We start from the raw sequence: 55,287 nt of genomic DNA on the forward strand, positions 1-55,287 counted from the left end.
CGATCGAGGACTTAATCAATAATAAAATGGTTCGAATGCAAAGTTCGCTGCATCGTGCAGCAGCGCATTCATGACTCACATCCTGTGAGCCCCGGTATTGCCGTTACTTTACAGAGATTATCCAGTTTTGAAGGAACAATTCTTTCAAATACATAGTCTGGTGGCTATAGCGAAGAGGTCACACCCGTTCCCATCCCGAACACGGCCGTTAAGCTCTTCAGCGCCGATGGTAGTTGGGGGTTTCCCCCTGTGAGAGCAGGACGCCGCCAGGCGAATTAAAAGTGAATAGCTAATGCTGTTCTTTTAATAAGTCTTTGGTTTAAAATGTTTTTCTGAAATAACTATTGACTAATAAGCTTGAAAATGATAATATATTATAGTTGTCGTTAGTAAATGAATATTCCGCAGTAGCTCAGTGGTAGAGCAATCGGCTGTTAACCGATCGGTCGCAAGTTCGAGTCTTGCCTGCGGAGCCATTTCAATTCATAATAAGCAAGGCCCCTTGGTCAAGCGGTTAAGACACCGCCCTTTCACGGCGGTAACACGGGTTCGAATCCCGTAGGGGTCACCATTTTGGAGGATTAGCTCAGCTGGGAGAGCATCTGCCTTACAAGCAGAGGGTCGGCGGTTCGATCCCGTCATCCTCCACCATTTATGCCGGTGTAGCTCAACTGGTAGAGCAACTGACTTGTAATCAGTAGGTTGGGGGTTCAAGTCCTCTTGCCGGCACCACTTACCGAGCCATTAGCTCAGTCGGTAGAGCATCTGACTTTTAATCAGAGGGTCGAAGGTTCGAGTCCTTCATGGCTCACCATCTATATGCGGGTGTGGCGGAATTGGCAGACGCACCAGACTTAGGATCTGGCGCCGCAAGGCGTGGGGGTTCAAGTCCCTTCACCCGCATTTGCGGAAGTAGTTCAGTGGTAGAACATCACCTTGCCAAGGTGGGGGTCGCGGGTTCGAATCCCGTCTTCCGCTCCAACTTGATTACACTCCATGCCGGGGTGGCGGAACTGGCAGACGCACAGGACTTAAAATCCTGCGGTAGGTGACTACCGTACCGGTTCGATTCCGGTCCTCGGCACCATCTTACAAACGAATAGCTGCGCCCGTAGCTCAATTGGATAGAGTACTTGACTACGAATCAAGCGGTTAGAGGTTCGAGTCCTCTCGGGCGCGCCATTTATCATTTATATATAAACGATCTTTCGTTTTACGGGAAGTAGCTCAGCTTGGTAGAGCACTTGGTTTGGGACCAAGGGGTCGCAGGTTCGAATCCTGTCTTCCCGACCATCTTAAAATTGGGGCCTTAGCTCAGCTGGGAGAGCGCCTGCTTTGCACGCAGGAGGTCAGCGGTTCGATCCCGCTAGGCTCCACCAATTCTATATAGTATGTTGGAGGAATACCCAAGTCCGGCTGAAGGGATCGGTCTTGAAAACCGACAGGCGGGTCAAACCGCGCAGGGGTTCGAATCCCCTTTCCTCCTCCATTATTTTTATTGTCGCGGGGTGGAGCAGCCCGGTAGCTCGTCGGGCTCATAACCCGAAGGTCGCAGGTTCAAATCCTGCCCCCGCAATCGCTGGTCCGGTAGTTCAGTTGGTTAGAATGCCTGCCTGTCACGCAGGAGGTCGCGGGTTCGAGTCCCGTCCGGACCGCCATATTTATACGATTGCTTTAAACGGCTCAGTAGCTCAGTTGGTAGAGCAAAGGACTGAAAATCCTTGTGTCGGCGGTTCGATTCCGTCCTGAGCCACCATCTTAATATTACGCGGGTGTAGTTTAATGGTAAAACCTCAGCCTTCCAAGCTGATGTCGTGGGTTCGATTCCCATCACCCGCTCCATTATTTTGATAATGGGCCTGTAGCTCAGCTGGTTAGAGCGCACGCCTGATAAGCGTGAGGTCGATGGTTCGAGTCCATTCAGGCCCATTTTTATCTGGAGGGGTAGCGAAGTGGCTAAACGCGGCGGACTGTAAATCCGCTCCTTCGGGTTCGGCAGTTCGAATCTGCCCCCCTCCACCATCTATAGGGGCATAGTTTAACGGTAGAACAGAGGTCTCCAAAACCTCCAGTGTGGGTTCGATTCCTACTGCCCCTGCCAGTCGAACAGTATTTGAATTATAATATAATGGCGGTCGTGGCGAAGTGGTTAACGCATCGGATTGTGGCTCCGACACTCGTGGGTTCGATTCCCATCGATCGCCCCATCTTTATCTGTATAAATGGGCTATAGCCAAGCGGTAAGGCAACGGACTTTGACTCCGTCACGCGAAGGTTCGAATCCTTCTAGCCCAGCCATTTTATATATCGCGGGTGTGGCGGAATTGGCAGACGCACCAGACTTAGGATCTGGCGCCGCAAGGCGTGGGGGTTCAAGTCCCTTCACCCGCATTGCTGACAGGCTGACGGAAATGAAATATTTTCGTCAGCCTGTGTCTTGATAAAAGACTTCTTACTGTTAAATCTCGCAGGAGTACATCCTGTATTAGTGCGGAAGTAGTTCAGTGGTAGAACATCACCTTGCCAAGGTGGGGGTCGCGGGTTCGAATCCCGTCTTCCGCTCCAGTAATATATATGCCGGCGTGGCGGAATTGGCAGACGCGCTGGACTCAAAATCCAGTTCCTTCACGGGAGTGCCGGTTCGACCCCGGCCGCCGGTATCAAAGAAGCAGCTTTCATTTCATTTAACATAATGAAATGAAAGCTGCTTTTTTTTGTGAAAAAAACTTTAGCTGCCTGCACTAACAGCTTAAAGCTTTATTCATAAATACAGAAAGCCTTAAAGAATCAGGCATGTGTTTAAACAGTTAATGAATCCAGCAGTGTTTTAATATTTTTTGTTTCATAGCCGAGATCGCGCGCGACAGCATCAAATGTTATGTGGCCGCTATATGTGTTTACACCGCTCTCGAGAGCCGGATTTTGTTTAATTGCCTGCTCGAACCCTTTATTTGCGATTTGAAGAGCATATGGGACTGTAACATTTGTTAATGCAATGGTTGATGTCCGCGGAACTGCACCTGGCATGTTCGCAACAGCATAGTGCACAACGCCATGCTTTTCATACGTAGGATCTGCATGCGTAGTGATTCGGTCCACTGTCTCAAATATGCCTCCCTGATCAATGGCTACGTCTACAATAACAGATCCTGCCGACATTGATTTTACCATTTCTTCCGTTACTAGCTTTGGTGCTTTCGCTCCCGGAATTAAAACGGCTCCAATTACGAGATCAGATTCTTTAACAGATTCAGCAATATTTAACGGATTTGACATAAGCGTTTGAACACTTGCCCCGAAGATTTCTTCAATTCGGCGCAGCCGGTCTGCATTCAGATCAATAATGGTAACATCCGCACCGAGCCCGATTGCAATGCGCGCCGCATTTGTACCAACCATGCCGCCGCCGATAATGGTTACCCGGCTTTTCTTCACACCCGGGACACCGCCCAGCAGCACCCCTTTACCTCCATTGTTTTTTTCTAAAAACTGCGCTCCGATTTGTGCTGCCATACGGCCTGCAACTTCACTCATTGGAGAAAGAAGCGGCAAAGTGCCGTTGGCCGAAACAGTCTCATAAGCAATTCCGGTCACGCCGCTGTCAACTAAAGCTTTTGTTAACTCCGGTTCAGCTGCAAGATGCAGATAAGTAAACAGAAGAAGTCCTTTGCGGAAATACTGATATTCCGAGGCAAGGGGTTCTTTCACTTTTAGTATCATCTCTGCCCGGTTCCACACTTCTTCTGCCGATTGAAGTACTTGAGCTCCATACCGGGCGTATTCCGAATCTGTAAATCCGCTTCCAAGCCCCGCCCCCTGTTCGATCAGTATTTCATGGCCCGAATCGACAAGTGTTGCCACTCCAGATGGTGTAATAGCCACACGGTTTTCATTATTTTTGATTTCAGCTGGAATTCCAATTCGCACGTTGATCACCCTCTCGTTTTGTTGATTTTATTGTAGAAGAAAAAGGAAAAGATGACATTGTTTTGACTGTTAAAAAAACCGATATAATTTGTGTAAAAACACAAAGAGAAAATAAGCGGAACAATCACCGAAAACAAGAAGGCGCTATCATTAACTGTATTATAAGTATTTTAGTTGATCTCAAACAAATAATTTACTTTAGAAAGTTACTTTTCAAGTAAGTATCATTCGAAAAAACATTGTGAGAAAATCTAACGAAAGATTTTTTTGAAAAAAACTGGACTTTTTTCATATAGGTGTATAATATGTATATACAGATATACACACCTAAAAATGGAAGGAAGTGAAAGTTGTGGAAGAAACCAAACAAAGCTTTTGGCTTGCTTTATTTGAATTGAAAAAATCAAAAAGCAGTATACTGGTTCTTTTGCTCAGCCTGCTGCTCTTTGTACCGTCACTCTCGACGATGTGGACAGCTTATATCGAAAAAAATTTTGCAGGATTAGACGCATTCTTTTTGATTTTATTCAGTATATGGACAGTTTGGCTTCGTCCAAAAGATTTTCAATATCAAAAAGGGAGCGATGGAACCTGGGGAACGGCTCACATGTCTTTTTTGCTGCCGCTTGCCATTCCACGTATGACGATTATTAACAGCCGCTTGATTGCCTATTTTTGTTTGTCTTTTCCTTTCCAGCTGCTTCTTTTAGTGCTCATGTATATGTACTCGAGCGATCTCAGGGAAGCAATGACAATTTTTTCTTACAGTGCCTTTTCTGTTATTTGGCTGTCGTTTGGTATTTGGGGAGGGGGAGCTTTTCCTGCAAGCGATATTGGAGACCGAATTAGCGGAAGCCGGCTTGTTCTAGGTATTCTTTTTTACATTGGACTGTTTGCCGCTCTTCTTTCCTTGTATTTTCTCACTGGCGGCGGATTAGTGAAGTGGACAATGGAAGCCGCAGTTCATTTTCCGTTTTGGAGCATTATAATTTCTGTTCTTCTGGCAGCTGTCAGTCTTCTTTATTACAGGAACTACATGCAAAAAAAACTAGAACAGGTGGATTATTTAGGATGAAGCTGCCTATTCGTTTATCAAAGGAATCACGTGAGCCGATTTATCACCAGATTGAGCAGCAGATGAAAGGGTTAATTGCGGGAGGAAACCTTCCTGCGGGCACTATACTCCCTTCGATTCGGGCGCTCGCTAAAGATCTGGAAATCAGTGTGATTACAACAAGGCGCGCATATCAAGATCTGGAGCAGACGGGCTTTATTCAGACGCTGCAGGGAAAAGGGACATTCGTAGCGGAAATAGAGCATTCGTTAAAAGAGCAGGTTACCGTATCCGCTGTGTATGAAGCAATAGAAAGAGGAATTGACACGGGGCTGCAATATGATTATTCGCTGAAGGAAATTGAGGAGCTTTTTCAAAGCATTATAGTGCAAAAAAGAAAGGAGCGGTTGGAATGACGGTACAGCTGACGCGCATGACAAAATCGGTTGATGATTTTTCGCTTGGCCCGGTGGATCTCACATTAGAACCCGGGACTGTAACTGTACTTGCCGGCAGCAATAGCTCCGGTAAAAGCCTGCTGCTGAAAACCATTTTAAATCTTGTGAAAAAAGATGATGGTGAAGTGAAAATTTTTGGCGAACATGTCCCGGGAAATACAGAACAGTGGATAGGAAGAGTCGGCTACATGCCACAGGCTTTAATCGGATGTGAAACATTTACAGGTGAAGAATTAAAGTCTCTTGTTTCCCGCTGGTATCCGAACTGGGATGATTGCTTCTTCAATACAATTGCAGAACGGCTGAATATACCGCTGAAAAAAAAGTATGGAAAAATGTCAAAAGGCGCCCAGCAAAAGCTGTCTTTTGCTTTAACGATTCCTAGAAACCCTGAGCTGCTTTTGCTGGACGAACCGACGTCCCATATGGATATTCCGGCAAAGCAAATATGGCTGGATATTCTGGTTGAATGGATGGAGGCTGAAGAGCGAACTATTTTGATGGCGACACATAATGTGGACGAAATTCGGAAGATCGCTGACTATATCAGTGTAATGCGAAATGGAAAGATCATTGGAACATTTGAGAAGGAAGCGTTTACCCGCTCTTATAAACGGTACTGGCTGCACAAGCTGCCTGTCCATCCTGTTCCGGGTGAAGCGGCACGGGAAGAAGGAGTAATTATCAGCCGCCTTCCATTTGAAACCGAACAATATTTCCGTGTTCAAAACATAGAATACACAGATGTCCGGCCGCTTGACCTGGAGGAAATTATTACAATGATGCTGAAAGGGTGAGAAGATGGATACAATGCTGACCGTGGATCAGCTTGGGAAATCATTTAAAGAGAAGAAAATCATTGAAAACATTTCATTTGATGTACGTCGGGGAGAAATTATGGCTGTGCTGGGGCCAAACGGCGCAGGGAAATCCACAACGATACGCAGCATTATGGGGATTATGTATCCAGATGAAGGCTCTATCACATTTCACAGCCATAAATCCGGCAAGATCCCCCGCCATAAAATCGGCTACCTGCCTGAAGAGCGCGGGCTTTATAAAAATGTAACCATTTTAGATATTTTGCTTTATTTTGCGGAGTTAAAAGAATATCCAGCTGCGAAAGCAAAAGAGCGAGCCCGTTTCTATTTAAAAAAGTTTGGGCTTGAAGGAAAGGAAAAAGCTTCTATAGAAGAATTATCAAAAGGGATGGGCCAAAAGGTCCAATTTATTGCATCCATTATTCATGAGCCTGAATTGCTTATCTTAGACGAGCCGTTTTCAGGACTTGATCCGGTCAGCCTGGAATTATTTAAAAAAGAAATACAGGAGCTGGCGAAAAACGGAACAGCCATTTTACTGTCGTCACATCAAATGAATGTAGTAGAAGAACTATGTGACCGTTTATTTATGATTCACCGCGGCCAAAAGGTTCTTTATGGAACAATAGATGAAGTAAAAAAGCAATATGCCAGTTTCAAGTGTGTCATTTATGGAGAAAACAGCAAGCGGGTACTCGGGCAAATTTCTGATGTGCAGCGTATTGAGCAGGAGGGAGACCGCTCCGTATTATATTTATCCCAAAACCTTTCCCTGCCAGCCTGGCTGAAAAAACTGCCTGAAACAGTAGACATCCAGGAATTAGTGATTGACCGTGTGTCCCTTCATGAAATTTTTATCGATATTGCCACGGATAAAAGCACTATGCAGGAAGCAGGTGAGCGGTATGCGTAACAGCTTTAAAGTGGCGAAATGGGAAGTGAAGCGGAATATAAAGAACAAGTCATTTTTAATTTCGCTTATTCTAACACCGGTTTTATTTTTGGTTTTTTTTACAGTTCCCACACTTTTTGGTGACGATGAAAAAAAGAGCACAGCTACAAACAAAGTAACGGTCATTATCCAGGATGAGCTTGGCGTCTATAATGAGATTGACTCCATTATAAAGCAGCAAAATGCGATTCACTGGGCGTTGAAGCAAACGGACCGGACAGAAAAAGAGATGGTTCCGGAACTCGAAACAGCCAAAAACACAGTATTTGTTTCGCTGACAGAAGAAGCACTGGCAGCGGGAAAAATAAATGTATGGATGAGCGAAGGAGCCAATGCCAATTTTCTTCAGCAAGCTGCCGTTATTGAACCTCCGCTTCGTGCTCTTCAGCTGGAGAGAGCGGGTTTGAATTCCGAACAAATAGAAATGATTTCACAGAGGATTGGGTTCAAATCGATTCCTGTTAAAAAGCAGGCAGAAAAAACGGAGCCGGAACCAACAGAAGATCCAATGAAAAAGCTTGTTCCGGGCGCGTTTGCCGGAGTTGTTTTATTCTCTATTGTAATGACAGGCATGATGATTTTTCAAAGTGCTTCACAGGAAAAAAAAGAAAAAGTGGCGGAAATTATTTTATCGAGTGTAACGCCGGCTGATTTAATGCAAGGGAAAATTATCGGCTACTTTGTTCTTGGATTGACACAGGTTTTTGTTTGGATGGCTTTTGTCATTCCGCTTATTATATGGAGGTTTGATGTCCCGATTTTTAACTATTTGCTTGTTCCGGAACTGGCATTGCTTCTGTTTATTGCGCTCTCCGGATATTTGCTGTTTGCCTCTCTATTTGTTGGAATAGGAGCAACAGTGGAAGATATATCAACATCAAGCAACTTTCAGGGCATGCTGTTTATGCTGCCGTTTATGCCATTTATTTTCATTGGACCGATTTTATCCAATCCAGAAGGACTGGCCGCCCAAATCGGCTCTTATATTCCTTTTACAGCGCCAGGAGTGCTCTTAATCCGGCTGTCCATTATGGAAAGGTGGCCATGGATTGAAATCTTAATAGCCCTGGTTATTCTCACAGCAAGCATCTGGCTGTTTATGAAGCTGGCCGGCAAGGTATTTCAAACAGGCATTCTTATGTATGGAAAAAATGCAACTCCAAAAGAAATTTGGAAATGGATGTGGAGTTAGAGAACTGGCAAGAGCCCGCTTGAAAAAGCGGGCTTTCTTTATGAAATGCCAGTCATAAGGGCAAGGTAAAGGGAAAAAACAAGCAGGAGGCTCATCATAAAGGCGACGAGGGCAGCTCTTTTCTTATACGCCCAAAAACAAAGCACCAGACAAAAGGCAGATAAAAAGAAACAAATGATGCCAGCAGCTGACCATCCAAAATGGATAGGGACAGCTGGCGGTATGGGGCCGTTATAAAAGTAGGTAAATAAGGGAGAGTAACGGTCTTCACTCCAGGCATGCGGAGGATCCTGCTGTCCGAGAAAAGCTGTAGCGGCGAAAATAAGCAAAAGAATGAGGCTTTCTGCTTTTATCCACGGCTTTGGATCAATATCTTCCTGTTTTTGAAGCTTTCTTTTAACTAGCTGGCCGTTAATGAAAGCAAACAGCAAAACAGGCAAAACAAATAAATGCTTGATGAGGAGCGACTGTCCATAATTTATCGGCCAGGAGCTGGCATATTCCTTCACATCCATAATGATTTCCATCATAAAAAATCCAGAAAGTGCCGTTAAAACAAAACATATCATCGCAGCAGGAGAAAACCATTTTAAAAAAGCCAGCCAGTTAGCATAGTTCTTTGAGAACCAGCCTGTCATAAGCAGAACGCCCACCCATATTGAAACTGCAGCAAAGTGAACAGCGTGATAAAGGAAACCGCTCCAATCGGTTAAAGAGGCTGCATGGCTGGACCAGGCAATTGACAAAATAAGCACAATAGTAAAGAAAAGGGCACCAATTGTAAACCGTTTATCTGATAAAACAGGGAAGGTAAAAAGGTACAATGCAAAAAAAACGGCAACGATAAATGTGAATGCCCACGATTTTCCAATGGTAAAGCTGAAAATAACCGTTTGGGCCATGGAAAGGAAAGCGGCTTCTTTTGAAAGTTCCGTAATAAGCACGGCGGCGGGCGTAAAAGCAAAAAGAGCAATCCCCGCTATAGCGGCATAAAGCCACCGTTCCTGAATGAGGACCGATGGCTTTTTATGGGCGGGGACCAGCTGTATGCAAAAAGCACCCATTAGTAAAGAGAAACAGCTGTATAAAAGGACCTCCGTTACATATAGCACAGCCATTATTTTTTTCCTTTTCTCATTAACAAAACTGCGAAGGCAAGAGCGAGGACGACCACAATGCCGATGACAATCGGCATAACAGCCGTAGCGCTGCTGCTATTATCCTGCGAATTAGCGGCTGTGTTTTCCTCAGTGTTTGTTAATTCTGTATCTTCTTCTACAGGCTCCTCTTCTGGTGCGGGTTCAGCAGCTTGTTCAACAGCGACTGTAAATCCGTATGTTCCTTCAATAAGGTGGCCATCTTCTCCAATGATTTTCCAATCGACTGTATAGCTTCCGTTTTCCAGCGGATCTGCCGCTGTTCCACTTAAGACGTTCTCTGTTACTTTCACGTTTTCTACCGACACTTCTCCAGCCTCGTCGCGTAAAGTGAAGCTGCTTCCTTCTTCAATTACCGTTTCAAATGTTAACGAAATATCCTGAATTTCCTCTGTCACTGTATCGCCATCGGCAGGAGAAGAATTTTCCAGTCCAGTATGGGCGGATACAGAGGACGAAAAGAGAAATAATAAGCCAAAAAGAAATAAATATGACTTTTTCACTTTCATTCACCTCTATTTTTAAGTTACTTATATACACTATACCATTGTCGAAAAGTGAGTGGATAAAAACAGAACTTCGCTCACAAATGTGTCAAAAAGAAAGAAAAAGGCACACAAACTCTTCACAAAAGGAGTGAAAAAAGCAGGGATGGGGAATCAAGGGTAAAAAAATGACGAATGAAGAGGAGAAACAATCGATGCACATTCCATTCACACACATTCCAGCTATTTCACTGATTCAGCTCTTTGGTCCATCCAATCCAGTAGTTTCAGGTATTACCTATCATTCTCAAGCTGTCAAGCAGCACTCAGCTTTTTTCGCTATTACAGGAGAACACACAGATGGCCATGCATATATCGAGCAAGCGATTGAATCAGGTGCATCCGCAATTATTGGCACCGACCGAGAACTTCTTCATTCATATTATGAGAAATTTCCGTCTGTATGCTTTGTTGCTGTAAAGGACTCCAGACAGGCAATGGCTCATGTTGCTGATTACTTTTACAGGCATGTAAAGGACCGGCTAATCAAGATTGGTGTTACCGGCACAAATGGAAAAACAACTGTCGCCACGTATGTGCAGAATTTATTCAATCTGCTTCACATCCCGTGCGGCCTGCTTGGAACCACAGGTATTTGGGCAGCCGATAAAAAACTGGCTTACGAAAAAAGTACGCCAACAACGCCCATGTCCTCCGACATTCATCATATTTTTCATGCACTTCATCAATCCAATCACGAAGCAGCGGCGATGGAGGTATCTTCCATTGCACTTGATCAAAAACGGGTAGAGGGCATTTTTTTCGATATAGCGATTCACACGAATTTGTCAGAAGAGCATCTGGAATACCATAAAACATTTGAGCATTATAAAAAATCAAAGCTTTTGCTGTTTAAGCAGGCGGCAAACAGTGTCGTGAACCTTGATGATCGCATAATGGCCGAAGCGATTCTTTCCGCAGCCGAAAACAGGGTAATAACATACAGTAAAAACCGGGAATCAAACGCAGATTTAATTTGGAGTAAATGCCGGCACAGTGAAAAAGGAATGGCTTTTTGTCTGTATTATGAGGGGAAAACGCATAAAGTGAGTGTCCCGCTGTATGGCGAGTACAATGCAGGAAACCTAACGGCCGCTATTGGGGCAGCATTATCACTTGGAATTGGCATTGAGGAGATTATTGGAGTTCTGCCGAAAATGCAGCAGGTGGAAGGAAGATTTGAGGTAATTCATGGACCGGAAAGGCGCAAAGTTATCATTGACTATGCCCATACACCTGTAGCGCTTGACCATATTTTAAAAGAAGTGCGCCGTCTTCCGCATAACCGTCTGGTCGCCATGATTGCCGGAATCGGAATACGCGACTTTGGAAAAATGCCGAAAATGGCCCGTGCCGCTGAAGGAAAAGCCGATACCATCGTTGTAACAGTCGACCATCCGGGCTTCAATAATCCCCGGGATGTAATCCAAAACGTATTAAAAGGTTTTTCCAATCCATCGGACTCCGTTTACACAGCGGAAACCCGGCGGGCAGGGGTGATGAAAGCACTGGAAAAAAGCGGTCCTAATGATATTGTTCTGCTCACCAGCGGGTGTATAAATGGATGCCAGATAGTAAAAGGGAAAAGTATCCCGCATTCCGATAAAGACATCATTAATGAATTTTTCAGCACTGTTCTTCCGGCAGCCACTATGGATTTTAATATTCAGGAACGCCTGCATTGGCAGCAAGCTGAAAATTAAGGAAAAAAGCAGCCTTGTTTTCCATATGCTCTCTGGCAGGAAAAGCTGCTTTTTAATAAGAATTCTGACAGGATACGAAACGGCCAATGCAAAAAAATGATGGGATTTATGTAAGCAAAACATAATCAAAATGCTTTCTAAGAGCCGATCCGCCGGTAAGCGCCGGGAGCGGTTCCATATTTCTTTTTAAACACTTTATGAAAATACGTATAAGATCCAAATCCGCATTCCTCTGCGATATGCTCTAAAGTCATTGTAGTATAGGTCATCCGGTCAATAGCCGAGGAAAGGCGAATTTCATGCGCGTACTCCAGCATTGTTTTTCCTGTGCTGCTTTTAAACAGGTGAACAGAACGTGATACACTTAATCCGGCATGACCGGCAACATCCTCTACTTTAAAGGTGCCGAGTGCATGTTCTTCGATATAGCGCATCATTCGGGTGACGGCATACGGCCTTGTTACATCAACATGGGTTTCATTGGCGGCCCGCTCGATGTAAAAACATAGTGATTGAAGCAGGGCATGAGAAAGTTCTTTGCTTTTACTCGAAGCAGGCCGCCGTTCTTCAATAATAATGCTTCTCCATAAAGAAATTAAGTTTTCATCAACCCCAATATGAGACCGGACCGGTTTTTGAGAACGCATCCACCATTCAGCGATCCAGCTGCCGTCGCAAATAAGATAGTAATCACCGCTTTCTTGATTTTCTTTAATAAACAGCTCATAGTGATCTTCTGGATGAATCATAAGCAAATCGCCTTGCTTTATTTCATATATACGGCCGTTTACTTTTGCCTTGCAGGCGCCTTCCGTCTGCAGGCGGAATACATACTCAGAAAAGCCAGGTTTATGCTGGGCGTATAAGCGCTGCGTGTGATAAGCGTACCCGCATATGTAAATATTCATCATAATGTAATCGCCTTCTTTTTTACTTAATAGCAAAATTGTATATGTTTTCATTATATCATTTATGTTTATTTTGAAACCGCTGTTATATGATTGTAGTCAAATTCATTATGCGAAAGGAAGGTCTATAAAGGCGTGGCAGTGACTCGGGAAAGCGTTGTTTCTCTATCGGACGCTGAAAGCAGCTGATGAATAGCACAGAAAGACGGCGTTTACAGGCAGCTTGAAAGGACAGTAGTATATCCTTTTCAGGATCTTTAAACAAAAATTGTTCAATAAACAGAGTTTTTTTCTTTTTAGATGAAAAAAACGGATATAACGTGGAAGAAAGAATAAAATGAACGTATTTCAAATTCAATTGTACGGAAGGGGTCCTTATTTTCATCAAAGATCGAGTGTCATCATAATGTGCTGTGGTGAAAATATAAGGAAAGAAGGGAATAAAACGTGCATAGCTTAAAGTGGATTTGGACGTATATGCGGGACTTCAAATCCGGCATATGTATCGGATTTTTGCTCGTGCTGGTTGTTGCGGGATTAAATATGCTTAATCCCTATTTTTCGGGGCGGATTGTCGATGATGTTATTTATGGAGGGAATATGCCGCTGCTCTGGAAACTGATCGGCTTTATGATAGCGGTTACGATGATAAAAACGGTTATCCGCTACAGCTTTCAGCTTCTGTTTGAACGCATATCGCAGCGAGTTATTTATACCATTCGAAAGCAGTTGTATGAGCGGTTAAATGAACTGGACTTCCGGTATTATGACCGGACAAAAACGGGTGACATTATGGCGCGGATGACTGGCGACATGGAAGCAGTGCGTCATTTTACAGCCTGGACTACTTATATGATTGTAGAAAATGCGATGGTGTTGTTTTTTGCCATTATTTTTATGTTTACCATTCATGCACCACTTACAGTGGCGATGCTTGCTGTAACCCCGGTGATCGGCTTTTTTGCATATCGGATGAGCAGTGAGGTAAGGCCGACCTTTTCAGAAATTAGGGCCCAGTTCGCACGCTTAAATTCAGTAGTACAGGAAAACATAAGCGGAAATCGCGTTGTGAAAGCATTCGCAAAAGAAGAACATGAAATTGGCAAATTTTCTGCTGAAAACAGGGCATTTAAGGAAAAAAATATTAAATCGGCACGTGTATGGGAGAAGTATTTGCCTGTTCTGGATTCACTAGCCGGTGTGCTGACTGTCGTGATGATTTTGGCAGGTGGATTTATGGTGGTTCAAGGATCGCTGACAATCGGGGAACTCGTTATTTTTAATTCTCTTATCTGGGCGCTGAACAATCCCATGCGGATGGCAGGCTGGCTTATTAATGATGTTCAGCGGTTTATTGCATCTGCTGAAAAGATTGAAGATTTGCTTAATGAGCAGCCTGCCATTACGAACCGGAAGCAGAAAGGTGAGTCTGTTTCAGCTGATTTCTCTGTTCAATTTCAAGATGTCACGTTCAAATACGAAGATGAGCCGGTGCTCTCAGATATAACATTCGGCGTTAAAACGGGGCAGACTGTTGCGATTGTAGGACCGACTGGTGCGGGGAAATCAACCATTGTTAACCTGCTTTGCCGATTTTATGATGCAGACAGCGGAGAAGTAATAGTTGAAGGAAGGGATGTAAAAGACTGGAATGTCAGATCGCTGCGGAAGCATACTGCTATGGTTATGCAGGATATCTTTTTATTTTCCGACACGATTGAAGGCAATATCGCTTATGGCATGCCGGATGCAACACTCGAACAGGTAAAGGATGCGGCAAAAAAAGCGGAAGCGCATGGCTTTATCTCCAAGCTGCCGGAAGGCTATGACACAATTATCGGGGAGCGGGGCGTTGGTTTGTCAGGCGGTCAGCGCCAGAGAATTTCATTGGCACGGGCACTATTAAAGGATGCTCCTATTTTAATCCTGGATGACACTACATCTGCCGTGGACCTGGAGACAGAGATGCGTATTCAAAAAACGCTGAAACCTATTCTTCGAGAAAAAACATGCTTTATTATTGCGCATCGGATTTCTTCTGTAAAAGAAGCGGACCTTATCCTTGTCCTTGAAAACGGACAGATTATGGAGCGAGGCCGGCATGAAGATTTATTGAAGCGCAAAGGGCGTTATTACAATGTATTTAAAAACCAGTTTGGTGATTTTGACGGTCACCAATTCGGCAAGGAAGTGATGTAAATGGCGCGCAATAAATTTGATGTGGATGAGGAGCTGGAGACAGCGTTCGACCTTAATCAGCTAAAGCGGATGATGGGCTATTTGCGGCCTTTTAAGAAAAAAATTATTTTTACTGTTTTGCTTATGCTGTTAGCGAGCTGTGCAGCTTTAACGGGTCCTTACTTAATCAAAATGGCGATTGATGACAAGATTCCGAACGGGGATGTAAAAGGGCTTGCGCTGCTTGCCGGATTTTATTTAGCTGCCATCACGGTCACAGGTCTTTGCTTAAAATATCGGATACGGATGATGTCCCAAATCGGGCAGAGTGTCATTTTACAGCTTCGAAAAGATTTATTTTCGCACTTACAGACACTGTCTTTTTCCTATTATGACAGCCGGCCGCACGGGAAAATTTTAGTACGCGTTGTCAATTACGTAAACTCACTTAGCGATCTGCTGTCAAACGGTATTATTAATGTTATTACGGATTTATTCAGCGTGCTGGTGATTATCGGGTTTATGCTGGCAATTGATGTAAAGCTGACGCTGGCTGCCATGGCTGGGTTCCCGTTTTTGCTCGGTTTCATCTTCCTGATTAAAAACGCTCAGCGTAAAGCCTGGCAGCAGCTTAGCAATAAGCAGTCCAACATGAATGCCTATATCCACGAAAGCTTAAACGGCATGAAGGTAACGCAGGCATTTGCGCGTGAAGAAGAAAATGAAAAAATCTTTCATGAAGTGTCAGACAGCTACCGTACAGCCTGGATGAAAGGAGTCAAAATTCAATTTTTGCTCTGGCCGGTCATTGAGAATATCTCTGTTATTACGGTTTCATTTGTTTATATCACAGGGATTTTCTGGCTGAACGGCAGTGTCACGGCGGGAGAATTGGTGGCTTTTATTGGGTACATCTGGATGTTCTGGCAGCCGCTTGCGAATATCGGCAACTTTTACAATGCAATTATTAATGCGATGGCTTATTTGGAGCGTATTTTTGAAACGATTGACGAAGAGCCATCGATCAAGAATATGCCCAATGCAAAGGTACTGCCGTCTGTCCGCGGCAAGGTTCAATTTGATAATGTTGTGTTCGGCTACGAAGGTGAACAAAATATTCTTGAGAATATGAATTTTACAGTAGAGCCGGGAGATACAATTGCACTGGTTGGAGCGACAGGCTCTGGCAAAACAACCATTGTCAACTTAATCAGCCGGTTTTATGACACAAAAAGCGGCAGTGTGCGAGTAGATGGCACAGATATTAAAACGGTTACTCTTTCATCGCTGCGCAGCCAGATGGGCGTCATGCTGCAGGACCCATTTATTTTTTCGGGAACCATTATGGATAATATTCGATACGGACGGCTGGATGCGACAGATGAAGAAGTAATCGCTGCATCAAAAGCCGTGCAGGCTCACGATTTTATTTGTGAAATGGATAACGGATACGAAACGGAAGTAAACGAGCGCGGTACACGCCTTTCATCCGGCCAGCGCCAGCTTATTTCCTTTGCGCGGGCTCTTCTTGCTGACCCTAAAATCCTCATTCTTGATGAAGCAACATCAAGTATTGACACGGAGACAGAGCTCGCTCTGCAAAAAGGGCTTGAGCAGCTGTTAGCAGGAAGAACCTCCTTTATCATTGCGCACCGCCTGTCTACCATTCAAAATGCCACACGCATTTTCTATATTGATGGCGGAGAAATTGTGGAAGAAGGAACACATGATGAGCTGATGAAAAAGGGCGGAGCTTATTCAAAGCTCTATATGTCACAGCGGCGTGCTCTGCAGGTTGGATAATACTTTTTTAAAGTGGCTGAACAGGCAGAATCGGCGGCTCGGATAAATAGATTGAAACAGCCGGTCATATAGCCTGATTCAGCCATTCTATTTCTGCTAATCTCTTTGCTTTTAAAGGAGGCTTCAATAATGCCAAAAGCGCCGCTTTTCCGTGATCCGATTTACGATGGGGCTGCCGATCCGGCTTTAATTTGGAACCGGGAAGCAGAAGAATGGTGGATCGTATACACAAATCGAAGAGCATCTTTAGAAGGCCCGGGTGTTGCCTGGGTGCACGGCACTGATCTGGGTATTGCTTCATCGCGGGATCAGGGAGAGACCTGGACATACCGCGGTATCCTTCAAGGACTTGAATTTGAAGAAGGAAGAAACACATTTTGGGCTCCGGAAATTCTCTGGCATGACGGTGTCTACCATATGTACGTCAGTTATATACAGGGTGTACCCGTTCAATGGGAGGGACATAAAAGGCAGATCATTCATTATACAAGCAATGACTTATGGAATTGGACGTTTCAATCCATTCTGCGTTTAAGTTCTGAATATGTTATAGATGCCTGTGTCCATCAAATTCTAGGTAATAAGTGGCGCATGTGGTATAAAGATGAAGCCGCCGGTTCGTTTACTTATGCGGCAGACAGTGACAATTTGTATCACTGGCAGCCGGCAGGCCCCGTTTTGACGCATCAGCCGCATGAAGGAGCCAATGTATTTTACTGGAATGACACGTACTGGATGGTTATTGATGAATGGTCAGGCCTCGCTGTTTATCAGTCTGCTGAGGGACAAGCCTGGCACCGTAACGGAAAGATTTTGCATGAGCCGGGTACACGAGATGATGATCAAACCATCGGCTTGCACGCGGATGTGCACGTAAATGGTAAGCATGCGTATATTTTTTATTTTACGCATCCAGACCGTGATCAAAATCCCCAGTCCAGACGCTCCTCTTTGCAGGCGGCTAAGCTTGAACTGGAAAACGGAAAGCTTATCTGCAGCCGGAATGCCTCGTTTTCATTTAATTTGTAAAGAAGGGGGAACTAAACATGAACATTGATTCTATCCGTATTCGTGATCCGTTTGTGCTGAGAGATGATAAATCAAACACTTATTATCTTTATGGAACAACCGATGAAAATGTATGGTCAGGGCGGGCGTCAGGGTTTGATGCTTACAAAAGCGATGATCTGCGGAGTTGGGAAGGTCCATTTCAAGCGTTTCGCCCGGCTCTGGGTTTTTGGGCGGACCAGCATTTTTGGGCGCCGGAAGTGTTTGTCTGGAAGGATGCTTATTATATGTTTGCCACCTTTAAATCGGATGATCGATGCCGGGGTACACAAATTTTAAAATCAGCTTCACCACTCGGGCCTTTTGAGCCGCTGACTGATTATCCAGTTACCCCGAAGAAGTGGGAATGCCTGGATGGAACGCTTTTTATTGATGAAAGGGACAGGCCATGGATGGTATTTTGCCGTGAATGGCTTCAGGTGCAGGACGGAGAAATGTACGCGATGCCGCTGTCAGATGATTTACGTACCGCTGCCGGCGATCCGGTTCTCCTATTTAAAGCGTCTGCAGCGGAATGGACAAAACCGGTTCATGACGGTGTGAGCTATATAACAGATGGCCCTTTTCTTTACCGGACAAAGCAGGGTGACTTGCAGATGATTTGGTCAAGCCGAAGTGAAAAAGGATATGCAGTGGGTATTGCCTGTTCTCAGTCAGGGACAGTTCAGGGTCCCTGGCTTCATGAAAAGAAGCCTTTGCTCGATGAAGATGGCGGCCATGGAATGGTATTCCATACATTTTCGGGCGAAGCTATGCTGGCTATTCACGCGCCAAACAAATCACCTCATGAACGTGCTGTTTTTCTGAAGGTAAAGGAGCTGGCGCTGTGAAAGTTGGCATGATTGGAACAGGCGGATTCAGCCGGATGCATGCAGAAATTCTGGCGGATATGGAAGAGGTAAAACTGCAGGCGGTGTGCGGAACAAGCAGGGCAAAAGCAGAGGCTTTTGCTTCGGAATATGGCGGAGCAAATGGATATGACCAGCTGGTAGAAATGCTGGATAGCGAAAAGCTTGATGCCGTCTACATTTGTGTTCCTCCTTTTGCCCACGGTGAAATTGAGCGGCAGCTTATTGAGCGCGGTATCCCTTTTTTCGTTGAAAAGCCGCTTGCAGCTGATTTAGAAGTACCAGGCGAAATTATGAAAGCCTTGCAGAAAAAGAAGCTAATTACCTCGGTCGGCTATCATTTTCGCTACCGGAATACCGTTGCCGCTTTAAAAAAAGAGCTGGAGGCCCATACAATCGGAATGGCAACGGGGAGCTGGATGGGATCAATGCCGCTTGTTTCATGGTGGAGAAATCGTGACGCATCCGGAGGGCAGTTTGTAGAGCAGACAACACACTTAATCGATCTTATCCGTTATACGCTTGGTGAAGTGGAAGAAGTGTATGCAGTGGAGGCGGACCGGCTTATGGCAAAGCAGCATGAACATGTGACAGCACCAGACGTTGGCAGTGCGGTGTTGAAAATGAAAAGCGGTGTAATCGTCCAGCTGTCGAATACATGCATGCTGCCGGCTGGTGTCTCACAAATTGAGCTTCAGTTTTTCCATAGCGGCGGCATTACAAAGATGGACCAGTCGGGGCTGACAAAATGTACGCCTGCCATGGAGATAAAAGAAAAAGATTCAGTGAATCCGTATATACGTGAAAATGACGCATTTCTTCACGCTGTGCGAACTGGAGATGCGTCGAAGATTTTGTCCAGCTATGAAGACGCATGGCGCACACAGGAAGTAACAAGTGCCATTTCAAAATCTGCTGCAAGCAAAAAAACAGTTCAATTGGGAGGGAAATGAGCATGTTTACAAAGAAAGACCGGCTTTTATTTATTGGAGACAGCATCACAGACTGCGGACGCCGGACAGAACCGGAAGAGCTGGGAGACGGCTATGTAAGGCTGGTGCGAGACCAGTTAATTTGTGAATCGCCAGCGAACGCTCCAGTTGTTATAAATAAAGGAATTGGAGGAAACCGGGTAACGGATTTAGCGGAGCGCTGGGAGCAGGATGTGCTGCAGGAGCAGCCAACGGTTTTATCTGTCTCCATTGGCATTAACGATGTCTGGCGGCAGCTTGATTCACCGGGAATGAATCAAGTATTGCCCGGGAAATTTGAAGAGGTTTACAGAAGTTTGCTGGAAAAAACATCAGGAGTACAGCTCGTTTTAATGGAGCCGACTATTATCGAAGAAGATCCGCAGTCAAAAGGAAATGAAATGCTCAAGCCTTATGTGGATATTGTACAAAAGCTGTCGAAAGAATATAATGCTGTTCTTGTGCCTGCTCACCAGGCTTTTATCAGCTACATAAGTGGAGAGAATGAACATAAATTAACAACAGACGGCGTGCATATGAATTCGATTGGAAATATGCTGATGGCCCGCACATGGATCAAAGCTATAAATGAGCGATAAAATAAAAGCAGCAATGAAATAAGCCAAAATAAGTGCTGCGATAGAGCAAGTGATAAAAAGTGCCTCTAAAGCCATTAATCTAGCTTTAGAGGCACTTTTTTTACTGAATTTCTATTTCAACCCCGTAATGATCAGATACAACCGGTTTGTTGGACCCGTTAAAAACAACAGCAGACGACGCCACGTTAACAGGCTTATTTACAAAAATATAGTCAATCCGCAAATCCTGTTTGTTTTCATCCCACCCATCGATTTTGCCTTTCACCGTAAACCCATTATCCTTCCGGGCAGCGAGTGCATAAGTGTCTTTAAATCCAGCTTTAAGCACATAATCGTAATTCTCACCCCGAACAGACGGATCGCCGTTAAAGTCACCCATCAGAAATGAGCATTTGTCAGAAGAAGCGTGTTCGAGCAGGCGGTCCAGCTGCTTTCTGGCCGGCTCTTCTTCATCATGCCACCAGCCGAGGTGGCATGAATAAAAGGACAGGAGCCTGCCGTCAACTTCAACCTCAGCTTTTACGATTCTGCGGGTTTTCCAGTTGTGAATATCATGCTGGTCCGTAATGAAAAAAGATTCATGGCTGAACACAGGATGCTTTGTAATAATTGCGACGCCTTCTTCATAAATTTCATATCCGAAGTGGCTCATATCCCAGATGAATGTATACTCTTTTTGTCCAAGTTCATGCAGCTTTTCGATGAGAAGCTTTGCATAATTTTCATGGCCAGCTGCCTCAGACTGGCTTACCTCCTGCAGTGCAATAACATCATACTCTCTTTCAGCAATAGTCCCGGCGAGTATATTCAGCTTTTCCAGCGTATTTTCTTCCTGCCAGGAATGGCAGTTTAACGTCAGGAGCTTCACCGTTTACACCCCCAAATAATCCTGTACATCCGACTTAATAACGTCCGCTTTTGGACCGTAAATCGCCTGGACGCCTTTGTCTTTTAAAATAAGGCCGAGAGCACCGGTTTTTTTCCAGTCTGCTTCTGATGATACTTTTTCAACGTCTTTTACCGTAACGCGCAGACGGGTCATACATGCGTCTACATCTTCAATATTATCGCTGCCGCCAAGCAGGCCGATAATTGTTGAAGCCACTGTTCCTTCTGCCGCCGGAGCACTTTCTGAAGCGGGAGCAGCTGTTTCGGCAGCTGTTTCTTCTTCATCCGTGTAATTTCCTGCCCGTCCCGGCGTTGGGAAATTGAATTTTTTGATCAAGAAGTTTGCGACTGTGAAATTCAGTGCGAAGAAAACAGCACATGTAATAATGAAATTAATAATATCACGAGTTAATCCCGCTTTTGCCGCCATTGGAATCCGGGTGATAAACTCAATCAGCCCGAATGAATGCAGCCGCAGATTAATTAAATCGGCTGCCGCAAAGCTTAATCCGGTTAAAATAGCATACACCACATATAAAAGAGGAGCTGCAAACATAAACATAAATTCAATCGGCTCTGTTACACCGGTTAAAAAGACAGCCAGGCCGGCAGACAAAAACATTGGCTTATACTTTGCCCGTTTGTCTTTATCAACGTTTTTGTACATAGCAAGTGCAATTCCGACAAGTGAGGCAGTGGAAATAATCATCTGTCCGACTTTAAAACGCGCCGGTGTCACATCCGCAAGTAATGCATTGTATGCAGCCATATCACCGGCCGCTTTTAAGTTGTTCAGGTCAGCTGCCCAGGCAAGCCAGAGCGGGTCCTGGCCGGCGACAACCTGTCCGGCGGACGCTCCTGTCAGCATTGTGTATGTGCCGCCAAGTTCTGTGTAGTTAATCGGAACCGTCAGCATATGATGCAGACCAAATGGCAGCAGGAGACGTTCGAGTGTACCGAATACGAATGGCGCGATAATCGGCGCTGTATCTTTTGATGTGGCAATCCACTTGCCGAAATCATTTAGAACACCCTGGATAAAAGGCCAGACCGCCGCAAGAAAAATGGCGATTACAACTGACCAGACAATTACTACAAACGGAACAAACCGTTTGCCGTTAAAAAAGGCTAATGAAGCGGGCAGTTTGCTGAAATTATAATATTTGTTAAAGATAACCGCTCCGGTAAAACCAGCAATAATACCGACAAACACCCCCATATTAAGAGCAGGTGCACCGAGTACAGACGTAAAATAATCGCTTACAATTAAGTCGCTGCCAAAGAAAGAAGACACAGCAGCTTCTGGATCGTTCATCATATCGCTGTTTAGGCCAAACAAAGCACCTGTAATTCTATTAATCAATACAAAGGCAAGCAGGGCCGCAAATGCTCCGCCGGCTCGTTCTTTTGCCCATGAACCGCCGATAGCCACTGCGAACAGAATATGTAAGTTCCCGATAATGGCCCAGCCGATATCCTCCATTACGTGAGCGGTCACTCCAATAATTTCGATATTGCCGCCCATCATAGCGATAAGCTTGCCGACTGAAATCATAATACCGGCCGCAGGCATAACAGCCACAACAACGAGAAGCGCTTTTCCAAGCTTTTGCCAGAAATCAAAAGACATAAACTTCTTCATAATCAAATCTCCTTTTGTATTTTTAAAATCTACGAAATCGTTTGCATGAGTAACATTCTAATAAATCCGCTTTCATTTAGCAAGAAGAAATTTACGAATTATTTTAAAATAAAGGTGAAAATAGTAGTTTTAAAATAATGAAAGACCAAATCAAAATAATAGAATTTAGCAAGTAACAAGAAAAAATAAATTTTTAGTGAAAACGATTGCACAAGTATATTTTATGATTTATACTAAATTGAGCGAGGCGGCTGTAAAATTAAATACATAAAAAGCGCGGCTGCAAAAGTATATCAGAGAAATGAACGGCTTCTCATTTTTCTTTGCATTCCGTGCTAAAATACACGTAGAAAACAATCTAGAAGATTTGGGGGACGTTTTATGAGCAAAGTATGGTGGAAAGAGGCGGTCGCGTATCAAATTTACCCGCGCAGCTTTATGGATTCGAATGGGGACGGTATTGGCGATATTCAAGGAGTCATCACAAAGCTCGATTATTTAAAAGATCTTGGAATTGATGTTATTTGGATCTGCCCGATGTTTGAATCGCCAAACGATGATAACGGCTATGATATAAGCGATTACAAAGAAATCATGGATGAGTTTGGAACAATGGCGGATTTCGACGAGCTTTTAAACGAAGTGCATGCGCGGGGCATGAAGCTTATTCTTGACCTTGTTATTAACCATACGAGTGATGAACATCCCTGGTTTATTGAATCGCGCTCCTCTAGAGATAATCCGAAGCGTGACTGGTATATCTGGCGTGACGGAAAGAACGGGGCGGAACCAAACAACTGGGAAAGCATTTTCGGAGATTCGGCGTGGGAATATGACCAGAAAACAGAGCAGTACTTCCTTCATCTCTTTTCGAAAAAACAGCCGGATTTAAATTGGGAGAACTCCGAAGTGCGCCGGGCGCTGTATGAAACTGTGAATTGGTGGCTTGATAAAGGGATTGACGGCTTCCGGGTCGATGCGATCAGCCATATTAAAAAGGTGGAAGGCTTAATTGACATGCCGAATCCAAACGAACTAAAATATGTTCCCTCCTTTGACCACCATATGAACGTAAAAGGCATTCAGCCGCTTTTAGAAGAACTAAAAGCTGAAACATTTGCAAAGTACGACATTATGACGATCGGAGAAGCAAATGGCGTAACAGCGGATGATGTTGAAGAATGGGTGGGTGAAGAAAAAGGGAAATTCAATATGATTTTTCAATTTGAGCACCTCGAATTATGGAATGCAGAAACAAAAACAGGCCTCGATATTCCAGGCTATAAAGAAGTGATGACCAAGTGGCAGAAAGCGCTTGAAAACAAAGGCTGGAATGCCCTGTTTATCGAAAACCATGATAAGGCGCGCGTGGTCTCTACCTGGGGGAATGACCGGGAATACTGGTATGAAAGTGCCACAGCTTTTGCGGCCGTTTATTTTTTAATGCAGGGAACACCGTTTATTTATCAGGGCCAGGAAATTGGCATGACCAATGTGAAATATGAAAGAATTGAAGATTACAATGACGTCCGTACGAAAAATATGTACCGCCTGGGCACCAGTGCCGGCATTCAGCACGATGAAATGATGGAGATTATCTGGCATTCAAGCCGTGACAACTCACGTACGCCTATGCAGTGGTCAGCAGAAGAAAATGCCGGCTTTACCACCGGCAAGCCGTGGATTAAGGTGAATGAAAATTATCAAAGCATTAATGTTGAAGCCCAACTGCAAAAGGAAGACTCCATCCTGAATTTTTATAAAAAGATGATTAAAGTGAAAAAAGCAAATGAGGTTTTCACATACGGGACTTATAACATTGTATTGGAGGAAGATACACGGTTATTTGCTTATACACGAACACTTGGAGAGGAAAAAGTGATCGTGCTTGGCAACCTGTCAGACCAGCCGGTGCCTGTGAAAAAACTCGATGGCGTCACATATGACTTTGCCCAGTTATTGCTTCATAACTACCCTGTGCGTGAAGAAACTCCGCCGGGTGAACTAATCCTTAATCCGTATGAAACTCGTGTTTATAAAATATAATACTGAACGGCTCAAATCAGTAAAGGTTTGAGCCGTTTTTGCATTAAAGGGCGGAAAAGGGAAATAGGGGGCGGAATAAATTGCATTTAGGGCGGTAAATGCTGTTGCCGCCCCGGGCAATTCGATAACCGCCCTAAAGTAAAATTTACCGCCCCGGGAGTGCATCTTACTGTAAAATAGCGGTCCGGCTGAGCAGACGTTTAATGGAAGCGTCTGCTTCTTTCAGCACGGTTTCTTTGTTGATTGTTTTCATGCGGCCGTTTTCCATTACTACCCTGCCGTCAACAATGGTTGTTTCCACATCCGCGCGTGTTGCCGAATAAACGATGCGGGAAATGGGGTCCACATCATAGGAGGGGAATGTATGAAAGCTGTTTAAATTTAAGATGGCCAGGTCTGCTTTCTTGCCGATTTCAATACTGCCGATTTCATGATCCATTCCGACAGCGCGGGCGCCGCCAATAGTCGCCATTTTAAACACAGCGCGGGCGTTCATGCAGGTTGGGCCATAAATCGGTTTTTGAATAAGAGCAGCAAGGCGCATTTCGTTAAACATATCCAAATTATTGTTGCAGGGAGCTCCGTCGGCCCCGAGGCTGACGGAGGAGCCGTCGTTAAGCAGCCCGGGAATATCAGCGATACCGGAAGCGAGCTTTAAGTTTGATCCGGGGCAGTGGCTGACATTGACACCGCGCTCTCGAATAATCCGCTTTTCCTGTTCATCGAGCCAGATGCAGTGTGCCAAAATAAGCCGCTCGTTGGCAAGGCCGAGATGATCGAGATAAACAACATTGCGCATGCCGGTTTCCTGCTCGACAATGGCGATTTCCCCTTTGTTTTCGGAAGCATGGGTATGTACTTTAACATTGTAGTGAGCAGACAGCTTCTGCACTTCTCGCAGCAGCTCTTCTGTGCAGGAAACGACAAACCTTGGGGAAAACGCATATTGAATGCGGCCGCTGTCATACATGTGCCATTTCTCTAATAAACCAACACTTTCTTGAATGGATGCAGCTGTTTTTTCCTGAAGGCCGGCCGGGACCTCATTTCCTTTGTCCATCATTACCTTGCCGGACAGGGCGCGGATGCCGCTTTCCGCAATGGCTTGAAACGCAAAATCGGTGTGGCTGACCGTTTCCATATCAACGATGGTTGTAGTGCCGCTTTGCAGGAGTTCCCCGATACCGAGCATGGCTGAATAGTAAATAGATTCTTCATCATGAGAAGCTTCAAGCGGCCATATTCTTTTTTTCAGCCAGTCCATTAATTCGAGATCATCCCCTTTTCCTCTAAACAGTGTCTGGCACAGGTGAATATGGGTTTGGACAAACCCGGGAATGACTGTCCGGCCGGATGCATCAATTATGTGATCCGCTGCTGTGCCGCTGAAAGAGGCGCCGATCGAGCTGATCCGGCCATCTTTAATATAAAGATCCCCTTTGATAATTTCCTCCCTTGCGTTCATTGTGATAATCTGTGCATTTTTGATCAATAAGCTTTCCATTTTATTCCCTCCAGTCAAATAAAAAAGGCTGCGAAAAAATAAGCGATGCTGCTTATTTTTTCGTAGCCGGGAATTTGCGGTTCCGAGTAGAGACCCTTAACCCATATTGTTAAGGATATACGAAAAAGATAAGTTGATCATAAGGGTCTGGCAGAAGCAATTCAACTTATCTGTAAGAAAATCTTACGCACATTCTGCCGGAGGTTCAAAATCATGATTAAATAAAAACACCAACGATTACAAGGAGGCCGCATAATGAATGTACAGTTTTTAAACGAACAGCATAAAAGCCGTTTTGAGCTGGCAAGGGCCTCGATGCCCGCTATGCAGCAGGCAGACCGGTCAAAGCTTGCTTTTGTATTTTTAGTGACAGGAGACCGTACGCTGAGGAAAACGCTCAATCCATATATTCATTTAAAGGATGGCCGTTTTTTATGGACGGACACACTTTCCAGCCCGGATGCGGATGCAGCCAATGGCAGCAGCACATTTTTGACACTGGCTATTCAGCTTTTAAGCAATCAAAAAATAACGGCGCCTGTTTATTTGATGGATGAATTAAGTGATGACCAGCTAAAGCTGGCCCTTAGTGCCATTATTATCCGTCGTATTGGAATCCCAGCCTTTCCTGAGAAAGAAAAAACAGATGAACGCTATTATTACTATATGTAAAAAGCCCGGAGAAAGAATCTCCGGGCTTCAGGCTGTTGACAAACGCTTGCTTTCGGCGTCACTTGCCGTCTGTGAATGCTCATGACCCCCAAACGGTCACTCCGCTTCCCAGCCGGCGGCGTTCCTGGAAAGACAAACGTTTTCAATCAGCCTGCTTTCTAACTTTGTCTACACTCTGAAACCCGGAGAAAGAATCTCCGGGCTTTTTATGCATTCAATAAGTGCTTTATACGCAAAGCGAGACGCACCTGCAGGGAAAAATCAGGATCCTTTAACGAAATACCGAGCAGCTCTTCGCATTTTTCCAGCCTGTATACGACTGTGTTGCGGTGCACAAACAGCCGCTTGGCGGTTTCGGAAATGTGGCAGTGGCTTTCCATATACACAAACAGTGTATCAAGCAGCGATTTCTCTTCTTCTAAATTGCTCAGCTTCAGCTGCTGGGTAGTATGCTTGTAAAATTGAATTAAATCCTTTGCGGGCAAAAGCCTTAACAGCTCATTTACATCTTTTGTCCGGTGAAAGTGGATGGAAGAAGGCCCGCTGGACAGCCTGTTGGTTTTCAAAGCATCACGCGCTTCTTTATAACCCTGGCGAACAAATAAAAGGGAAGAGCAAAGATGGCTGACACCAAAGGACATGGTTATTTTATGCTCGCGGCTCAGGCGGTTTTGGAGCTTATGTAAAAACGAAGCTGTGAACGAGTGAGTGTCTTTAATATGGTCAGGAGCTTTTAAAAGCAAAATTAATGTTTCGCCTTTTGTGAATAAATGACAGGGAACGTCCATTGTATGCAGCTCTTTTTCGAAAAAATGACAAATTTCATCAAGTTCTTTCTGATTTGTATAATAGGACCACTCTTCCTCGGGCGCATCGATCCGCCCGGCGGCGCAAATATATTTTTGCTTCAGCGGCAGATCAAATTCCTTTGCGCGGCTGACAGATTCTTCTTCACTTGAAAAAGCATCATCTAAAAAGTTTAAGAAAAATTCATTGCGGATGCGCCGTGTAAACTGTTTGACAGCATCCTCTTTTAAAAGCTCAAATGATATAACATTCAGCGCCTGCTCAATGGTCAGCAGTTTAACGTGTTCCTGTGGATAAATTGCTCCTTCAAGCAGGAGAAGCGCTGCATTTTTCTTGTGTGCATAAACGGGAAACAGCGTATAGGTTTTTTCAGCGGCGAGCGTAGTAAAAGTAGAGAAAGCAGAGCCCGGCGATAAGAAAGAGCCATGCTGTGACGACCATTCTTTTAAAAGAGAAAGAACATCGGACAACTGGCGGTCTCCGGCAAGAAGAGAGAAATAAGACGTGCACAAAAAAGCACGGTGCCCGGTCAATTCCGTTAAATTAGCGAGCAGTGCATTCAAGCCCTTGCCGCCCATGATATGGCTTGAGAACAGCTTATGTGTTTCAATGGCACTGTGCAATTCACTTGTCCGCTTGTCAAGAATAACATTGAGCATTTGATTGACTGTTTCACCGAGTGACCAGTTTTCAGGAATTTCAACGATAGGGAATTCAAGGCGATTGGCAAGCTGGATTGCTTCAGAAGGCAGCTGGCCGAAAAAGCGTTTTGTTTTTATAAACAGAGCGGCACAATGCTTGCGGGCCATTTGGTCGATAAGATAAATCAGCTTATCAGAATCGTCTTTGACATGGTAGCCTGTGGTAACAAGCAAATCGTTCGGCTTTAAGTAAGGGAGAATATCCGGAGCGTCCATCATCGTTACATTGGTAATATCGTTTAAAGCTCCTTTTTCACCCGCAATCCATTTCATATCTTGAAAAGGAGCCTGATTAAGCAGTGTTTTTAGTTTCACCGAATCCCTCCAAAAAACATTTTGTGTAATAAAATATAACACAAATTGAGTATGTTTTGTTATAAAAATATAAAATAATTTATTATTTAGTTGTTTTAACTAATGACAATAGAGATACCCCTTTGTAAAATATTTATTATGTTATTTAACATTACACAAAAGAAAGAGAAGAGGTGTCGAGCTTGCTGACAATCCAATTCGTTAATGAAATGAAAAAGTCTTCCTTCGTCCAGCATTTTGGCGGGGTATATGAGCATTCCCTCTGGGTAGCAGAACGGGCAGCCCATAGCCGTCCGTTTTCCTCGATTCGATCCTTGCATGAGCAGATGGTTTTGATTGTGCGCGAATCATCCGTTTCTGATCAGCTGGCACTGCTGCGCAATCATCCGAACCTTGGAGCAAGAATAAAGATGACAGATTCCTCCGTGAAAGAGCAGGCCAGTGCGGGTTTAACGGCTCTTTCAGAAGGTGAATTTACACAGTTTTCAATGCTGAACAAAGCTTATACAGAAAAGTTTGATTTTCCTTTTATTATCGCTGTCCGTGGCAAATCGAAAGAAGAGATCAGCATGAATATGGAAAAGCGTCTGGAAAATGATAAAAAAACGGAATTTGATACGGCTTTAAATGAAGTATTTAAGATCGCTCATTTCCGAATAAGGGACATTGTTGCTGCTGAAAAGGAGCCGAGTGAATGCCTGCATTGACTACACATATTTTAGATTTAACGCACGGACAGCCGGCATCAGGAGTCGAGGTGGATGTTTATTTTGTAAAGACCGAATCAGAAAAGAGGATCATCGCACAATCCGTCACCAACCGCGATGGCCGGGTGGATAAACCTCTGGTGGCAGAAGCGGATTTTGAAGAAGGAGAGTACGAGCTTTTATATTATATTGGTGATTATTTTGGCCGGAAAGAAGTTTCTGCCGGCAGCCCGCCGTTTTTAAATCGGGTGGCGGTGCGGGTGAGCCTGTCAGCATCCGCGGCTCATTATCATATTCCGCTTCTTATTTCGCCTTGGGGTTATCAAGTGTATAGAGGAAGCTGACAAAAAGGGCAATGATTTTTAAATCAGCGCCCTTTTTTAGCACAGCAAATCTTAGAGGGGGGAACATCGTTATGGAGGAAATTCATGATGTGCTGGATGCCATTAGCAATACTTCGGCTGGAGGTGTACTGGCAATGATCGTTAAAGTCACCGGCTCTGCTTATAAAAAGGAAGGAGCAGCAATGTTATTTAAGCCGGATGGAACGCAGGTGGGCTTGCTGAGCGCCGGCTGTCTGGAGGAAGATCTGGCCGGGCGGCTGGAAGAAAATGATGAGCTGTATAGGGAGCTTATATATGATATGCGCGGTGAGGATGAGTTTTCCTGGGGGGAAGGTTCAGGCTGTAATGGAGTTATTCACATATGGACTGAAAAGCTGACTGAGGCACATCTAACGCATTTGCTTCAATTAAAAAAATTACTTCAGGAAGGCCAGTCTGTATTAATGATAAAAAAGCGGGGTGACCGTCCGGGTTATTTGTTTGTTCCCGAGTCAGGAGAGGCGTTCGGGCATTGGGAAGGCGGCATACCGGACAATGGCCGGGTGCTTGAACGCGGGATGTTTTTCAGCAAAGCGCTGAAAAGCGATGTGTATGTACACCGAATTCGCCCAAAGCGAAGGCTGGTTGTATTTGGAGCAGGTCCCGATGCGCGCCCGCTCGTTTCATTTGCGGCCGGTGCCGGGTTCTCGGTTACGGTTGCTGACTGGCGCCCCGCTTTTTGCACAGCAGATCATTTTCCATCTGCAGAAACCCGTATTGTCGGTTTTCCGCATGAGGTGCTCGGCCAATTAAAGCTGAAATCAGATGATTGCGTTGTAGTCATGACTCATAATTTCAAACGGGATCAGGAGCTGGTATGCGCATTGGCAAAGAAGGAACTGAGGTATCTTGGTGTACTTGGTTCGGAGAAAAGAACCGCCCGCTTGTTTGGGGCAGACACTGTTCCTTCAGGAGTTTCCTCGCCGGCCGGTTTAGCCATTCGGGCTCAGGGAGCAGAAGAAATTGCGATCAGCATTGTCGCCCAGCTTATTGAAGTGAGCCATGCGGTTTCCGTGAAAGAAGCGGCCTGCATATGAACAGTCCGATTATCGGTATTTTGCTCGCAGCTGGCAGCAGCCGCCGGATGGGCGAAAACAAGCTGCTGCTGCCGCTTGGTGATACAACGATTGGGGGAGCAACACTCAGGGCGGCGCTTTCCTCCAGACTTGACCATGTGGTTGTTGTCAGAAAAAAAGAAGAGGAAGCCTGCTGGATACAGCCTGATTTTTTGAGGGAAAGAAATTGGTCGCAAACAGTTTGTAAGGATGCTTCCCGAGGTCAGGCGTATTCACTGGCAGCCGGTTTGAAAGCAGCTGAAAACGCGGGTGCAGGGGCCGCCGTGATTCTTCTGGCAGACCAGCCGTTTGTTAATTCGAGTTTAATTAATGAGCTGATAGATATGTATAACGCAAGGAAGCCGGCATTTGTTTCATCGCGTTTCCACGATATTGCCCGGCCGCCGGTGCTTTTTTCAAGGCATCTTTTTGCAGAGCTTCAGAAACTGGAGGGGGACCGGGGGGCGGGAAATTTGCTGAAGCAGCCGTCTTTTGCCTGCAGGGGCATTATGATTGAGAGGAAAAGAGACTATTCCTTTTTTGATATCGATACAAAGAAAGATTACAAAGAAGCGGTAAGGAGGGAGAGGAATGGTGGCTGCGTTAACGGCGACATCAACATCTGTCTGGCAGCCGGTGAGCCTGGAAGAGGCCCGGGCATTAAAAAAAGAGCTTGATGGCGTATCCCGGTTTATTGCCGGAGGAACGCTTATGCAAATGCAGCGGGAGCAGGGAATTGCATTTCCTCCTCATTTAATCAGCCTGGAGCGGATTCGTGAACTGGCAGATATTGAAGAGACGGTGGACCGGTCCATTCGAATCGGTGCGCTGACCGACCTGGAGACATGTCGCACCCACTCATTGATAAAAAGGAAGTGCCCTGTTTTAGGGAAAGCAGCTGGCACGATTGCCTCGCCGGCTGTGCGAAACCGGGGCACGCTTGGCGGCAATATTCTTTATGGTGTCGGGGACGCTATTCCAATTTTGCTGGCGCTGGATGCGCGCCTCTCCTGGTTTTGTGAGGGTGGTATTCAGTCTGAGCCGCTTGCTGGCTTCGTTGATAGAAAAGAAGCTCCGGAGGAAGGAGCTATTTTAACCGATATTATCATTCCTTCTCCTGTAAAAGGCCGCTGTTTTTTTCACAAAGTCGGGCGAAGAGAAGCGTTTATTCCGTCTGTTGTGACTGTTGCGATGTACGTGGAAGTTACCGGTTCAAATACAGTTAAAATGATTCGGATGGCGGTTGGGGGCGGTGTTAATACACCGATGCGTTTAAAGGAATGTGAAGAAATGGTAAGCGGCAAGCAGCTGACAGACGGCTTCATGTCTGGTCTTGCCAGCCGTATCAAAAAGGAGTCAGCCCTGATTGGCGACGTTTTCGCATCAGCGGATTACCGGAGGACTGTGGCAGCGAACCTTCTTGTCAGGGAGCTGCAGTCTGTTCTATAAAGCTGGAGAAAGGAGCATAAGGATGAAAAAAAATATCCGGCCGGATGGAAAAGCGAAAGTAACAGGGAAAATGAAGTACCTGACAGATTTATCGTTCCCGCATATGCTCTACGGGAAAATTTTAAGAAGCCCTTACCCGCATGCCCGTATTCTTTCCATTTCCACTGATGAAGCACAGCGTCTGCCTGGTGTTCAGGCGGTCATTACACATAAAGATGTACCTGCCTTAAATGGGTTTGGTATCGTAACACCGGATCAGCCGGTATTATGCAAGGATATTGTACGATATGTTGGAGATGCTGTAGCGGCTGTGGCGGCCGACTCTATTGAGATCGCCGCCCGGGCGCTTGAACTGATAGGAATTCAATATGAGCCTCTGCCCGTTCTGGACTGCCCGGAAAAAGCGCTGGAAGAAACAGCGCCGCTTCTTCATCCAGACGGCAATGTTCTTCATCGTGCAGGATTCCAAAAAGGGGATATTGAAAAAGAATTTTCCCAATGTGCAAAAATTGTTGAAGAAACGTATCAAGTACCGCGCCAGCTGCATGCATATATGGAAACAGAAGGCGGGGTCATTGTGCCGGAAAAGAACGGCAGTCTTACTGTTTATGTGGGCACGCAGCATGGATTTAAAGACCAGTTTCAGCTGGCCCGGATTTTGGGGATGCCGGCAGAACGCATTCGGATTGTATCGAGCCCGATGGGAGGATCGTTTGGCGGGAAAGATGAACTCAACATCCAGCCGTATGGTGCTCTGCTCGCATTGAAAACCGGAAAACCGGTGAAAATCCACCAGACAAGGCAGGAATCGATGCGTTCAAGCATTAAACGCCACCCGATGAAGATTACGATGAAAACAGGAATTGACCGGGAGGGGAGGCTGCGTGCCCACCAAACAAGAATTGTGGCCGATACGGGCGCTTATGCGACGCTTGGACCGGCCATTCTGGATTTTGCTGTTGAGCATGCGGCCGGTCCGTATATGATCCAGGCTGTTGACACAAAGGGTATTTCCGTTTTTACCAATAACGGTGTTTCTGGAGAATTTCGCGGGTTTGGAGGGAACCAGGTTACGTTCGCTCTTGAAGGGCAAATTGACCGCCTGGCCGAGGCTATTGGCATGGATGGTATAGCAGTGAGGCGTCTTAATATTCGGAGCAAACAAGATCCCGGGCCGCTTGGGCAGAGAATCGTTGAAACAGATGGCGCTTTGGATGTGCTGGAATCAGCCGCTGCAGTGTATGCGGAGAAAAAACGGCTGCCTTTAAAACAAGATACGTGGAAGCGGACGGGCGTAGGGATGGCTGTGACGATGCACGGCGGCGGACTTGGGTTTGGACGGCTGGATCCTGCCGGCGGGCGCCTGTCATTTAAAGAAGATGGAAAAATTGAAATTGCTTTTGGCTTTGAGGAAGCAGGCCAGGGAATCCTTGCTGTTATTGAAGCCATCACGGCCGGGCAGCTGGGCTGCGCGAAGGAGGATATTTCCATCATAATTGGTGATACGTCGCTTGTACCGTCATCCGGCTCTACTACCGCTTCGCGGGGAACGAGCATGGTCTGGCATTCGCTTCAGCGGCTGAAAAAACCGTTTTTGCAAAAATTGCTGGCCCGGGCAGCGCGAAAAACAGGGATAGAAGAAAAGCGGCTCTCAGTCGGCCCGGGTGGTATTCAGGTAAATGGAGAATACAAACTGTCCTTTCAGGAGCTGGCAGCAGGCGAGGAGCCGATTGTTGTTGCTGCACAATTCGATTTTCCGGTTTCGCCCGATCCAATTGATTCAGCCCATTTTTTATACACATACAGTGGTGTCGTTGCTCAGGTGGAGGCAGATCTTTTAACGGGCAGAATACGTGTAACCGGCCTGCACCAGACAACAGCAGCCGGGCCGGTCGTCAACGAAATGGGCTATATAGGACAAATTGAAGGAGGCGGCGTGATGGCGCTTGGTTATACGCTGATGGAAGATGTTACGATGACAGAGGGCCATTATGCGGTGGAAAACTTTGATTCCTACTTAATTCCAGGAATTGTGGATGTGCCTTTTAACTTGCAGGTGAGAGCAATCGAATCGCTGCCGGCTGAAGATCATTATGGACCGCGCGGTGTGGGGGAAATTGGAACGGTCGCGGTAGCCCCGGCCATTGCCAGTGCTATTTATGATGCAGTCGGCTTGAGGGTCAGCCGGCTGCCGGTTAAGCCGGAAGCATTACTGCAATCAATTGAAAGGAGTGTTCTCTATGAAAGTTAATCATCAAACAGCAGAAAAAACAGAGGCAATGCCTGTGTCTTTTCTGTTAAATGGGGAAACCGTTCAATTAAATATCTCTCCAGTGATGAGAGCGGTCGATGTAATTCGTAACGAACTAAACCAGACGGGAACTAAAATTTCATGCGGTATCGGCCGGTGCGGGGCCTGCTCGATTTTGCTGAATGGAAAATTGGCGGTTTCATGCCTTATTCTTGCCTATCAGCTTGAAGACGCTTCGGTTGTAACGATTGAAGGGCTGTCAGATGGAAAACAAATGCACCCGATTCAGGAAGCGTTTCTTGAAGAAGGGGGCTTTCAATGCGGCTATTGTACACCGGGAATGATAATGGCGGCGAAATGCCTTCTTGACTCGAATCCAAAACCGGATCAGGCGGATATCCAAAAAGCTTTTTCAGGGAACTTATGCCGCTGCACAGGCTATGGCGGGATTGTTCGGGCGATACAGTGTGCCAGCTCAAAATAAATATTGTTATATTATCTTACATAAAGAGGCGTAATCCAACAAGGATTACGCCTCTTTTCTATTTTACTGCTAACAAGATGAATAATATTTAGTGATAATGCACATTGAGGTTCATCTTGTCTGTGAATATGATGTTAATAGATATTACATAGATAGAGAATGCCGTTTTAAATAAGAATTGAGTTAGGAGGAGAGAGCGACATGACGACCAAACAAAAGCAGGCCGTTTATTTTCAAAATGTCAGCAAAATCTATAATACCGGTACGATTGCTCTTAATCATTTTGACTTTTCGGTGGAAGAAGGAGAGTTTGTCAGCTTTCTTGGGCCTTCTGGATGCGGAAAATCTACTGCGCTGAGAATGGTAGCCGGACTTGGCTCTCCAACAGTAGGCGAAGTGACCGTTTTTGATAAAACGCCGGAAGAGCTTATTAAAAATACAAATGACATCGCTTTTGTGTTTCAGGACGCCAACCTGCTTCCATGGCGCAGTGTGCTTGATAATGTTCTGCTGCCGCTTGAGCTTCGCGGCGGGAATAAAAAAGAGAAACAAGAAGCTGCAGTCAAAGTGCTGGAGATGGTCGGATTAAAAGACCATCTCAAATCATACCCGAGACAGCTATCCGGCGGAATGAGAATGCGTGTCTCCATTGCCCGTGCGCTTGCAGCTAAACCAAAGCTTCTGCTCATGGACGAACCCTTTGCAGCCCTGGATGAAATCACCCGGCAGACCCTGCAGATGGAGCTGCTCGATATATGGGAAAAAGAAAAAATGACCGTTTTATTTGTGACACACAACGTATATGAAGCCGTCTTTTTATCTTCTAAAATTGCAGTTATGTCTGCTCGCCCGGGAAGACTTTCATCGGTCATTGATGTAAACCTTCCATACCCTCGTGAATTGGGCATGAGAACAGATCCTGCTTTTTCAAAATATGTTGATATTGCCTCGGCCAGTCTTGAAAATCATGAACATCGAAAGGAGACAGTTTAAATGGCAATGTCGGAAATGGAAATAACGAAGAAGCAAAATGCGTTAGCAGCCGCAGGAAAAAAGAATAAGCCACTGGGTACGACATTTAAAGAAATGTATCTCGGTCCCATCGTTGCATTTATTTTGTTTATTTCAATGTGGCAGCTGATCCCTCTTGCTCTGGGTCTTCCCCATTATATTCTGCCGAAGCCAACAGACGTTTTAGAGGCAACGGTATCTGATTGGGCTTTGCTTGGAGAAGCGATCCGCATTACGATTTTTGAATCAGTGATCGGCTTTTTGCTAAGCGCTGTAATAGGCATCGGTGTTTCTGTTCTTTTGGCCAGTTCCAAAATACTGGAGCGAAGCATTTATCCATATGCGATCATTTTGCAGACCATCCCAGTCGTGGCGGTAGCTCCGATTGTGGTCATCTGGTTTGGCGCCGGCTTTAACTCTATTGTTGTTATTTCTTTTTTAATCGGGTTTTTCCCGGTTATCTCCAATACATTAATGGGCTTAAATTCCGTTGATAAAAACATGGATGAGCTTTTTACTTTGTACAATGCATCAAAGTGGCAAAGAATGTGGAAGCTCCGCATTCCAGCAGCCATGCCTTACATCATGGCCGGACTGAAAATTTCCTGTACATTGTCCATCGTCGGCGCTATTGTCGGTGAATATGTAGCGGGAATAGGCGGCGGAAATGGCGGCCTGGGTTATGCCATTACAGTCGCAGCCATTCAAGTAAAAACATCGTTTTTGTTTTCATGTGGAATTGCGGCAGCGATCCTGGGAATCAGCTTTTATCTGCTCGTCAGCCTGTTCTCAAAAATGATGCTTGGCAGCTGGCATGAATCAGCAATGAAATCAGAAAAATAAAGAGATAGATAGAGGAGGAAATGGAATGGAGATTCGAAAATGGAAACAAAAAGGGCTGCTTGCTTCGATGATGGCAGTGAGTTTAATGCTTGCGGCATGCGGAGAGGAAAGCGCCTCGAATACAGAAAGCGAGCCAGCCGGTGCGGAAGGGAAAATAGAAGACGTAAAGCTGGTGCTAAACTGGTTCCCGAAATCCCAGCATGGCGGCGTATACAGTGCAGTTGAAGAAAGAACATTTGAGGAAAACGGATTAAATGTAGAGGTGGAACCGGGCGGCCCGCAAGTATCGCCTGTACAAATTGTTTCCGCCGGCGATGCACAGTTTGGCCTTGCACATGCGGACCAGATGCTGATTGCGCGCAATCAGGGAATTGAACTTGTTGCGCTCGCTGCCACCATGCAGGGAAGCCCTCAGGCCTTTATGTTTCACAAGGGAGAAGACATTCAAGGCTTCGAGGATTTGAACGGCCGTGAAGTATTTGTTCAGCCCGGCATTACCTACTGGGACTTCTTGAAAAACAAATATGATTTAAGCGGTGCGACGGAACTGGGCTACAACGGCCAGCATGTGAATTTTATCGACAGTAAAACATCGGTGACCCAGGCGTTCGTTACTTCAGAACCGTTTTTCATGGAGCAGGAAAATGTACCGGTTGAAACACTGCTCGTCTCGGAGTCGGGCTATGACCCGTACAATGTCGTGCTGTTTACCACAAAGAACTATTTGGAGAGCAATAAAGAAACCGTCGAGAAGTTTGTTGAATCCTATATAAAAGGCTGGAAGTCATACGAAGAATCATCTGACAAGATTAATGAAGTGATTATCGGTGAAAATCCAAATATTGAGCTTGAGGCATTGAACTTTGAAACAGAAACGCAGCATGAATATGTTTACGGCAAGGATGCCGCTGAGCATGGAATCGGCTATATGACGGAAGAGCGCTGGGATACATTGAAAAACCAGCTTCTTGATATCGGGCTGCTTGAGGAAGACTTTGAGACAAGCGAGATTTTCACAACCGAATTTTTACCGGGCCATGAATAAGAACGAATTGGAAAGACCTTAGTTTCTCCCGGATACTAAGGTTTTTCTTTTCCAGTGGTGAATGAATTGAGGAGATTACATGAAGACATTGTTAATCAAAAACGCTAGAAATATTATTTCAATGGATGAAAAGCGCCGCCAGTACCCGCGCGGAAACATCTATATAGAGGGGCAGGAAATCAAAGCCATTGGTTCCGTTATTCCCTTTGAAACAGCAGATACGGTTATTGATGCCCGGGATAAAATTGTTTATCCGGGCCTGATCAATACCCACCATCATTTGTATCAAACTTTTACACGGAATATTCCGAGAGCGCAGGACTGCGAATTATTTGACTGGCTGCTTACGCTTTATGACATTTGGCGTCATATTGAACCGGAGGATGTTTATTTAAGTGCCATGACCGGCCTGGGTGAATTATTAAAAAGCGGCTGTACAACTGTGGCGGATCATTTTTATGTTTTTCCAAACGGCATAAGCGGCGAGCTGATTGATGAAGAAATCCGGGCAGCCCGTGACCTTGGCGTCCGTTTCTTTCCCACAAGAGGCTCGATGAGTTTAGGCAGGTCACGGGGCGGTCTGCCGCCAGATGAAGTGGTTCAGACAGAAGAGATCATTTTACGGGATACGAGACGTGTCATTGAAAGATACCATGATTCAAGCAAATTTTCATTTCTGCGGGTTGGCGTTGCGCCGTGCTCCCCATTTTCAGTCAGCAAATCATTATTAAAAGAATCCGCTCATCTGGCAAGAAGCTACGGAGTGCGTATGCACACCCATTTAGCCGAAACAAAAGATGAAGAAAGGTTTTGCCGCGAAAAGCTGGGACTTCGGCCGTTAGAATTAATGGAAGAAACGGGCTGGGTCGGCAGTGATGTCTGGTACGCGCATGGAATCTGGTTTAATCAGCATGAAATGCAAACCATGGGTTCATGCGGATGCGGAGTTGCTCACTGCCCAAGCAGCAATATGAAGCTTTCTTCAGGTGCTTTTCCCATCCTCGACATGAAAAGAGCAGGTGTGAAAGCAGGGCTTGGCGTAGATGGTTCGGCGTCGAATGATGCATCAAACATGCTTCTTGAATTAAAGATAATGAACCTTCTTCATAAGCATCAGCAGGGGATAAACGCTCTGTCTGCAGAAGAATGCTTGTCAACAGCAACAAATGGCTCCGCAGAAGTATTAGGCTGGGAAGATGCCATCGGATCGCTTGAAGCCGGAAAAGCGGCTGATTTATTCATGATTGATACGAATCGTCTTGAGTATGCCGGCGCGCTGTTTGACGATGCGGCCCTGCCCATTTTAACAGGAACTCCTCAAGTGCACACAACAATTGTAGGGGGAAAAGTAGTAGTAGAAAACGGGCGGCTCATTCATATTGATGAACAGAAGCTGGCAGTTAAAGCACAGCAGGCAGCGATGCGGATGGTTGAAACGGCGATGAAGCATACAAATATAAATTAACGTAGAAAAAGAGGAAGAAATACGATGCAGAAGAAGGGGGCAATTATGTGACAATTCCAGTACAGGAAGCAGATTATGGATTTAAGACGGCGAATGAGATGCTGGAATGGCTGGCGGCGTTCGGAGGCAGCAAAAGCGGCGGCGTAACGAGGCTCTTGTATTCAGACGCATGGCTTGAAGCGCAGCATGCTTTAAAAAAGCTTATGCAGGCGAAGGGACTGGATGCCCGGTTTGATGAAGTGGGCAATCTATTCGGCCGGCGCATTGGTATAGAAGAGCCGGAATCCGTTATTCTAACAGGCTCTCATGTGGATACGGTAATCGATGGAGGAAAATTTGACGGTGCTTATGGGATTGTGGCCAGCTTATTGGCTGTTGAACGTTTATATGAGCAATATGGACCGCCGAAACGGACGATTGATATTGTTTCGCTGGCTGAAGAAGAAGGAAGCCGTTTTCCCCTTACCTTCTGGGGATCGGGATGGATCACGGGCCGTTATAACTTGAATCAGGCAGAGCATATTTACGACAAAGACGGGATTTCGCTAAAGGCGGCAATGGAAGAAGCGGGCTTTGGCGCCAAACTTATACCGGTTGAACGGCGAAAACCAAAAGCATTCGTCGAAATCCATGTTGAGCAGGGCATTGTTTTAGAGAGAAAGAAAAAATCAATTGGGATTGTCAGCCACATTGTGGGACAGCGCCGGTATACCGTCCACTTTAAGGGTGAAAGCAACCATGCCGGAACAACGCCAATGTCGATGCGCAGGGATGCTATGCGTTTAATGGCGGAGTGGACTGTTTTTCTATCGAATGAAGCAGAAGCACTGGATGAATCCTTTGTTGCTACAGTCGGTAAAGCAGCCGTGAAACCGAATATGCCGAATGTTATTGCGGGGGAGGCGGAATGCAGTCTTGACGCCCGGCACTACGACTCATCAGTTTTGGACCGGTTTGAACAAAAACTAATGGAATTTGAAACGCAGGCTAAAGCGCGCAGCGTGGCAATGAAAATAGAGAAATGGATGAGTATTGAACCAGTGGCATTAGATAAGCGCCTGGCAGAGTCGGCTGCCCGGCAAGCACAGCGGTTGGGATTATCTTACAAAACAGTAATCAGCGGAGCCGGCCATGATTCACAGGTATTTGGCGGCTATTGTCCGACGATGCTGTTATTTGTGCCAAGCCGAAATGGAATCAGTCATTCGCCTGATGAATGGACGGCACCGGAGGATCTTGAAAAAGGGATTCAAATGCTTATGGGTGAGCTTTACGCGCTCGCTTATGCGTAAGGAGGAAAATGGAATGACATATAGAGATTTAAACACACCGATCCGCACAATTATGACACCGGGCCCGGCAGAGGTAGACCCGCGTGTGTTGCGGGCCATGGCCACGCCGGTCGTCGGCCAGTTTGACCCGGCGTTCACCGATATTATGAACGAAGTAATGGAGATGCTCCGCGCTTTGTTTCAAACAAAAAATAAATGGGCATTCCCGGTAGATGGCACCTCGCGGTCAGGCATTGAAGCGATGCTGGCCAGTGTAATCCGTCCTGGAGACCGTGTGCTTGTGCCGGTTTATGGCCGCTTCGGACATTTGTTAATGGAGATTTGCGAACGGTACGGCGCGGAAGTAGAAGCTGTCTACACAGAATGGGGAACCGTTTTTGAGCCGGCTGAAATTATTCGAAAAATAGAGGAAACAAAACCGAGCATTGTGGCGATGGTGCATGCGGAAACCTCAACCGGATGCATGCAGACGCTGAAGAAAATCGGTCATGCATGCCGCGAGCGGGATATTCTCTTTATTGTAGATGCGGTCGCTTCTGTTGGCGGTACGGAGGTAAGAGTAGACGAATGGTGTATTGACGGTGTAATCGCCGGCACGCAAAAATGTTTGTCCGTTCCTTCCGGCATGGCACCGCTTACTTATAATGACAGGGTTGAAAAGCGCATTGCAAGCCGCAAAAAAACAGAAAGAGGCATTGCAACGGAAGAAGAATTAAAACAGCAAAGTGACATTTTTATCCGCAGCAATTACTTTGACCTTGGCATGCTTCAGGATTACTGGGGTCCCCGCCGACTCAACCATCACACTGAAGCCACGTCAATGCTGTATGCTCTTCGTGAAGGCTTGAGAATTTTGCTTGAAGAAGGGCTTGAGGAACGGTTTGAACGCCATGCTTTCCATGAAAAAGCCCTGATAGCAGGAATTAAGGGAATGGGCCTCGAATTATTTGGACAAAAGGAGGCAAAGCTGCCGACTGTTACCTGCATAAAAGTTCCTGAAGGAGTTGAAGCGGATTCTGTCCGAAGCATGCTTTTGGAGGGGTTTGGCATTGAAATTGCCAGCTCATTCGGTCCGCTCCACGGGAAAATCTGGCGGATTGGCACAATGGGCTACAGCTGTCGCCGGGAAAATGTACTGGCGGTGCTGGGTGCGCTTGAAGCTGTTTTAATCCGCCAGGGGGTGCCGGTAAACCGGGGTGAAGCAGTGCAGGCAGCACTTGACTGTTACATGAAGCCGGCAGTAAAAGCTCCGATCGAAGCATAAGGCAAAGGAGAGATGAGATGAATACAGATGTGCATTATAATCCTTACAGGACAAAGCGGGAGCCGGTTTTTGCCCGCCGTGGTGTTGTAGCGACGGCGCAGCCATTAGCGGCACAGGCCGGGCTTGATATGCTGAAAAAAGGCGGCAATGCGGTAGATGCCGCTATTGCCGCGGCGGCTTGCCTGACCGTCTTAGAGCCGACATCAAACAGCCTGGGAGGCGATGCCTTTGCGATTGTATCGCGCGAAGGGAAGCTGCACGGGCTCAATGCAAGCGGACCGGCTCCGCATTCTATTTCTATTGATGAGTTAAACAAAAGGGGACATAAAGAAATGCCCAAGCATGGCGTTGAACCAATCACAGTTCCCGGGGCTCCCTCTGCCTGGGCAGCTCTATCAAAAAAATTCGGACGGCTTCCGTTTGAGCAGCTGTTTGAGCCTGCCATTTACTACGCGGAGCATGGATACGCTGTTTCACCCGTTGTAGCTGCTCACTGGCAGGAAGCCTGCAAGGAGTTTAAGAAAGCGCTGACAGAACCTGTCTTCGAAGAATGGTTTCGTGTTTTCGCGCCAGAGGGCTGTGCTCCGCTGGCAGGGGAGATATGGAGATCACCGGACCATGCAAAGACGCTGCGTGCCATTGCTCAAACAGGGGGCGAGGATTACTACCGGGGCGAAACAGCTGCAGCGGTGGCTGCCCACATTCAGTCATCGGGCGGCTTTCTGGCCGAAGAGGATTTAGCCCGGTACCAGCCCGAGTGGGTCGATCCTGTTTCTATAAGATACCGGGACTATGAAGTATGGGAGCTGCCGCCGAACGGGCAGGGAATGATCGCGCTGATGGCGCTGAACATGCTGAATGGCCTTTCATTCTCAGCGAAAGAGGAACTGGATTCATACCATAAACCGATTGAAGCGATGAAGCTGGCGTTTGCAGATGGCGAAAAGTACATAACAGACCGCTCACGGATGACAGCATCTGAAGCCGGTCTTTTAGCAGCGGAGTATGCTGAACAAAGACGAGCGCTGATCGGTCCCGAAGCATCCGAGCCTGCCCCGGGTGAACCGCCGTACTGTGGAACTGTTTATTTAGCGGCAGCAGACGAGGACGGGATGATGGTCTCCTTTATTCAAAGCAGCTATACCGATTTCGGCTCAGGGGTGGTGGTGCCGGGAACAGGGATCTGCCTGCAAAACCGCGGCCATAATTTTTCGCTGAATCCGGCTCATCAAAATGCGCTTGAAGGCGGCAAAAAAACCTATCATACTATTATTCCGGGCTTTTTAACGAAAAACGGCGTGCCGGTTGGCCCGTTTGGGGTAATGGGGGGCTTTATGCAGCCGCAGGGGCATGTGCAGGTGCTCATGAATATGATTGATTTTCAATTAAACCCACAAGCGGCGCTTGATGCGCCAAGGTGGCAATGGATAAAGAAAAAAGAGCTGCTGCTGGAGCCGGCATTCAGTGAGGAACGAGCCCAGCAGCTAAACCGGCTCGGACATAACGTTTCGTTCAGTTATAACGCTACGCCGTTCGGCCGGGGGCAAATCATCATCCGCAATGCCCAAACCGGTGTTTATTGTGCCGGTACAGAAACAAGAGCGGATGGAGCAATTGCATCCTGGTAAAGAAACAGCAAAAAGGGTTTTGCCAAAGGAACTTATTTCTTTGGCAAAACCCTTTTTTTTGTTAACAGGATAAGTGTGGGATAGCTGCAACTTCCGTAAAGTCCCCTCAAGGCTGCTTTCGCTGAATCAGCTATTACAATTTCTCCTGAAAGATCATTAAATACCATTGCAAAGCTAAACGGCACTTTGACTTTTTAAAAAATCAGATAATAAATTTTATGGATAAAATGAACGAAATGTTGACAACGGATTAAAAATATCGAATTAATGAAAAAGAAGATTGGCGCACAAGGCCGGAAAGAGGGAATCAGATGACAGCTTTTTTTAAACAGCCAAAACTTCTCACTCAAATGATCTTTCTTATTTCAGCTGTTGTCTGCTTAACAGTTCTTTTTGTAAGCGCTATCTCTATGGCGGTAATCGATGAGCTGACAGAAGAAGCACTGGGAAGCCAGGCAATGACAGTAGCAAAGATGGCAGCTCAAAAGAACAAAATTATTGAAGCTTTTAATAAGGCAGAACCATCTATACAGATTCAGCCGATTGCTGAAGAAATAAGAAAAGCAACTGGTGCGGGGTACGTGGTAATCGGAAACAAGGAAAATATCCGTTATTCCCATCATCTTGAAGAAAACATTGGCAAAAAAATGGGGACAAGCAGCAGCCTGACAATTAAAGAAGGAAAATCGGTTATTTATAAAGGAACCGGTATATCGGGTTCAGCAATTAAAGCGAAAACACCGATCTTTGATAAAAAGGGAGAAGTGATCGGGGTTGCATCGGTTGGTTTTTTAACGGCTGAAGCGGAAAAAAGAATGGACGAATACCAATTTAAACTTCTTATTTTAGCGCTGTTTATCAGCCTGCTTGGCGTAACCGGCGCCACTGTTATTGCCAGGCGCGTGAAAAAGTTAATATTTGATCTTGAGCCGGAAGAAATTTCATTTTTATTTAAAGAAAAAGAAGCGACGCTTGAATCTATACGTGATGCAACAATCGCTGTAAACAGGAACCATAAAATAACGTCGATAAACAAAAGAGCAAGAAAATTGCTGGAAAATCAAATTGAGCCGGATGGAAAAATAACGAATAAACGGTTAGTCGATATGGCGGCTTCTGTTATAAAGCAAGGAAAAAGTATTATTCACCAGCAAATACTGTTTGATCACCAGCTCTATGTAGTAGATAGCTCTCCTATTTGGCAAAATGCCAAAACAGACGGTGCTGTCTTAACAATCCGCCCTGTTTCAGAGATCGAAAAGTTAGAGAAGGAGGTATCAGCCGTTAAAAGTATTACAGACAATATCCGGGCTCAAAATCATGAATATTTAAATAAGTTAAATACAATCTATGGGTTAATGGAATTGGAGCAGTACGATGAAGCAAGGGCTTTTATAGCGGGTGAAGTAAAAGAACGTCAGGATATAGTCGTTTTTTTAACTTCATCAGTGAAAGATCCTTATATTGCTGCTTGTCTTCTCGGCAAAATACATCGCTCAAAAGAAATGAAAGTGAAGCTTGTTATTGATGAAAACAGCAATCTTTCGTTTGTGCCTCCTTCGCTGGATACAAAACTATTTGTAACGGTATTGGGCAATGTCATTGATAATGCAATGGAGGCGGCAAGCCGGTTTATGGGTGAAGAAGCTTTTGTAAACGTTTCATTCACGGATTTTGGGGACGATATTGTTTTTGATATTGAAGATAATGGTCCCGGTATTCCGCCAGAGCAGCAGGAGGACATTTTTTTAGAAGGATTTACAACAAAAAAGGGAGAGAATCACGGAATAGGCCTGGCAATTGTTCAACATACACTGCAGAAACTAAAAGGGGATATTTATATTTCTGAAGGAGGCAGCAGTGGTGCTCAATTCACCATTACCATTCCAAAATGATAAAGCTAAAAGGGGATTAAATATGCTGACAATAAATGTGATGATCATTGAAGATGATGAGACAACGGTGAATATTTATCAAAAATTTATTCAAAAAGTTCCCGGCTTTCAAATTATCGCTTCTGCAAGCACGGCAAAGCAGGCATTGGACTTATTAAATGTTTTTACCCCGGATCTTATTTTGCTCGATGTATTTCTGCCAGATATGAAAGGGACCGATTTGCTCTGGGAAATCCGCAAAGAAATAAGAAGTGTGGATGTAATTATGATCACGGCAGCAAATGATGTGCATACTGTCAGCGAATCTATTAGAGGAGGCGCTTTTAGCTACATGATGAAGCCGATTATGATTAATCAGTTTCTCTCTACATTGGAACAATACAAAGAAACAAAAAATAAACTGTCTCATTCCGCTGTCATGGAACAAGGAGATGTGAACCGTTTTTTTGGAATGAACGGCTCCGGTCTCTCTCTAAATGCGTTAAATCAAGTGAGTGAGCTGCCTAAAGGAATCGACAAGCATACTTTAAAAAAGGTCCGTACCCACATGAAGCAAATGACCGGCAGCATCAATGCGGAAGAAACGGCGAAAGCCATCGGAGCAAGCCATTCGACGGTTCGTCGTTATTTAGAATATCTTGTTTCAAAGGAAGAGGTGGAGGTCGATATTTTATATGGAACGATTGGGCGCCCCGAAAGAAGGTACCGAAAAAAATAAAGGGAGGACCTCAAGTACAGAAGGCCCTCCTTTTATTTTATCTTTCTTTTTTCTCAGCCATTACCATCCACTCATCGAGTTCGAATGAATGAATGCTGCCATTATGGATTTGGATAGAGAAGTGGCTGGCCGCTGCCTGGTCAGCGGAATGAAGATGAGCATCCACCTTCTGAATCTGCTCGGCAGAAGAAGCTGTCCGGCGCACCCATTCCGGGTAGCCAAGTATTTTTCTGCGTACTTGCTCATTCACAATGTTTAAATTTGATTTATTCAGCCATTCTTTCCACTCTGACACAGCGTAGCTGCGGACGTGGCTTGGGTCACGCAATGATTCAAGCTGATTTACAAAGGTGTCTAGCAATTTGTCTTCCGGCGAGATATTGTCAATCAAAATAAACCGGCCGCCGGGTTTTAACACACGAGCCGCTTCTTTTACGAATAAATCCGGGTTTGGAAAATGGTGGGCGGCGATTCGGCATGTAACCGCATCAAATGTATCAGATAAAAACGGCAGAGCTTCAGCATCTGCTGCCATATAAAAAACATTATCAGCATATTGATCCAAATGCTTTCTCGCTGCTTCAAGCATTTCTACTGTTAAATCTGTAGCGTAAATCCGGGCTGTATAAGGGGCCAGTGCTTTCGCTGCATGGCCGCCTCCTGTTGCGATATCTAATACGACAGAATCGGGTGCAAGCTGCAGCCATTCCTGGAGCAGAGACAAATCTGTCCCGGTAGAATGGGTGCTGCTGGTCACATACTGCTCCGCCGATTGCCCGAATTGCTTTTTAACCTTTTGTTTTGCTGCTTCTGCGGATTCTTTCAAGTTTAATTCTCCTTTTTTAACAGAATAAATTTATTTCTGCATGTTGAGAGATTCCAGAATTTCCTGTACTAATACTTCCTGCTCTTCTAGGAAAGCTGTAAATTCTTCAGAATTTTTATAGCCATCTTCCCATCCATTTGTTTGAAGAACTTCCTGCCATTCAGGAGTTTTGACCATTTCTGCAAGTGTTTTATTCCAATAATCCACTGCATAATCAGGCATTTCCTTTGGGCCGAACAAGCCGCGCCAAATCGTGAACTCTGCATCAATTCCTGATTCCTTATAAGTTGGAATATCTTCATATGTGCCTTTTAGTCTCTCAGGAGAAGATACGCCGAGAACACGAATTTTTCCTGCTTTTAAATATTCGCCAGTGCCGGAAATATCCGTTGCGAGTACATCAGCGTTGCCGCCAATAAGAGCTGTCATCGCTTCGCCGCCGCCATCGTAAGATAAGTATTTAATCTTAGCCGCATCAACGCCCGCTTTTACTGCCGGAAGCATGGCGACTAAATGATCCTGCGAGCCTGGCGCTGAGCCGCCTGCCAGCGTTAAACTTTCAGGGTTTGCTTTTAAGTCTTTAAATAGGGATTCTAAATCTTTGTACTTTGAATCCGCCGGTACAACGATTGCGCCATAATCTTTCGTTAATTGAGCGATCGGTGTTACGTCTTTATAGGAATGCGGGCTGTTTCCTTCTTTTTTCAAATTATTAATAAGAAGCGGCACGGAAGGAAGGAAGAGACGATACGGATCTTCAGGGTCCTGGCTTATAAAGTCTGCAAGACCGACCGCTTGTCCGCCGCCTGGCTTGTTTTCAACTGTCATGGTTTGTTCTGTTAAGCCCGTATCGCTTAATACCTTCGTTAGTGCCCGGGCGGTTGTATCAAGACCTCCGCCTGCTCCTGATGGTGCATTAATCACAATCGGCTTTTCAGGATAAGCAGCATTTTCTTCGCTGCTCCCTCCGGTTGAAGAAGATGTTGACTGGCCGCATGCCGCCAAACTCAGTGCTAGTGCGCCAGCCGTGAGGAAGCTGCCCCACTTTCTTACATTTAATGATGTTTTCATCTTACTGCCCCTTTCGGAAAAAATGTTAACGCTTTCATAACGGGATCTTACCATCGTGGCTATGCTGAGAACAGTTTATTTGCATTCATCTTATAAAGATTATTAAAAAACATTAGTTTCATATTTTTCATGATCAATTGTATTCCTGTAAAAAATATGAACGTTATTGAAGTTATGTGAAAAAACTTCTATCCTTTTGCATTTGCTGTTAATTTAAGAAAGCGGTTACATTAAAAATTTTTATTAAAGCGGGGTGGGGAAAATGAACAAAACGTTTGATCGTTATGCAAGCATAATTTTTTTGGTTATTGGCATTTTTTTCGTTGTAGAAAGCCGGAAAATTGGAGCCAGTTCCTATGGAAGCAATGTGGGGCCGGATATTTTCCCGATTGGGCTAGGAGTGCTGCTCATCTTATTAAGTATCAAGCTATTTATTGAAACAATAAAAATGAAGAGCGAAACTGGAAAGGGTGCGAAGCCTGATTACAAGCGGTTTTTGATTATTTTTGCAGCGGCTGTTCTCTATGTAGCATTGCTTGAGCCGCTTGGCTACGTGATCACCACCTTTCTCTTTTTAGTTATCGGCTTTCAGGTTTTGGAAAAAGGCGGCTGGGTAAAAACGATTTTAATTGCATTCGCGTTTTCATTCGGTATTTATTATGTATTCGTCAATGTCTTGCAGGGATCGCTCCCTGGTTTTCCGATTTAATTTAAGGAGGTGCTCCGTATGGAGGCAGTGCAGTTTTTAATGAATGGGTTTGGCGTTGCCATGCAGTGGCACAATTTATTGTTTGCTTTTTTTGGAGTTTTAATTGGAACAGCAGTCGGCGTGCTGCCTGGTATCGGACCGATGAGCGGAGTAGCGCTTCTTATTCCGATTACAGCTACATTAACATCTGGACTTGATCCGCAAAGTGCAGCGGCCAGTTCAATTATTTTGTTGGCCGGGGTGTATTATGGCGCCATGTACGGCGGATCGACGACCTCTATCTTATTAAACACGCCTGGTGAATCATCATCAGTCGTGACAGCGCTCGATGGATACCAAATGGCGAGGCAGGGCCGTGCAGGAGCCGCGTTATCAATCTCGGCGATCGGATCGTTTGTAGCAGGAATTGTATCGCTTCTTGGCTTAACATTGCTTGCCAGGCCGTTGTCGGAGCTGGCTCTTTCATTCGGTCCTGCTGAATATTTTTCATTGATGCTGCTCGGTTTGTGTGCAGTAAGCGGGCTGGCAGGAGGCTCCATCACAAAAGCGCTGATTATGACAGTTGCCGGCCTGCTTTTGGCTACAATCGGTATGGATAGCATTTCGGGTGTTTCCCGCTTTACGTACGACAATGCGTATTTGTATTCCGGCCTTGAATTTCTTACAGTGGCAGTTGGATTATTTGCTCTTGGCGAAGTGTTTCGGACTATTTTAGACAGGGACAAAGAAGACGGCAGCATTGCCAAGGTCGGGCGCATTTTGCCGACCAGGCAGGATATGAAGGAGAGCACGGCACCAATTGTCCGTGGATCGCTGCTCGGCTTCTTCATCGGCGTGCTCCCAGGTGCGGGAGCTACGCTTGCTTCATTCTTTTCCTACATTGCGGAAAAGAAACTAAGCAAACAGCCTGAAAAGTTCGGCCGTGGGGCCATTGCAGGAGTAGCGGCACCGGAGTCCGCCAATAACGGCGCATCAGGCGGTGCCATGATCCCGCTATTAACAATGGGGATTCCCGGGTCCGGCACCACTGCAATTTTAATGGGTGCCCTCATTATGTATAACGTACAGCCGGGTCCGCTTTTATTTGAAGACAACCCGGAAGTGGCATGGGGGCTCATTGCCAGTATGTTCATTGGGAATGTCATGCTTCTTGCGCTGAATATGCCGCTTGTAAAAGTGTTTGCGAAAGTAATTGAAACTCCGGCTAAATATTTGCTGCCGATTATTATAGCGATTTCAATTTTTGGTGTATATGCTGTTCAGTTTAATACATTTGACCTGGCGTTGCTGCTTATTTGCGGCCTGCTTGGCTACTTCCTATCCAAAAATGATTATCCGGTTGCACCGCTTGTTTTAGCGCTTGTGCTTGGGCCAATGATTGAAAACAATATGCGCCGGGCTCTTACAGCTTCCAATGGGGACTTTTCCATTTTTATCACAAGTCCGGTTTCACTGATTTTCTTAGTCATCGGTGCCCTTTGGATCAGTATTCCGCTTTTAATGAAAATGCGCGGCCGTTCGGTCATCATTAATGAAGAAGGATAAGGGGGATAAAGATGGAGCTAGGACCTACATTTGCGCATTTTGTCGTCGAATTGAATAAAACCGCTCAGCAGTTTCAATCAAGTATTGTGTTGAAAACAGACCATCGCAGCATCGATGTAAAAAGTATTTTAGGATTAACACATTCTATTCTTACATCAAAAGCTTTCAAGCTTGAAATTCACGGGCCGGATGAGGAGCAGGCTAAACGCGAAATGGCTCAGGTGTTCCATGATTTTCATATGTCAGTAGAAGTAAATTAGCAAAAAGAGCAGGCTCAATTTAGCCTGCTCTTTTTGTGTATTCACCTCGCAAGCACTGTGCTAAAACAATGCTTCGAAAAAACCCCTTTTTCTGCCATAATGATATGGGGGTGATGGAAATGCAAAAGATTATGATTGTAGAAGATGATTCGAAAATTGCCGTCCTTCTAAAAACGTATATTGAGAAGTACGGCTGCCGGGTGCATGTAGTCAGCGACTTTGATCATGTGCTGAATGATTTTCATACATATCAGCCGGATCTTGTGTTGCTTGATATTAATTTACCAAGCTTTGACGGCTTTTATTGGTGCCGGCAAATCCGCAAAGATTCGATTTGCCCTGTTTTGTTTATTTCCGCACGGGATGGAGAAATGGATCAGGTAATGGCACTTGAAAATGGCGGCGATGATTATATAACAAAGCCTTTTTATTATGAAGTGGTCATGGCGAAAATACGAAGCCATCTGCGCCGGGCATATGGAGAATATGCGTCAAAGACGGAAGAGCGTGTAGTGGAAGCGGGCGGCATGAAGCTTTATCCAGAGCGTATGGAACTTCAACTTAACGGAAAAATGACAATGCTGACAAACAAAGAAGCGGCGATTATTGATTTATTAATAGAGCGCCATCCGCGTGTGGCGAGCCGGGAAGCTCTTCTTGAAAAACTATGGGATGACCAGGCGTATGTGGATGAAAACACATTAAATGTGAATATGGCCCGGGTTCGCAAAAAACTTCAAGAGCTTGGGGCCAAAGATGCAGTCGAAACGGTCAGAGGTGCCGGCTACCGGCTTCATATACCGGAAGGGGAAGAGAAATGAAGCTGTTTTTTCGCGAGCACAGGCTGTTGATTGCTGTTCAGCTCATTCAGTTTAGCTTCATTCTGGGTGTTTACTGGCTTGATGGCTATCACCGTCTCAAGCCGGCACTGTATGGCTGTTTTTTAGGTCTTTTTTTTCTGGCTGCCTATCTTGCTTACTATTACGGAACACGGCGGACATTTTACAACAGGCTGAGCCGTCCGATCGAATCCATGGAGGATTCGCTGCAAAAAGCGGAAACGGCTCCTTTACCAGAAGCACTTCGTGAACTGCTCAAGTCCCAGTACCGTCATTATGAAAATGAATTAAAAGCAATGGAGCGCCAGCAAAACGATCATCTTACCTTTATGAATCAATGGGTGCATCAGATGAAAACACCGCTGTCGGTTATCGAATTAACCGCTCAGCAGCTGGATGAGCCGGAGTCATCCAGCATTCGGGAAGAAACAGAAAGGATGAGGGCCGGACTGAATACGGTTTTGTATATGGCAAGGCTCCGGACATTTGAACAGGATTTTCATATAAAAACGATTCAGCTCTCCGCTGTTATTGAAGCAGTCATTACAGAAAGCAAGCGGCTGTTTATTCGCAGCAGCGTTTATCCTAAAGTCAGCATCAGTCAGAAGATAACAGCTGCATCAGATGAAAAGTGGCTGTTTTTTATGCTGCAGCAGCTTGTACAAAATGCAGTGAAATATTCAGCGGGAAAAAGCAAGGAACTTCACATTTCTTTATTTGCCTGTGCGAAAGAAGCCGTAATTGAAGTGAAAGATTTTGGAGCCGGTATTCCGAAAACAGATATTCAGCGGGTATTTGATCCATTTTTCACCGGGGAAAACGGCCGCTATTTCCGGGAGTCAACCGGCATGGGGCTTTATATTGTGAAGGAGGCGGCACACCGGCTTGACCACCGTATTGAAATCGATTCGGAGCAGGGCAAAGGAACTACTGTGCGGATTTTCTTTACCTCATGGAGAAACCTTACATAATTGTAAGACTGGTGAAAGAAAAACCGATGGCTTGAAAGATATAAAGAACGTACACTGATCTTACAAACAATGTTGAAGGGAGATCAGTGTATGCTGAATGTAAAAAACGTAAGCAAAGTTTATGAAGGAAAAGTATCATACCGGGCACTTTCCGATATTGATTTAACCATTGAAGAAGGTGAGTTTGTCGGCATTATGGGACCGTCTGGAAGCGGAAAAACCACCCTGTTAAATATGATTGCGACTATTGATGAGCCGACAACGGGTGAAGTTTTGCTGAGAGGAAAAAATCCTCATCAATTAAAAAGAAATGAGCTGGCGAAATTCCGCCGCAGGGAGCTTGGCTTTGTGTTTCAGGACTTTAATTTGCTTCACACGCTGACAGTAGAAGAAAATATCGTTCTCCCGCTGACACTTGATGGGGAAAAGGTAAGCGAAATGAAAAGTAAAGCTGCTGCCGTAGCGGAGCAGCTCGGCATTAAAGAAATTATGAGCAAGCGAACATATGAAATTTCCGGCGGCCAGGCACAGAGGGCGGCGGTGGCGAGAGCGATGATTCATTCTCCAGGCCTGCTGCTTGCTGACGAGCCGACGGGAAACCTGGATTCAAAATCCTCCAGGGCTGTGATGGAAATGCTTGAAGCAATCAACCGTGAGCAGAAAACGACAATGATGCTGGTTACCCATGATCCGCAGGCGGCAAGCTATTGCCAGAAGGTTATCTTTATCCGTGATGGAAAACTGTACACTGAAATCCACCGCGGTGATAACCGGCAGGCATTTTTCCAGAAAATCATTGATACACTTTCACTGCTGGGAGGCGACGCACATGACCTTTCGTCAGTTCGCGTTTAAAAATGTTCTGCGGAACAAGCGTCTGTATGCCGCCTATTTTTTAAGCAGCTTGTTTTCGGTCATGGTGTTTTTCACATTTGCTGTTTTTGCTTTTCATCCGGCGCTTGGAGAAGGAGCCTTTGTTCAATCTGTTTCGATTGCATTGATGACAGCAGAAGGAATTATCTTTTTCTTTGCCTTTTTTTATGTACTGTACTCGATGGGTGCTTTTTTAAAAACACGAAAAAACGAATTCGGCCTGCTGATCATGCAGGGAATGTCGCCTGTGCAGCTTCGCTTAATGGTATTTCTGGAAAATCTGCTGATCGGCTTTTTCGCCACAATTGGCGGTATTGGACTGGGACTCGTTTTTGCCAAGCTTATTCTGCTCATCGCAGAAAATGTACTGCTTATTGGAACAGAGCTGAATTTTTACATGCCGGTAAAAGCGATGATCCTGACATTTGCGGCTTTTGCTCTGCTGTTTTTGTTTATTTCATTTTTTACAGCTGTCCTTCTGCGAAGCGGGAAGTTAATTGATTTAATAAAAAGTAAAAAGCAGTCAAAAGGAGAACCGAAAGCATCAAAATGGCTGTCCTTGCTTGTTGTACTTTTGATCGGCGGCGGCTACACGGCAGCTCTTCTCGTTGAAGGAATGTATGTTGCCTATGCACTGGTTCCAGTCGTCATTGTCGTAGTAGCAGGCACTTACTTTTTATTTACACAGTTGAGTGTCTATATCATTCGCCGTTTAAAAGAAAAGCCGGCGGTTTTTTGGAAAAAAACAAATATGCTGCTGTTTTCTGACTTATCGTTTCGCATGAAGGATAACGCCCGGACGTTTTTTATGGTCGCGATTGTCTCGACAGTAGCCTTCAGTGCAATAGGCACATTATACGGCTTTAAATCGCTTTTAAATACAGCCGTTTCAGAAGAAAATGCTTATTCGTTAACCTATACAATTTCTGAAGGAAATACAGAAGCGGAAAAACAGGATGTAAATAAAATAAATGAAGTATTGGCAGATAAAGAGATAGAAGCCCGGCGTGAACATATGGTTTTATCCTATTTCAATATTAAAGGGCAGGAAGGCCCTTTGCTGATCATAAAAATTTCGGATTTTAACCGGTTTGCCGAATTGGCCGGTGAAAAGCCGGCGGTTGTTGCCGCCAATGGCGCTGCTGCTATTGAGTATTCGAACGAGACGTTTGAAGCCTATAAATCAGGCGAGGAACTGCTGGACACCCGCATTCCCCTTTTATCAGGCGGCAGCCTGAAGCCAAACCAGGTTATCAAAACGCAGGCTATGCCGGCAGCCAGAGGCCTGGTTGTACCGGATTCGGTATTTGAGCAGCTTGGAAAGCCGGTTCAATCGGAGTCATTTTATGCCTGGATGAGCGGGGATTCTGCCAAAAAGCTAATTGACGCAGGAGAAGTGCTTTCTGAAGAGCTGCAAAATGGAGAGCAGCCGTACTTTTTTGCATCGGATTTTGTTTTGTATCAATTAAATGCCGGCTATGGGCCGACATTATTTGTCGGGCTCTTTATCGGAATGGTATTCTTTATTTCCTCCGGCAGTATTCTTTATTTCAGGCTGTACAGCGATTTAGATGATGATAAAGAAAAATTCCGGGCCATTGCAAGGATGGGTTTAACGGAACAGGAGCTGAAAAAAGTATTGAATCGGCAGATTGCTCTTTTATTTTTCTCACCGATTGTTGTGGCCCTGATCCACGGAATCGTGGCGTTGACAGCCCTGGCGAGTATGTTTTTTCAGCCGTTTTTTATCGAGTGTGCTTATGTGCTTCTTATCTTTACGATCATTCAAGTCGCCTACTTTTTTATCGTACGCTACTTCTATGTAAAACAAATAAAATCCGCCCTGTAAAAGGGCGGATTCAGGCTGTTGACAAACGCCCGCTTTCGGCGTCACTTGCCGGCTGTGAATGCTCATGACCCCAATAGGTCACTCCGCTTCCCAGC

Annotated in this window: 47 protein-coding genes, 24 tRNA genes, 1 rRNA gene and 1 riboswitch; of the genes, 62 read left to right on the forward strand and 10 right to left on the reverse strand. The window is 45.4% G+C overall.

Features of this window, described 5'->3' with window-relative positions; all coding sequences use genetic code 11:
* The first annotated feature begins 156 nt into the window (after nt 1–156).
* The 25 genes from rrf to VP98_RS16110 all read left to right on the forward strand — a co-directional run bounded on the left by rrf (nt 157) and on the right by VP98_RS16110 (nt 2,660).
* Nucleotides 157–272 (forward strand): 5S ribosomal RNA (rrf, locus tag VP98_RS15990).
* A gap of 129 nt (nt 273–401) precedes the next feature.
* Nucleotides 402–476, forward strand: a tRNA-Asn gene (locus VP98_RS15995).
* Between the two features lie 20 nt (nt 477–496).
* A tRNA-Glu gene (locus VP98_RS16000) sits at nt 497–571 on the forward strand.
* Between the two features lie 4 nt (nt 572–575).
* Nucleotides 576–651, forward strand: a tRNA-Val gene (locus VP98_RS16005).
* Between the two features lie 5 nt (nt 652–656).
* Nucleotides 657–732: transfer RNA gene (locus tag VP98_RS16010), tRNA-Thr, on the forward strand.
* A 6-nt stretch (nt 733–738) separates the two neighbouring features.
* Nucleotides 739–814: transfer RNA gene (locus VP98_RS16015), tRNA-Lys, on the forward strand.
* Nucleotides 815–821: 7 nt separating this feature from the next.
* A tRNA-Leu gene (locus VP98_RS16020) sits at nt 822–903 on the forward strand.
* A 3-nt stretch (nt 904–906) separates the two neighbouring features.
* Nucleotides 907–981 (forward strand) — tRNA-Gly (locus tag VP98_RS16025).
* A 17-nt stretch (nt 982–998) separates the two neighbouring features.
* Nucleotides 999–1,087: transfer RNA gene (locus tag VP98_RS16030), tRNA-Leu, on the forward strand.
* Nucleotides 1,088–1,105: 18 nt separating this feature from the next.
* A tRNA-Arg gene (locus VP98_RS16035) sits at nt 1,106–1,182 on the forward strand.
* Between the two features lie 34 nt (nt 1,183–1,216).
* Nucleotides 1,217–1,293 (forward strand) — tRNA-Pro (locus VP98_RS16040).
* A gap of 10 nt (nt 1,294–1,303) precedes the next feature.
* Nucleotides 1,304–1,379 (forward strand) — tRNA-Ala (locus VP98_RS16045).
* 17 nt (nt 1,380–1,396) lie between these two features.
* Nucleotides 1,397–1,489: transfer RNA gene (locus VP98_RS16050), tRNA-Ser, on the forward strand.
* A 13-nt stretch (nt 1,490–1,502) separates the two neighbouring features.
* A tRNA-Met gene (locus tag VP98_RS16055) sits at nt 1,503–1,576 on the forward strand.
* A gap of 5 nt (nt 1,577–1,581) precedes the next feature.
* Nucleotides 1,582–1,658: transfer RNA gene (locus tag VP98_RS16060), tRNA-Asp, on the forward strand.
* 22 nt (nt 1,659–1,680) lie between these two features.
* Nucleotides 1,681–1,756, forward strand: a tRNA-Phe gene (locus tag VP98_RS16065).
* Between the two features lie 12 nt (nt 1,757–1,768).
* Nucleotides 1,769–1,842 (forward strand) — tRNA-Gly (locus VP98_RS16070).
* Nucleotides 1,843–1,855: 13 nt separating this feature from the next.
* Nucleotides 1,856–1,929, forward strand: a tRNA-Ile gene (locus VP98_RS16075).
* 9 nt (nt 1,930–1,938) lie between these two features.
* Nucleotides 1,939–2,022: transfer RNA gene (locus tag VP98_RS16080), tRNA-Tyr, on the forward strand.
* Nucleotides 2,023–2,027: 5 nt separating this feature from the next.
* Nucleotides 2,028–2,101 (forward strand) — tRNA-Trp (locus VP98_RS16085).
* 30 nt (nt 2,102–2,131) lie between these two features.
* Nucleotides 2,132–2,207, forward strand: a tRNA-His gene (locus VP98_RS16090).
* 16 nt (nt 2,208–2,223) lie between these two features.
* Nucleotides 2,224–2,298: transfer RNA gene (locus VP98_RS16095), tRNA-Gln, on the forward strand.
* 11 nt (nt 2,299–2,309) lie between these two features.
* A tRNA-Leu gene (locus tag VP98_RS16100) sits at nt 2,310–2,391 on the forward strand.
* 99 nt (nt 2,392–2,490) lie between these two features.
* A tRNA-Gly gene (locus tag VP98_RS16105) sits at nt 2,491–2,565 on the forward strand.
* Between the two features lie 11 nt (nt 2,566–2,576).
* Nucleotides 2,577–2,660: transfer RNA gene (locus VP98_RS16110), tRNA-Leu, on the forward strand.
* Nucleotides 2,661–2,799: 139 nt separating this feature from the next.
* Here the strand turns inward: VP98_RS16110 and ald are convergent.
* The gene (gene ald / locus VP98_RS16115; protein ID WP_046176414.1) at nt 2,800–3,927 is read right to left on the reverse strand and encodes an alanine dehydrogenase; all 1,128 of its coding nucleotides are present in this window, start codon (nt 3,925–3,927) and stop codon (nt 2,800–2,802) included.
* A gap of 352 nt (nt 3,928–4,279) precedes the next feature.
* Between ald and VP98_RS16120 the strand changes: the two genes are divergently transcribed.
* From VP98_RS16120 to VP98_RS16140, 5 genes are read left to right on the forward strand one after another with little or no spacing between them, the layout of a single operon-like run.
* The gene (locus VP98_RS16120; protein ID WP_046176415.1) at nt 4,280–5,002 is read left to right on the forward strand and encodes a hypothetical protein; all 723 of its coding nucleotides are present in this window, start codon (nt 4,280–4,282) and stop codon (nt 5,000–5,002) included.
* The gene (locus VP98_RS16125; protein WP_046176416.1) at nt 4,999–5,397 is read left to right on the forward strand and encodes a GntR family transcriptional regulator; all 399 of its coding nucleotides are present in this window, start codon (nt 4,999–5,001) and stop codon (nt 5,395–5,397) included. Before VP98_RS16120 ends, VP98_RS16125 begins: the two co-directional genes overlap by 4 nt.
* Nucleotides 5,394–6,236 carry an ATP-binding cassette domain-containing protein gene (locus VP98_RS16130; protein ID WP_046176417.1) on the forward strand — a complete coding sequence of 281 codons (843 nt, stop codon included), beginning with the start codon at nt 5,394–5,396 and terminating at the stop codon, nt 6,234–6,236. Before VP98_RS16125 ends, VP98_RS16130 begins: the two co-directional genes overlap by 4 nt.
* 4 nt (nt 6,237–6,240) lie before the next feature.
* The gene (locus VP98_RS16135; RefSeq protein WP_046176418.1) at nt 6,241–7,173 is read left to right on the forward strand and encodes an ABC transporter ATP-binding protein; all 933 of its coding nucleotides are present in this window, start codon (nt 6,241–6,243) and stop codon (nt 7,171–7,173) included.
* Nucleotides 7,166–8,404, forward strand: a complete 1,239-nt coding sequence (locus VP98_RS16140) for an ABC transporter permease (protein WP_046176419.1) — start codon at nt 7,166–7,168, stop codon at nt 8,402–8,404. The genes VP98_RS16135 and VP98_RS16140 overlap by 8 nt, the downstream gene beginning before the upstream one ends.
* Nucleotides 8,405–8,442: 38 nt before the next feature.
* On the opposite strand, the gene VP98_RS16145 is transcribed toward VP98_RS16140, so the two are convergent.
* Both VP98_RS16145 and VP98_RS16150 read right to left on the reverse strand, forming a co-directional pair.
* Nucleotides 8,443–9,522, reverse strand: a complete 1,080-nt coding sequence (locus VP98_RS16145) for a copper resistance D family protein (protein WP_046176420.1) — start codon at nt 9,520–9,522, stop codon at nt 8,443–8,445.
* Nucleotides 9,522–10,064, reverse strand: a complete 543-nt coding sequence (locus VP98_RS16150) for a copper resistance CopC family protein (RefSeq protein ID WP_052712280.1) — start codon at nt 10,062–10,064, stop codon at nt 9,522–9,524. Before VP98_RS16150 ends, VP98_RS16145 begins: the two co-directional genes overlap by 1 nt.
* Before the next feature lie 170 nt (nt 10,065–10,234).
* Between VP98_RS16150 and VP98_RS16155 the strand changes: the two genes are divergently transcribed.
* Nucleotides 10,235–11,809, forward strand: a complete 1,575-nt coding sequence (locus VP98_RS16155; protein WP_331428726.1) for a UDP-N-acetylmuramoyl-L-alanyl-D-glutamate--2,6-diaminopimelate ligase — start codon at nt 10,235–10,237, stop codon at nt 11,807–11,809.
* A gap of 137 nt (nt 11,810–11,946) precedes the next feature.
* Here VP98_RS16155 and VP98_RS16160 read toward each other — a convergent pair whose 3' ends face one another.
* Entirely contained in the window at nt 11,947–12,720 is a 774-nt protein-coding gene (locus VP98_RS16160; RefSeq protein ID WP_046176455.1) for a helix-turn-helix domain-containing protein, read from the reverse strand.
* A gap of 444 nt (nt 12,721–13,164) precedes the next feature.
* Here VP98_RS16160 and VP98_RS16165 point away from each other — a divergent pair, with 444 nt between their 5' ends.
* The 6 genes from VP98_RS16165 to VP98_RS16190 all read left to right on the forward strand — a co-directional run bounded on the left by VP98_RS16165 (nt 13,165) and on the right by VP98_RS16190 (nt 20,184).
* Nucleotides 13,165–14,916, forward strand: coding sequence for an ABC transporter ATP-binding protein (locus VP98_RS16165; protein ID WP_046176422.1), 1,752 nt, complete (start codon nt 13,165–13,167; stop codon nt 14,914–14,916).
* Entirely contained in the window at nt 14,917–16,698 is a 1,782-nt protein-coding gene (locus VP98_RS16170) for an ABC transporter ATP-binding protein (RefSeq protein WP_046176423.1), read from the forward strand.
* Nucleotides 16,699–16,827: 129 nt separating this feature from the next.
* On the forward strand, nt 16,828–17,727 hold the full coding sequence (locus VP98_RS16175) for a glycoside hydrolase family protein (RefSeq protein ID WP_046176424.1): 900 nt from the start codon (nt 16,828–16,830) through the stop codon (nt 17,725–17,727).
* Between the two features lie 17 nt (nt 17,728–17,744).
* Nucleotides 17,745–18,596 carry a glycoside hydrolase family 43 protein gene (locus VP98_RS16180; protein ID WP_046176425.1) on the forward strand — a complete coding sequence of 284 codons (852 nt, stop codon included), beginning with the start codon at nt 17,745–17,747 and terminating at the stop codon, nt 18,594–18,596.
* On the forward strand, nt 18,593–19,567 hold the full coding sequence (locus tag VP98_RS16185) for a Gfo/Idh/MocA family protein (RefSeq protein ID WP_231584204.1): 975 nt from the start codon (nt 18,593–18,595) through the stop codon (nt 19,565–19,567). Before VP98_RS16180 ends, VP98_RS16185 begins: the two co-directional genes overlap by 4 nt.
* A gap of 2 nt (nt 19,568–19,569) precedes the next feature.
* Complete coding sequence (locus VP98_RS16190) at nt 19,570–20,184, forward strand: SGNH/GDSL hydrolase family protein (protein ID WP_046176426.1); 615 nt, start codon at nt 19,570–19,572, stop codon at nt 20,182–20,184.
* 100 nt (nt 20,185–20,284) lie between these two features.
* On the opposite strand, the gene VP98_RS16195 is transcribed toward VP98_RS16190, so the two are convergent.
* Nucleotides 20,285–21,052, reverse strand: coding sequence for an endonuclease/exonuclease/phosphatase family protein (locus VP98_RS16195; protein WP_046176427.1), 768 nt, complete (start codon nt 21,050–21,052; stop codon nt 20,285–20,287).
* 3 nt (nt 21,053–21,055) lie between these two features.
* Nucleotides 21,056–22,714: a PTS transporter subunit IIBC gene (locus VP98_RS16200; RefSeq protein ID WP_046176428.1), complete on the reverse strand. Its 1,659-nt coding sequence runs from the start codon at nt 22,712–22,714 to the stop codon at nt 21,056–21,058.
* Nucleotides 22,715–23,095: 381 nt separating this feature from the next.
* On the opposite strand from VP98_RS16200, the gene VP98_RS16205 reads away from it, so the two are divergent.
* Nucleotides 23,096–24,760: a glycoside hydrolase family 13 protein gene (locus tag VP98_RS16205; RefSeq protein ID WP_046176429.1), complete on the forward strand. Its 1,665-nt coding sequence runs from the start codon at nt 23,096–23,098 to the stop codon at nt 24,758–24,760.
* 166 nt (nt 24,761–24,926) lie between these two features.
* Here the strand turns inward: VP98_RS16205 and VP98_RS16210 are convergent, their stop codons facing one another.
* Nucleotides 24,927–26,264 carry a 5'-deoxyadenosine deaminase gene (locus tag VP98_RS16210; protein ID WP_046176430.1) on the reverse strand — a complete coding sequence of 446 codons (1,338 nt, stop codon included), beginning with the start codon at nt 26,262–26,264 and terminating at the stop codon, nt 24,927–24,929.
* Nucleotides 26,265–26,307: 43 nt separating this feature from the next.
* Nucleotides 26,308–26,407, reverse strand: a riboswitch (purine riboswitch).
* Between the two features lie 112 nt (nt 26,408–26,519).
* Here VP98_RS16210 and VP98_RS16215 point away from each other — a divergent pair.
* A complete protein-coding gene (locus tag VP98_RS16215) occupies nt 26,520–26,936 on the forward strand; it encodes a hypothetical protein (RefSeq protein ID WP_046176431.1) in 417 nt (138 codons plus the stop codon).
* A gap of 206 nt (nt 26,937–27,142) precedes the next feature.
* Here the strand turns inward: VP98_RS16215 and VP98_RS16220 are convergent, their stop codons facing one another.
* A complete protein-coding gene (locus VP98_RS16220; protein ID WP_046176432.1) occupies nt 27,143–28,759 on the reverse strand; it encodes a PucR family transcriptional regulator in 1,617 nt (538 codons plus the stop codon).
* A gap of 182 nt (nt 28,760–28,941) precedes the next feature.
* Here VP98_RS16220 and uraD point away from each other — a divergent pair, with 182 nt between their 5' ends.
* The 16 genes from uraD (at nt 28,942) to VP98_RS16300 (ending at nt 46,249) form a co-directional block, all read left to right on the forward strand.
* On the forward strand, nt 28,942–29,466 hold the full coding sequence (gene uraD / locus VP98_RS16225; RefSeq protein WP_407919229.1) for a 2-oxo-4-hydroxy-4-carboxy-5-ureidoimidazoline decarboxylase: 525 nt from the start codon (nt 28,942–28,944) through the stop codon (nt 29,464–29,466).
* Nucleotides 29,454–29,810, forward strand: a complete 357-nt coding sequence (gene uraH / locus VP98_RS16230; protein ID WP_046176433.1) for a hydroxyisourate hydrolase — start codon at nt 29,454–29,456, stop codon at nt 29,808–29,810. The genes uraD and uraH overlap by 13 nt, the downstream gene beginning before the upstream one ends.
* A 71-nt stretch (nt 29,811–29,881) precedes the next feature.
* A complete protein-coding gene (locus VP98_RS16235) occupies nt 29,882–30,886 on the forward strand; it encodes an XdhC family protein (RefSeq protein ID WP_046176434.1) in 1,005 nt (334 codons plus the stop codon).
* The gene (locus tag VP98_RS16240) at nt 30,883–31,581 is read left to right on the forward strand and encodes an NTP transferase domain-containing protein (RefSeq protein WP_052712281.1); all 699 of its coding nucleotides are present in this window, start codon (nt 30,883–30,885) and stop codon (nt 31,579–31,581) included. Before VP98_RS16235 ends, VP98_RS16240 begins: the two co-directional genes overlap by 4 nt.
* Entirely contained in the window at nt 31,496–32,353 is an 858-nt protein-coding gene (locus VP98_RS16245; protein WP_046176435.1) for an FAD binding domain-containing protein, read from the forward strand. The genes VP98_RS16240 and VP98_RS16245 overlap by 86 nt, the downstream gene beginning before the upstream one ends.
* Before the next feature lie 22 nt (nt 32,354–32,375).
* On the forward strand, nt 32,376–34,604 hold the full coding sequence (gene pucD, locus VP98_RS16250; protein ID WP_046176436.1) for a xanthine dehydrogenase subunit D: 2,229 nt from the start codon (nt 32,376–32,378) through the stop codon (nt 34,602–34,604).
* Nucleotides 34,594–35,088 (forward strand): (2Fe-2S)-binding protein, encoded by a 495-nt coding sequence (locus tag VP98_RS16255; protein ID WP_046176437.1) that lies wholly within the window; start codon nt 34,594–34,596, stop codon nt 35,086–35,088. The genes pucD and VP98_RS16255 overlap by 11 nt, the downstream gene beginning before the upstream one ends.
* A gap of 201 nt (nt 35,089–35,289) precedes the next feature.
* A complete protein-coding gene (locus VP98_RS16260) occupies nt 35,290–36,081 on the forward strand; it encodes an ABC transporter ATP-binding protein (RefSeq protein WP_046176438.1) in 792 nt (263 codons plus the stop codon).
* Nucleotides 36,082–36,087: 6 nt separating this feature from the next.
* The gene (locus tag VP98_RS16265) at nt 36,088–36,942 is read left to right on the forward strand and encodes an ABC transporter permease (RefSeq protein WP_046176459.1); all 855 of its coding nucleotides are present in this window, start codon (nt 36,088–36,090) and stop codon (nt 36,940–36,942) included.
* Nucleotides 36,943–36,967: 25 nt separating this feature from the next.
* Nucleotides 36,968–37,987, forward strand: coding sequence for an ABC transporter substrate-binding protein (locus VP98_RS16270; protein ID WP_046176439.1), 1,020 nt, complete (start codon nt 36,968–36,970; stop codon nt 37,985–37,987).
* A 79-nt stretch (nt 37,988–38,066) separates the two neighbouring features.
* The gene (locus tag VP98_RS16275; protein WP_046176440.1) at nt 38,067–39,452 is read left to right on the forward strand and encodes an 8-oxoguanine deaminase; all 1,386 of its coding nucleotides are present in this window, start codon (nt 38,067–38,069) and stop codon (nt 39,450–39,452) included.
* A 47-nt stretch (nt 39,453–39,499) separates the two neighbouring features.
* Nucleotides 39,500–40,744 carry a Zn-dependent hydrolase gene (locus tag VP98_RS16280; protein WP_046176441.1) on the forward strand — a complete coding sequence of 415 codons (1,245 nt, stop codon included), beginning with the start codon at nt 39,500–39,502 and terminating at the stop codon, nt 40,742–40,744.
* Between the two features lie 13 nt (nt 40,745–40,757).
* Nucleotides 40,758–42,008, forward strand: coding sequence for a pyridoxal-phosphate-dependent aminotransferase family protein (locus VP98_RS16285; RefSeq protein ID WP_046176442.1), 1,251 nt, complete (start codon nt 40,758–40,760; stop codon nt 42,006–42,008).
* Nucleotides 42,009–42,025: 17 nt separating this feature from the next.
* Nucleotides 42,026–43,636: a gamma-glutamyltransferase family protein gene (locus VP98_RS16290; protein ID WP_046176443.1), complete on the forward strand. Its 1,611-nt coding sequence runs from the start codon at nt 42,026–42,028 to the stop codon at nt 43,634–43,636.
* A 311-nt stretch (nt 43,637–43,947) separates the two neighbouring features.
* A complete protein-coding gene (locus tag VP98_RS16295; RefSeq protein WP_046176444.1) occupies nt 43,948–45,531 on the forward strand; it encodes an ATP-binding protein in 1,584 nt (527 codons plus the stop codon).
* Nucleotides 45,532–45,553: 22 nt separating this feature from the next.
* Nucleotides 45,554–46,249 carry a response regulator gene (locus tag VP98_RS16300; protein WP_046176460.1) on the forward strand — a complete coding sequence of 232 codons (696 nt, stop codon included), beginning with the start codon at nt 45,554–45,556 and terminating at the stop codon, nt 46,247–46,249.
* Between the two features lie 37 nt (nt 46,250–46,286).
* On the opposite strand, the gene VP98_RS16305 is transcribed toward VP98_RS16300, so the two are convergent.
* Both VP98_RS16305 and VP98_RS16310 read right to left on the reverse strand, forming a co-directional pair.
* A complete protein-coding gene (locus tag VP98_RS16305; RefSeq protein ID WP_046176445.1) occupies nt 46,287–47,075 on the reverse strand; it encodes a class I SAM-dependent methyltransferase in 789 nt (262 codons plus the stop codon).
* 30 nt (nt 47,076–47,105) lie between these two features.
* The gene (locus VP98_RS16310) at nt 47,106–48,146 is read right to left on the reverse strand and encodes a tripartite tricarboxylate transporter substrate binding protein (protein ID WP_046176446.1); all 1,041 of its coding nucleotides are present in this window, start codon (nt 48,144–48,146) and stop codon (nt 47,106–47,108) included.
* A gap of 262 nt (nt 48,147–48,408) precedes the next feature.
* Between VP98_RS16310 and VP98_RS16315 the strand changes: the two genes are divergently transcribed.
* The 7 genes from VP98_RS16315 to VP98_RS16345 all read left to right on the forward strand — a co-directional run bounded on the left by VP98_RS16315 (nt 48,409) and on the right by VP98_RS16345 (nt 55,192).
* Nucleotides 48,409–48,855 (forward strand): tripartite tricarboxylate transporter TctB family protein, encoded by a 447-nt coding sequence (locus tag VP98_RS16315; RefSeq protein ID WP_046176447.1) that lies wholly within the window; start codon nt 48,409–48,411, stop codon nt 48,853–48,855.
* An 18-nt stretch (nt 48,856–48,873) separates the two neighbouring features.
* Nucleotides 48,874–50,400, forward strand: a complete 1,527-nt coding sequence (locus VP98_RS16320; RefSeq protein WP_046176448.1) for a tripartite tricarboxylate transporter permease — start codon at nt 48,874–48,876, stop codon at nt 50,398–50,400.
* Between the two features lie 11 nt (nt 50,401–50,411).
* Nucleotides 50,412–50,660 (forward strand): HPr family phosphocarrier protein, encoded by a 249-nt coding sequence (locus VP98_RS16325; protein WP_046176449.1) that lies wholly within the window; start codon nt 50,412–50,414, stop codon nt 50,658–50,660.
* Nucleotides 50,661–50,779: 119 nt separating this feature from the next.
* Entirely contained in the window at nt 50,780–51,481 is a 702-nt protein-coding gene (locus VP98_RS16330; protein WP_046176450.1) for a response regulator transcription factor, read from the forward strand.
* Nucleotides 51,478–52,470, forward strand: a complete 993-nt coding sequence (locus VP98_RS16335) for a sensor histidine kinase (protein WP_046176451.1) — start codon at nt 51,478–51,480, stop codon at nt 52,468–52,470. Before VP98_RS16330 ends, VP98_RS16335 begins: the two co-directional genes overlap by 4 nt.
* A gap of 90 nt (nt 52,471–52,560) precedes the next feature.
* Nucleotides 52,561–53,325, forward strand: coding sequence for an ABC transporter ATP-binding protein (locus tag VP98_RS16340; RefSeq protein ID WP_046176452.1), 765 nt, complete (start codon nt 52,561–52,563; stop codon nt 53,323–53,325).
* Nucleotides 53,300–55,192, forward strand: a complete 1,893-nt coding sequence (locus VP98_RS16345) for an FtsX-like permease family protein (protein ID WP_046176453.1) — start codon at nt 53,300–53,302, stop codon at nt 55,190–55,192. The genes VP98_RS16340 and VP98_RS16345 overlap by 26 nt, the downstream gene beginning before the upstream one ends.
* Nucleotides 55,193–55,287: the final 95 nt, after the last annotated feature.

This window comes from Domibacillus indicus (genome assembly GCF_000970685.1).
Lineage (GTDB): Bacteria > Bacillota > Bacilli > Bacillales > Domibacillaceae > Domibacillus > Domibacillus indicus.

Bases quoted from the DNA above. Each gene is read 5' to 3' on its own strand.
- VP98_RS16290 (WP_046176443.1), top strand. From the start codon at position 42,026: ATGAATACAGATGTGCATTATAATCCTTACAGGACAAAGCGGGAGCCG.
- VP98_RS16275 (WP_046176440.1), top strand. From the start codon at position 38,067: ATGAAGACATTGTTAATCAAAAACGCTAGAAATATTATTTCAATGGAT.
- VP98_RS16235 (WP_046176434.1), top strand. From the start codon at position 29,882: ATGGAGGAAATTCATGATGTGCTGGATGCCATTAGCAATACTTCGGCT.
- VP98_RS16245 (WP_046176435.1), top strand. From the start codon at position 31,496: ATGGTGGCTGCGTTAACGGCGACATCAACATCTGTCTGGCAGCCGGTG.
- VP98_RS16125 (WP_046176416.1), top strand. From the start codon at position 4,999: ATGAAGCTGCCTATTCGTTTATCAAAGGAATCACGTGAGCCGATTTAT.
- VP98_RS16340 (WP_046176452.1), top strand. From the start codon at position 52,561: ATGCTGAATGTAAAAAACGTAAGCAAAGTTTATGAAGGAAAAGTATCA.
- VP98_RS16295 (WP_046176444.1), top strand. From the start codon at position 43,948: ATGACAGCTTTTTTTAAACAGCCAAAACTTCTCACTCAAATGATCTTT.
- VP98_RS16140 (WP_046176419.1), top strand. From the start codon at position 7,166: ATGCGTAACAGCTTTAAAGTGGCGAAATGGGAAGTGAAGCGGAATATA.
- VP98_RS16215 (WP_046176431.1), top strand. From the start codon at position 26,520: ATGAATGTACAGTTTTTAAACGAACAGCATAAAAGCCGTTTTGAGCTG.
- VP98_RS16130 (WP_046176417.1), top strand. From the start codon at position 5,394: ATGACGGTACAGCTGACGCGCATGACAAAATCGGTTGATGATTTTTCG.
- VP98_RS16345 (WP_046176453.1), top strand. From the start codon at position 53,300: ATGACCTTTCGTCAGTTCGCGTTTAAAAATGTTCTGCGGAACAAGCGT.
- VP98_RS16310 (WP_046176446.1), bottom strand. From the start codon at position 48,146: ATGAAAACATCATTAAATGTAAGAAAGTGGGGCAGCTTCCTCACGGCT.
- VP98_RS16240 (WP_052712281.1), top strand. From the start codon at position 30,883: ATGAACAGTCCGATTATCGGTATTTTGCTCGCAGCTGGCAGCAGCCGC.
- VP98_RS16300 (WP_046176460.1), top strand. From the start codon at position 45,554: ATGCTGACAATAAATGTGATGATCATTGAAGATGATGAGACAACGGTG.
- VP98_RS16270 (WP_046176439.1), top strand. From the start codon at position 36,968: ATGGAGATTCGAAAATGGAAACAAAAAGGGCTGCTTGCTTCGATGATG.
- VP98_RS16255 (WP_046176437.1), top strand. From the start codon at position 34,594: ATGAAAGTTAATCATCAAACAGCAGAAAAAACAGAGGCAATGCCTGTG.
- VP98_RS16170 (WP_046176423.1), top strand. From the start codon at position 14,917: ATGGCGCGCAATAAATTTGATGTGGATGAGGAGCTGGAGACAGCGTTC.
- VP98_RS16320 (WP_046176448.1), top strand. From the start codon at position 48,874: ATGGAGGCAGTGCAGTTTTTAATGAATGGGTTTGGCGTTGCCATGCAG.
- VP98_RS16265 (WP_046176459.1), top strand. From the start codon at position 36,088: ATGTCGGAAATGGAAATAACGAAGAAGCAAAATGCGTTAGCAGCCGCA.
- pucD (WP_046176436.1), top strand. From the start codon at position 32,376: ATGAAAAAAAATATCCGGCCGGATGGAAAAGCGAAAGTAACAGGGAAA.
- VP98_RS16205 (WP_046176429.1), top strand. From the start codon at position 23,096: ATGAGCAAAGTATGGTGGAAAGAGGCGGTCGCGTATCAAATTTACCCG.
- uraH (WP_046176433.1), top strand. From the start codon at position 29,454: ATGCCTGCATTGACTACACATATTTTAGATTTAACGCACGGACAGCCG.
- VP98_RS16180 (WP_046176425.1), top strand. From the start codon at position 17,745: ATGAACATTGATTCTATCCGTATTCGTGATCCGTTTGTGCTGAGAGAT.
- VP98_RS16325 (WP_046176449.1), top strand. From the start codon at position 50,412: ATGGAGCTAGGACCTACATTTGCGCATTTTGTCGTCGAATTGAATAAA.
- VP98_RS16175 (WP_046176424.1), top strand. From the start codon at position 16,828: ATGCCAAAAGCGCCGCTTTTCCGTGATCCGATTTACGATGGGGCTGCC.
- VP98_RS16135 (WP_046176418.1), top strand. From the start codon at position 6,241: ATGGATACAATGCTGACCGTGGATCAGCTTGGGAAATCATTTAAAGAG.
- VP98_RS16190 (WP_046176426.1), top strand. From the start codon at position 19,570: ATGTTTACAAAGAAAGACCGGCTTTTATTTATTGGAGACAGCATCACA.
- VP98_RS16200 (WP_046176428.1), bottom strand. From the start codon at position 22,714: ATGAAGAAGTTTATGTCTTTTGATTTCTGGCAAAAGCTTGGAAAAGCG.
- VP98_RS16145 (WP_046176420.1), bottom strand. From the start codon at position 9,522: ATGGCTGTGCTATATGTAACGGAGGTCCTTTTATACAGCTGTTTCTCT.
- VP98_RS16315 (WP_046176447.1), top strand. From the start codon at position 48,409: ATGAACAAAACGTTTGATCGTTATGCAAGCATAATTTTTTTGGTTATT.
- VP98_RS16260 (WP_046176438.1), top strand. From the start codon at position 35,290: ATGACGACCAAACAAAAGCAGGCCGTTTATTTTCAAAATGTCAGCAAA.
- VP98_RS16210 (WP_046176430.1), bottom strand. From the start codon at position 26,264: ATGGAAAGCTTATTGATCAAAAATGCACAGATTATCACAATGAACGCA.
- VP98_RS16160 (WP_046176455.1), bottom strand. From the start codon at position 12,720: ATGATGAATATTTACATATGCGGGTACGCTTATCACACGCAGCGCTTA.
- VP98_RS16335 (WP_046176451.1), top strand. From the start codon at position 51,478: ATGAAGCTGTTTTTTCGCGAGCACAGGCTGTTGATTGCTGTTCAGCTC.
- VP98_RS16155 (WP_331428726.1), top strand. From the start codon at position 10,235: ATGACGAATGAAGAGGAGAAACAATCGATGCACATTCCATTCACACAC.
- VP98_RS16330 (WP_046176450.1), top strand. From the start codon at position 50,780: ATGCAAAAGATTATGATTGTAGAAGATGATTCGAAAATTGCCGTCCTT.
- VP98_RS16285 (WP_046176442.1), top strand. From the start codon at position 40,758: ATGACATATAGAGATTTAAACACACCGATCCGCACAATTATGACACCG.